This is a genomic window from Pseudomonas vlassakiae, from assembly GCF_014269035.2.
Taxonomy (GTDB): Bacteria; Pseudomonadota; Gammaproteobacteria; order Pseudomonadales; family Pseudomonadaceae; genus Aquipseudomonas; species Aquipseudomonas vlassakiae.
Genome location: NZ_JABWRP020000022.1, coordinates 1 through 57,455 on the forward strand (window position 1 = coordinate 1; position 57,455 = coordinate 57,455).

The following is a 57,455-nucleotide window of genomic DNA, read 5'->3' on the forward strand; positions in this document are numbered from 1 at the left end:
TGGCCTCCAGAATCAGGTTGAACGGCGTCTGCGTCGCCCGCCGGAACCGTGTGAACCCCGCCTCCTCGAACACCGCCCGCAGGCGTGCCTCCCCCGCCTGAGCGCCCAACCCCAGCCCCACTTCCTGGGACAACGAATTGGGCGTGCAGATGAACGTCGACGCCGCATAGAACAACCGCCCGACCGGCGTCAGGTTGCCCTCCAGCGAATCCTCGGCATAAGGCTCCACCAGCATCACCGTGCCATCCGCCTTCAGCGCCCGGTAGGCATGCTTTGCTGCGCCCACGGGGTCGCCCATGTCATGCAGGCAATCGAAGAAGCACACCAGATCGTGATCATGCCCCGGATAGTCCTTGGCCGATGCCTGCTGGAAGCTCACACGCGCCGCCAGCCCGGCTTCGCGCGCACGTTCACTTGCCGTGGCAATGGACGGTGCGTGGTAGTCGTAGCCGGTAAAGGTAGAAGCCGGAAACGCCTGCGCCAGGACCAGGGTCGAAGCGCCATGGCCACAACCGACGTCTGCCACCTTGGCTCCGGCCTGCAGCTTGGCCACCACGCCTTCGAGCGCCGGCAACCAGTCCGCCACGAGAAACGTGCGGTAACCGGGCCTGAAGAACCGCTCGGTGCCACTGAACATGCAAGGGTGGTGGTCACCCCAGGCCAGCCCGCCGTCACCGCGCATGGCCGCCACCAACTTGTCCTTGTCATGGAACAAGGCCGCGATGACCGCCGCACCACCGGCCATGTAGGCCGGCGAGTCTTCCAGGGCCAGAGCCATGGCCTGCTCTTCAGGCAGAACGAACGTGCCTTTGTCATGCACCATGTAGCCGGAGGCTGCCTGGGCGCTAAGCCACTCTCGCAGCAACCGGGGGTGGCAGCCGGTCTTGGCCGCCAGTGCCTCGGGGCTGGTCGGCTGGCTGTCGGCCATGGCCCGGTACAGGCCAAGTTCATCGCCAAGGATGACATTGGCCAGGGTCGCCGCAGCGCCCATGTCACCGACAAGCTTGCCCATGAATTCGTGAAGCCTTGTCTCGTCCATGACCTGCCCTCCTCTGCAAGAAGGCCACCGTCGACGAGGAAGTCCGGTTCGAGGGGAGCGGTGGTCAGGGTGTATGAATGGATGCACATCCGTTATGAGTCTAGCCCCTCGAAGCCGCTCATGGGCAACACTAACTTACCGGGCCTACAACTGACGCTTGTTAGTGCAACTTATCCTAAGAAACCCACGGCATATTCTGGCACTTCGCAACTCACTGTCTATGCTCTTGCACTGTGCCGATCCTTTTCCGGTTTTTGTTCGAGTCATAACTAACAAGTCGTCCATCGCTCAACTTTCCGGCCTGCGCCGGGCACTTTTCCGTGCGCGAGGAAGATGAGTTTGCCTTCCATTTACAAAGCAAACGTGTGCATCACCCAAGGGCCCTGAGCGCCGCACTCAGGTAACAAAATTTAAACAAAAATGTGACATTTTTTTTCAGCTTTTTCGCCAAGGATCTCTGCGGCCGCATCCCGGCACCTGCGCAAGCAGGGGTACTGCCCGTACAGGTTCACACCATGGAGCTTTGAATGAAGGTTACGGTTTTCGGTACCGGCTATGTCGGCCTAACCCAGGCGGTGTGTCTGGCCCAAGTGGGGCACTCGGTGCTATGCATGGATATCAACGCCGCGAGGGTAGCGGCGCTCAGCGAGGGACATTGCCCGATCTTCGAGCCCGGCCTTGCGGCCCTCCTGGAGAAGAACCTGGCCTGCGGCCGACTGCGCTTCACCACCGATGCCGCTGAAGCGGCGCAGTACGCCAGGTTGCAGTTCATCGCCGTCGGCACCCCGCCCCAGGCCGATGGCAGCGCCGACATGCGCCACGTGTTCAGCGTCATCGACAGCATTCTCGAGCATGCCGACGGCCCCAAGGTAATCGTCAACAAGTCCACCTCGCCAGTCGGCACGGTAGACCGTATCAAGGCGCGGATCAGCCAGGCAGTGGCCGACGCTGAACGCTACCAGGTGATCAGCAACCCCGAGTTCCTCAAGGAGGGCTCGGCGGTGGAGGATTGCATGCGCCCGGACCGCATCATCATCGGCGGTGCCGAACCGGCCGAGGTCGAGTTGCTGCGCGAGCTGTACCAGCCATTCAGCCGCAACCGCGAGAAAATCATGCTCATGGACGCGCGCAGCGCCGAGCTGACCAAGTACGCCGCCAACTGCATGTTGGCGACCAAGATTTCCTTCATCAATGAAATGGCCAACCTGGCCGAGCACCTCGGTGCCGACATCGAAATGGTCCGCCGCGGCATCGGCTCGGACCCGCGCATCGGCTACGATTTCATCTACCCCGGCTGCGGCTTCGGCGGCTCGTGCTTCCCCAAGGACCTGCAGGCGCTGCGCAGGACAGCCGAGGCCGAAGGCTTCGACCCGCTGTTGCTCGGCGCAGTGGAAGCCGTCAACCAGCGGCAGAAGAGCCGGCTGTTCAGCAAGATCCAGCGCCACTACCCCGATGGCCTGCACGGCAAGGTCTTCGCCGTCTGGGGACTATCGTTCAAACCCAACACCGATGACATCCGCGAAGCCTCCAGCCTGGTGCTGCTCGAAGCCCTGTGGGGCGCCGGCGCCCGCGTGCAGGCCCACGACCCGCAAGCCATGGAAGAGATCCAGCGGCTCTACGGCGCCCGCCCCGACCTGAAACTGGTGCCGTGCAAGGACGACGCCCTGCAGGGTGCCGATGCCCTGGTGATCGTCACCGAATGGCAGGATTACCGGGTACTGAACCTGGACCAGGTCCCGCAGCAACTGGCTGACCGCGTGGTATTCGACGGCCGCAACCTGTTCGAACCCGAGCACATGGCCGCCGCCGGTCTTACGTATTACGGTATTGGCCGTGGCCAGGTGAAACAAGCATGCCCGTACTGATCACCGGCGCCGCTGGATTCATTGGTTTCCACCTGGCGCGCCGTCTGTGCGAAGCCGGCATCGATGTGGTGGGCATCGATAACCTCAACGCCTACTACAGCGTCGAACTCAAGCTGGCGCGCCTGCAACAGCTGCTCGCCTATTCCAATTTCCGCTTCCAGACGGTCGACATCGCCAACGCCGCCGACATGCAGCAACTGTTCGCCGGGCAGCCGTTCAGCGAAGTGATCCACCTGGCGGCGCAGGCGGGCGTGCGCTACTCACTGGACAACCCGGCGGTGTATGGGCAATCCAACCTGACCGGTTTTCTCAACCTGCTCGAAGCCTGCCGCCAGCACCCGCCGCGCCACCTGATCTACGCCTCCAGCAGCTCGGTGTATGGGGCCAACACCAAACAGCCGTTCAGCGTCGAAGACCCGGTCGAGCAGCCGATCTCGCTGTATGCCGCGAGCAAGCGCGCCAATGAGTTGATGGCCCACAGTTATGCGCACCTGTACCAGCTGCCGATCACCGGCCTGCGCTTTTTCACCGTCTATGGCCCGTGGGGCCGCCCCGACATGGCGCTGTTCAAGTTCACCCGGGCGATGCTCGAAGGCCAGCCGATCGAACTCTACAACCATGGCCAGATGGCGCGCGACTTCACCTACATCGACGACATCGTCGAGAGCATCCTGCGCCTGCGCCAGAAGCCGCCTCGGCCTGATGCCGGACAACCGCCCTGCCAGCTGTTCAACATCGGCCGTGGCCAGCCGGTGCGCCTGCTGGCGTTCGTCGAGTGCCTGGAGAACGCACTGGGCATCAAGGCCCGGCGCGAATACCTGCCGTTGCAGGCCGGTGACGTGCTGGAAACCTGGGCGGATGTGGACTCACTGACGCGCTGGATCGATTTTTCGCCGGGCACCCCACTGGAGCACGGCGTTGCCGCTTTCGTTGGTTGGTACCGGGACTTCTACCGGGTTTGACCACGCAATCCATACAAGAACACAGGTAGCCTCGATGACTGATCCCCTTGACCTCTCGGTACTGATCCCCGCCAAGAATGAGGTCGACAACCTGCCGGCGCTGCTGGCGGAAATCCGCACGGCGCTGGCCGCTGAAAACTATGAAGTGCTGGTGGTCGACGACGGCAGCACGGACCAGACGCTCAACAGGCTGAAGCAGCTCAAGCAGCAAGGCTTCCCCCAGTTGCGCATCCTGCGCCACGACCGCTCGCTGGGCCAGAGCACCTCGATCTGGCACGCCGCCCAGGCTGCCCGTGGCCGCTGGCTGGCCACCCTTGACGGCGACGGGCAGAACGACCCGGCCGACATCCCCGGCATGCTCGCCCTGGTGCGCGGCAACCAAGACCTCGGCGGCGGCATCCAGCTGGTCGCCGGGCACCGCGTCAACCGCCGCGATACCGCCAGCAAGCGCTGGGCCTCGCGCTTTGCCAACGGCCTGCGCAGCCGCCTGCTCAAGGACGCCACGCCGGACACCGGCTGCGGCCTGAAACTGATCGACCGCGAAGCCTTCCTGCGCCTGCCCTATTTCGACCACATGCACCGCTACATCCCGGCGCTGATCCTGCGCCACAACGGCCGCATGCTGGTGCACCCGGTGAACCATCGCCCGCGCCATGCCGGCGTGTCCAAGTACGGCAACCTGGACCGCGCCCTGGTCGGCATTCTCGACCTGGTCGGGGTCTGGTGGCTGATCCGCCGCACACGCCTCGACACCCACCCTCAGGAGCTCGAAGGATGACCCGCGAAACCCTCTGGCTGATCGTCGGCTTCGCCGGCCAGGTCGTGTTCACCGGCCGCTTCGTGCTGCAGTGGCTGTACAGCGAATTCAAGAAACGCAGCGTGATCCCGGTGGGCTTCTGGTACCTGAGCATGCTCGGCAGCGCCCTGCTGCTGGTCTATGCCATCTACCGCGAGGACCCGGTATTCATCATCGGCCAGTCGTTCGGCCTGGTGGTCTACCTGCGCAACCTGCAGTTGATTGCCCGCCACAAAGAGCAGAAGGAATAGCCCTTGCCAAGGTTCAAGACACTGGGGGCCGAACGCCTGGCCCTGGTTGTACTCGCCGTGCTGCTGGTCGGTGCCGGTATTGGCTGGCGCCAGCCGATGAACGTCGATGAAGAGCGCTTCCTCGGCGTTGCCCTGGAAATGCTGCAGAGCGGCAACTGGTTCATCCCTCACCGTGCTGCGGAAATCTATGGCGACAAACCCCCGTTGTTCATGTGGACGGTCGCCCTGTTCAGTTACCTGACCGGCTTGCCCAAGGTTGCCCTGTACCTGCCGGGGCTGATGTCTGCGGCGACCATCACCCTGGTGCTGCATGACCTGGGGCGACGCCTCTGGACCCGGCGCATCGGCGTGATCGCCGCGCTGCTGTTCCTGGCGACCTACCAGAGCTACAGCATCCTGCGCACCGGGCAGATCGACAGCTACCTGTGCCTGTGGGTGGCGCTGGGCCTGTACGGCATGGTCCGCCATCTGTTGCTCGGGCCTGCCTGGGGTTGGTTCTACATGGCCTGCGCGGCCATGGGGCTGGGCATCATCAGCAAGGGCGTGGGGTTCGTACCCGCACTGATGCTGCTGCCTTATGCCTGGGCCGTGCGCAAAGGCTGGCGCGGCGTGGTGGCGTATCCCGGCCAGGGTTGGCGCTGGAGCCTGGGTTTCGTCTGGCTGCTGGCAGGCTGCGCGGTGTGGCTACTACCGCTGCTGCTATCGATCGCCCACGGCGGCGGTGCCGCGGAGCTGGCCTACCTGAAGGAAATTCTCCTGCGCCAGACCGCTAACCGTTACGCCAATGCCTGGGACCATCGCGAGCCGTTCTGGTACTTCTTCGTCAAGGTCATCCCGCAATACTGGCTGCCCCTGATCCTGGCCTTGCCGTGGCTGGTCCCGGCCTGGCGCAGGCAGCTGCAAAAACGTGATGGGCGCTTCCTGCTGCTGCTCGGCTGGGTGGCCCTGGTATTGCTGTTCTTCAGCCTGAGCAGCGGCAAGCGCAAGCTCTACATCTTCCCCGCCCTGCCAGGCCTGGTATTGGCCATCGCCCCGCTGGTGCCGTGGATGCTCAAGCGCTGGCTGCAGCGCCGCCCCGGCTGGCGCAAGGCGTTCACCGCCATTGCCGTGGCCTGGTTCTGCCTGTGGTTTGCCCGCGGCTTCGTCGAGCCGCTCAAGGAAGGCCGCAACCCCCACGAAACCTTGATGAGCGACGCCGCACGCGCCACCGGTGGCGCCGAACTGGTGCTGGTCAACTGGCGTGAAGGGCACTGGCTGTTCGCCCGGCAACCCCTCGTTCATTTTGGTTTCGCCAACCAGTCCAAGCCGGAAACCGCGGTGTATTGGTTAAGCCAGAACCCCGCGGCCTTCGCCCTGGTTCCGGAAACCGAACTGGGCCGCTGCTTCAACGCCGACAAGGCTCGCCGATTGGGCGACACCTCGCGCGCCGAGTGGTACGTGGTCGGTGCCGATGCCGACAACGGCCAATGCCAGCCAGCCGTACCTGCCGAGGTCTACCACTTCGCCTGGGCCAACACGCCCGCACACCTGCAAACAGCAGCACAGGGGACCGGACAATGACGACTCAAACCCTGCCAGCACCGCGCCGGCATGTGTGGCGACGTTTGAACCGCTGGGGCCAGATCGGCGCGGTCGGCGTCCTGCTGGCCATGGCACTGGTGGGCATCGAGGCCGCCCGCTCGTTCTGGCCTCAGCAACTCTACGCGCACCTGAGCAACCGCTTGACGGGCGACACCGCACCCGGCAAGAACGTCTGGTTGCCGGCCTTCAAGGTCACGATCGATGCCAAAGTGGTGGACCCGAGCCTGACCAACCTGTCAGGCATCACCTACGACTACGACCGCGACCGGTTGCTGGCGATCACCAATGGCGTGCCCATGGAGCTGCTGGAGTTGAGCAAGCGCGGCGACATCGTGGCGCGCTACCCGCTGGTGGACTTCGAAGACACTGAAGGCCTGGCCTACCTGGGCAATGGCCACCTGGCCATCAGCGACGAACAGATGCAACGGCTGGACGTGATCACCTTGCCCGACCACCCGCAGCCGATCCACGCCAGCGCGGCCCAGTGGATCACCCTCGACATCAACCCGACCTTGCGCAACAAGGGCTTCGAGGGGGTGACCTACGACCGCCAGCATGACCGCCTGTTCGCCATCAAGGAGCGCGACCCACGCCAGTTGTTCACCGTGACCGGCATGCTCACGGCACTCAGCGGCGGTCCCCTGCAGATTACCGTCAGCGACCGCCGCGACTGGGTCAAGCGCAGCGTGTTCGCCACCGACCTGGCCGACGGCTACTACGACTCGCGCACCGGCCACCTGCTGGTGCTCAGCGACCAGTCCAAGAACATCACCGAGCTCGACGGTGATGGCCGCTTCGTCAGTATCCGTTCGCTGCGTGCCTGGCTTGGCGGGCTGCACCGTGACGCGCCGCAGCCTGAAGGCATGACCATGGACAGCGCCGACAACCTCTACGTCGTCAGCGAGCCCAACCTGTTCTACGTGTTCAGCAAGCCCTGAAGCCGGCGCTGGCCCTTGCAAATGTACAAGTCTCGAAATACTGTATGAATATTCAGTATTTCGAGACATCCCCATGCAACTCATTGCCAAACTCGGCATTCTCGCCGATGCCGCCAAGTACGATGCCTCATGCGCCAGCAGCGGCGCGCCGAAACGCAGCTCGCGGGGCAGCGAGGGCATGGGCGCGACCGATGGCATGGGTATCTGCCACAGCTATACCCCCGATGGCCGCTGCGTATCGCTGCTCAAGGTGCTGCTGACCAACTTCTGCCTGTATGACTGCCAGTACTGCGTCAACCGCCGCTCCAGCAACGTCCCGCGGGCGCGCTTCAGCCCCGAGGAAGTGGTGCGCCTGACCCTCGATTTTTACCGGCGCAACTGCATCAGCGGCCTGTTCCTCAGCTCGGGCATCATCCGCTCGGCCGACTACACCATGGAACAGCTGATCCGTGTGGCACGCCTGCTGCGCGAGGAACACCACTTCCGTGGCTACATTCACCTGAAGACCATCCCCGACGCTGACCCGCTGCTGATCGAAGAAGCCGGGCGCCTGGCCGACCGCCTCAGCGTCAACATTGAACTGCCCACCGACGCCAGCCTCAAGCGCCTGGCCCCGGAAAAGAAGGCACATACCATTCGCCAGGCCATGGGCGTGATCCATCAGGGGCAGCAGGCCGTGGCCGGTGAACCGAAGGCACCACGCTTCACCCCGGCCGGGCAGAGCACCCAGGTCATCGTCGGCGCCGACGCCACCGACGACAGCACCCTGCTGCGCAACGCCGAATCGCTGTATCAGGGCTACGGCCTCAAGCGCGTGTACTACTCGGCCTTCAGTCCGATCCCCGACAGCCCTGGCAGTGTGCCGCTGGCCGCCCCGCCACTGCTGCGCGAACACCGCCTGTACCAGGCCGACTTCCTGCTGCGCGGCTACGGTTACAAAGCCGGTGAGCTGCTCGGCCAGGCTGGCAACCTGGCGCTGGACATCGACCCCAAGCTGGCCTGGGCGCTGGCCAACCGCGAGGTGTTCCCGCTGGATGTGAACCGTGCCGAGCCTGCGCTGCTGGCGCGCATCCCCGGCATCGGCCTGCGCAGCGTGCAACGGCTGGTGGCGCTGCGTCGCGAGCGGCGCGTGCGCTACGACGACCTGATCCAGCTGCGCTGTGTGCTGGACAAGGCGCGGCCGTTCATCGTCACCAGCGATTACCGCCCCGCCGATGGCGAGCTACGCAGTGGCTTGCTCAGGGCACGCCTGCGCGAACCCCAGGCGCCGCAGCAGATGGGGTTGTGGGGGTGATTGCGCTCGATTGCGATGACCTGTTCGCCACGTGGCGCAACCAGGCGCGTACCCTGCTCGGGCATGGCATCGACCCTGCCGACGTGACGTGGGCACAAGGCCCGATCCAGGACCTGCTGGCGCAGCCCACTCCCCTGCCCGAAGGCCCCGGCCCATTCCGTGCCAAGGTGCCGGCCGCGTTGCTCACGCAACTCGAGCAGGCGGCCCGCTACCGCGGCGAACAACGCTGGAACCTGTTGTACGAAGTGCTCTGGCGCGTGGCCCATGGCGACCGTACCGCAATGCTGGCGGGTGACCGCCTGGGCAGTGAGTTGCAGCGGCGCATCAGGCAGGTCAGCCGCGAGGCGCACCACCTCCACGCATTCGTGCGTTTCGTGCCGCTGCCCGAGACGCTGGCCGAGCGGTTGCAGCTGGACCTGGTGGCCTACCACGAACCCGCTCACGACATCCTGGAAAGCGCCAGCGCGCACTTCGCCGACCGCCTCGGGCGCCAGCGCTGGCTAATCGCAACCCCGCAGGATGGCATTCGCTTCGATGGTCAGGCATTCGATTATCGACGCCTTTGCCCAGACGATTGGCGGCAATGGGCGCACAATGCCGACGACCCCGGCGCTGAACTGTGGCGTACCTATTACCGGCACACTTTCAATCCGGCCCGGCTCAACCCTGACGCGCTGCGCCTGCACATGCCGGGAAGGTTCTGGCGGCACCTGCCGGAAGGCATGCTGATTCCGCAGTTGGAAGGCCTGGCACGACAAGGCAAGCAGCGCGACGGGCAGGCAATCGAAGTAGCCAGCCAGCGTGGCAAGAAGATCACCCGCACCGGGTGATTTGTGAAAATTTTGTAATGGATCTGGCTCGCCACCTTCCCAAGGTGCGACACATCCTGACAAACTAACTGCTAATCATTCTCATAATTAGTTACGTTAGCGAAAGTCAGGAGCCTGCTTATCATGTTGTCGCCCCTTGCGCACACGCGCCCCCTCACCGCCCATCATGCGCTCGCCATGGCCGTCTGCATGGCCATGGCCGCGCCCACACTGGCCGAAGACGCTCCAACCACGCTGGAGCTGGGCGCGACTGAAATCAGCTCGGACAGGCTGGGCAGCACCACCGAAGGCTCGGGCTCCTACACCACCGGCTCCATGTCCACCGCCACCAAGCTGCCGCTGAGCATGCGCGAAACGCCCCAGGCGGTGACCGTGATCACCCGCCAGCGCATGGACGACCAGGCCATGACCAGCATCAACGATGTGGTCAAGGCCACGCCTGGCCTGTTCCTCGACTACTCCAGCGGGCCAGGCCGGCAGACCTACACGGCTCGCGGCTTCGACATCGACAACCTGATGTACGACGGTATCCCCAGCGGCTACACCGGCTACGTGGTCGGTGCCCAACCGAACCTGGCGATGTTCGACCGGGTCGAGGTGGTGCGCGGCGCCACAGGCCTGGTCACCGGTGCCGGCAACCCGTCGGCGGCGATCAACCTGGTGCGCAAGCGGCCGCTGGCCGAGCAGAAGGTCACCCTGACCGGCGCCGCCGGCAGCTGGGACGACTACCGCGGCGAGGTCGATGCCTCCAGCCCGCTCAACGACAGCGGCACCCTGCGCGGGCGCGTGGTGGCGTCCTACCGTGACGCCAACAGCTATATCGATGATGTCGAGGAAGACCATGGCCTGTTCTATGCGGTGAGCGAGGCCGACCTGTCCGATGACACCAGCCTGATGCTCGGCTTCTCGCACCAGACGGACAAGACCAATAATTTCTGGGGGGCCATGCCCACTGCGGTGGATGGTCACCACCTGGGCTTCTCACGTTCCTACAACCCCGGCAGCGACTGGGAGAACAAGGACCAGCAGATCGATACGGTGTTCGCCGAGCTGCGCCAGCGCCTGGCCAATGACTGGAAGCTGCAGGTCAATGCCAACTACGCGCAGCAGCAAGGCACCTTCACCGGGTCCTACCAGTCGCGCTGGGCCGGGCTGCAGGCGCCGCTTGAACGCACGGTGTACCAGTCCAGGCACCAGGAAAACCAGGCCGGCCTGGATGCCTTCGTCAGCGGGCCGTTCGACTTGCTTGGCCGTAGCCACGAACTGGTGGTCGGCGCCAGCAAGCGCATCTACGACATGGACACGCGCAACTACAGCCCCTACGACATGCACTGGCCGCTCAACGGCAGCAAGCCGAACTTCGTGCACACCGGCAACCAGCGTGAAGTCACCACCCAGGACGGCGTGTACCTCACCACCCGGCTGAACCTCGCCGACCCGCTCAAGCTGATCCTCGGCGGGCGCCTGGACTGGTACGACTATGACAACCGCGATGGCGACGGCGACTACAAGGTCACCCGCAACGTCACCAAGTATGCAGGCCTGATCTACGACCTCGACGACCATCACTCGGTGTACGTGAGCTACAGCGACATTTTCACCCCGCAAAGTTCCAAGGATACTTCCGGTACCCCGGTGAAACCGATCGTGGGCAAGAACTACGAGGTCGGCATCAAGGGCGAATACTTCGACGGCGCGCTCAATGCCAGCATCGCGCTGTTCCGCATCGACCAGGAAAACCGCGCCACCCAGGTATTCGTCGCGAACTGCCCGCAAACATCCTGCTACGAAGCCTCGGGCGAGGTCCGCAGCCAGGGTATCGACATGGAGCTGCAAGGTGCACTGACCGAGAACTGGCAGGTCGGGGGCGGCTACACCTACGCCCGCGCGCACACCATCAAGGACGCCGCCAACCCGGCCAAGGTCAATCAGCGTTTCGACACCGACACCCCGGAACACATGTTCAAGCTGAACACCGTCTACCACTTCCAGGGCCCGCTGGAGAAGCTGCGCGTCGGCGGCAACATCGCCTGGCAGAGCCGCATCTACAACGACTTCACCGTGGCCGACGGCAGCGAGTACCGGCTGGTCCAGGGCGCCTATGCCATCACCGACCTGATGGCGGGTTACCGGGTCAACCAGCACCTCGACCTGCAGCTCAATGCCAACAATGTGTTCGACCGCAAGTACTACTCGGCCGTTGCCAGTTCGGTAGATTACGGCGGCGACACCTGGGGCGCGCCGCGCAACCTGATGATCACGGCCAAGTACAGGTTCTAGCACTCACCGGCGGGGCGCTGGCGTGTGGGCAGTCACTGTTTCTGCTCGCGCTCGGCCAGCTTCTCCAGAAGCACCTTGGCCAGTGCCTTGTCAGAGAACGGGTTCTGACCAGTGATCAGTTCCCGGTCAACCTGGACATGCGGCTGCCAGGCCTTGGCATAGCTCATGGCACCGCCCGCCCCGGCCATGGCCTTGGCCGGGTAGAACTGCAAACGCTGCGGCGCGAGCGAGCGCTCGAAAACCTGCTCCTCGGGGTCAGAGAAAATCGTCATCCGATACCCCTGGTACACCCAGTCACGGGCCGCCGGCTGTTCGCCACGTGCCAGGGCAGCCTGGTAACTGGCCGGGTCCTGTTGCGCGGCCAACAAGGCGATAGGCCCGTGGCAGATGGCGGCGGTCGGTTTGCCGGCCGCGTGGAAATGGCGCAACAAGGTGCCTACGTCGGGGTCGTTGGCCAGGTCGATCAACGGCGCATGGCCACCGGGGATGAACAGACCGGCATAGCGCTCCAGCCCACCTGCCAGCAGTTCCTTCACCGACAAGGTGTCGTCGATGCCTGGCAGGCCCTTGACGACTTGCTCGATGCGCCGCATTTCCGTTGCATCGCCAGCAAAGTACTGCGGATCGACCGAGCGCACATCGACGCTTGGCGCATTGCCTTTGGGGGTCACCAGTACCAGTTTGTAACCGGCCTTGAGCAATTGATCGGCAGGTACGCCGAACTCGTTCAGGTAATAACCGGTAGGGTATTGCTTGCCGTCTTGCAGCGGCAGCTGGTGTTCACTGGATAGCAGCACCACGATCTCGCCCTTGGGTGCGGCATGGCCCGTAGTGGCGAGCAGAGCACCGGCCATTGCCAGCGCCAGGTTATTGAGCTTGTTCATCGGTTTCACCTGAGAAGAGAGGGGAACTGGGCCCATCGTAATCAGGCCGCTAGAATTCGATAATTCGAAAGCTCTTATTCCTGTGATCCATAAAATGAATATCGCCAGCAAGGACCTCAACCTGCTGTACCTGTTCCACGTGCTCTACCAGGAACGCAACGCCACCCTCGCCGCCTCGCGCATGGCCCTGAGCCAACCGGCGCTGAGCCATAAGCTGAACAAACTGCGGCACCAGTTTGGCGACCCGCTGTTCGTGCGTGCCCCCCGTGGCCTCGCCGCCACCCCGCGGGCGCATGAGTTGGCCCCCGAGGTACAGCGGCTGGTCGAAAGCCTGGCCGCATTCTACGAACGCTGTGACGGCCAGGACTTTCTCGCCCGTCCGGCGCGCCTGCACCTGTACAGCACCGACTTCATGGAACAGACCCTGCTGCCAAGGCTGCTGCCGATCCTGCGTCGCCAGGCGCCGAACCTGGTGCTGATCACCCACAACACCGCTGGCCAGTTGCCGCGCGAGGCGCTGGAAAAAGGCACCTGCGACCTGGCCATCGCGGGCTTCTACACCGACCTGCCAGACACCTTCCATCAGCAACGCCTGCTCAGCGAGGACTTCGTGGTGCTGGCTTCGCGTAGCAACCCGCGCCTGCATGCGGGGCTCGATCTTGAGGCGTTTCTGGCCTGCGACCACCTGCTGACGACCCTCACCGGCGACCTTGACGGCCTGGTGGACCGTGCCCTGCGAGCGGCCGGGCGCAGCCGGCGAATCGTGGCTGGCTTGTCCAGTTTCATCGCCCCGACGCGACTGATACCGGGCACCGACCTGCTGCTCACCTGCCTGCGCTCGGTCGCCGAAGAGGCCGCCGAGAGGGAACCGGAGCTGTGCCTGCACCCTGTGCCCCTGAACGTGCCGAAGATCGAACTCATGCAGATCTGGCATGAGCGGACCCATGCCGACCCGCTGCGACAATGGTTTCGTCAACAACTGTGGGCCGTGGCGCAGCAATGACCGGCCTCAAGCCGAACGATCCGCCCGCGGTGCCGTCATAACCTTGGCCGGTGCCGCCACGCAAAGAGGACGCGAAATGACCCAGCCCGACCCGTCATACCTGCAATGGCTCGAAGACCGTTCGATGCTCAAGGCCTCACAGGAGCGAGCCCGCCTGTACTCCGGCCAGTCACGCCTGTGGCAGAACCCCTACGCCGAAGCCCAGCCACGCCGCGCCACCGCAATCGCCTCGGTATGGCTGACGGTCTACCCCGACGCGATCATCGCCCCGGAAGGCTGCTCGGTGCTCGCCGCCCTCGGCCATGAAGCGCTGTGGAAACGCCTGTCGGAGATTGGTGTGCAGGGCATCCACACCGGCCCCATCAAGCAGTCTGGCGGGGTTCGCGGGCGTGATTTCACACCCAGTATCGACGGCAACTTCGACCGCATCAGCTTTGACATCGACCCGCTCTACGGCAATGAACAGGAGCTGGTGCAGATGAGCCGCCTGGCCGCCGCGCACAATGCCGTGACCATCGACGACCTGATCCCCTCGCACACCGGCAAGGGCGCGGACTTTCGCCTGGCCGAACTGGCCCACGGTGCCTACCCCGGGCTCTACCACATGGTCGAGATCCGCGAGGAGGACTGGCCGCTGCTGCCCGAGGTGCCTGAGGGCCGCGATGCCGTGAACCTGTCGCCGGCCCAGTGCGACGAGCTCAAGTCGCGCCATTACATCGTCGGTCAGCTGCAGCGGGTGATCTTTTTCGAGCCTGGGGTCAAGGAAACCGACTGGAGCGCCACCGCGCCCATCACCGGGGTCGACGGCAAGACCCGGCGCTGGGTGTACCTGCACTACTTCAAGGAAGGCCAGCCATCCCTGAACTGGCTCGACCCCAGTTTTGCCGCCCAGCAGATGATCATCGGCGACGCCTTGCACGCGCTGGACTGCCTGGGTGCCCGCGGCCTGCGCCTGGATGCCAACGGTTTTCTCGGCGTGGAAACCCGCGCCAGCGGCAGTGCCTGGTCCGAGAGCCACCCGTTGTCGATCGTCGGCAACCAGCTGATCGGCGGCATGATCCGCAAGGCCGGCGGCTTCAGCTTCCAGGAGCTCAACCTGACCCTGGACGACATCGCGCAGATGTCCAAGGGCGGAGCCGACCTGTCCTACGACTTCATCACCCGCCCCGCCTACCAGCATGCCTTGCTGACCGGCGACACCGAATTCCTGCGCCTGATGCTCAAGGAAATGCACGCCTTCGGCATCGATCCGGCGTCGCTGATCCACGCCTTGCAGAACCACGACGAACTCACCGTCGAGCTGGTGCACTTCTGGACCCTGCACGCCCACGACATGTACCTGTACAAGGGCCAGACGCTGCCTGGCAGCATCCTGCGCGAGCACATCCGCGAGGAAATCTACGAACGCCTGTCCGGTGAGCATGCACCGTACAACCAGCGATTCGTCACCAACGGCATCGCCTGCACCACCGCCAGCCTGATCACTGCAGCATTGGGCATGCGCGACCTCGAACGGATCAGCCCGGCGGACATCGCACTGATCCAGAAGGTGCACCTGCTGCTGGTGATGTACAACGCCATGCAACCGGGCGTGCTCGCGCTGTCCGGCTGGGACATGGTCGGTGCCCTGCCGCTGCCGGCCGAGGCGGTGGCCGAGCGCATGGCCGACGGCGATACCCGCTGGATCCACCGCGGCGGCTACGACCTGGCCGGGCTCGCCCCGCAGGCAGAGACATCGGTGCGCGGCATGCCGCGCGCGCGCTCGCTGTATGGCAGCCTCGACAGCCAGCTGGACAACCCCGCGTCGTTCGCCAGCCAGGTGAAGAAACTGCTGGCCGTGCGCCAGGCCTACGGCATCGCCACCAGCCGCCAGGTGCTGGTGCCCGAGGTCAGCAGCCCGGGGCTGCTGGTGATGGTGCATGAGCTGCCGGCCGGGCGTGGCATCCAGATCAGTGCGTTGAACTTCGGCCAGGCGGTGATTGCCGAGGAGCTGCAATTGACCGGTTTCACCCCCGGGACGGTGGTGGACATGATCAACGAAACGGTCGAAGGCGACCTGAGCGAAGACGGCCGCCTGATGATCAACCTGGACCCTTACGAGGCCTTGTGCCTGCGGATCGTGAACAGCAGCGGGCACCTCTGAGGCCGGCACAGGCAACTTGCATTTGCCGCTCCATGGGCATAGCTTCCTGATGTTTTCCCACTCTGTGCCCAGGAGCAACTCCATGTACACCGGCATCGTCCAGGCCGTCCGCCCTCTGCTTGATGTGACCACCTACCCGGGCCACAACCAGTTCACCATCGACCTCACCCCGGAACTGCTCGACGAGCTGAAGATCGGCGCCAGCGTCAGTGTCGAAGGAACCTGCCTGTCGGTCACTGAAATCGACGGCACCCAGGTCAGGTTCGACGCCATGACCGCCACGCTCGAACGCACCAACCTGCGCTGCTTCAAGGCTGGCCAGGGTGTCAACATCGAGCGCTCGGCGAAAATGAACGCCGAAGTGGGTGGCCACCTGATGGCCGGCCACATTGCCACCACCGCCGAGGTCGTCGAGCTGTCGATCAAGGAAACCGGCGCTTTCATCACCTTCCGCATGCCACCGCAGTGGGGCAAGTACGTGTTCCCGCGTGGCTTCATCGGTGTCAACGGTTGCAGCCTGACCGTCGCCGATGTCGAGGACAACGTGGTGACCATCAACCTGATCCCCGAGACCCTGCGCCAGACCACCTTCGCCCGCTACCAGGCCGGCGAGCTGCTGAACATCGAGGTGGACCACCAGACCATGGTGCTGGTGGATGTGGTGGAGCGCACCATCAAGAGCACCCTCGCCCGCGAATTGCCGCACTGAAGCCCGCACATGCTGCCCAACGCCCACCCCGCGCGCACGGCCAGGCGCCTGCGCCTGCACGTGCTACGCGGCCGCGTCGGCCTTGGCCTGGTGGCCGGCTTGTCGGTGCTGGCGGGCATGACGGATGCCATCGGCCTGCTGGCATTGGGCGACTTCGTCTCGTTCATGAGCGGCAACACCACGCGCCTGGCCGTGGCCATCAGTGACGCGGACCTGGCCATGGTGCTGCGCCTGAGCGGCGCCGTGCTGGGCTTCGTGGCCGGCAACGCGCTGGGTGTCATGCTGGCCCGTAGCTTCCGACGCCGAGCCTGGCCCGTGTTGCTGGTGGTCGCCACACTGCTTGCCTGCGCCGCGGGATGGCCGTTTGCGGCGACGTTCCCGGCGCTGCTGGCGGCCACCTTGGCCATGGGCATGATCAATGCGGTAGTGGAAGAGGTGAATGGCCTGCCCATCGGCCTGACCTACGTCACCGGCGCCCTGTCGCGCTTCGGCCGCGGCCTGGGCCGCTGGCTGCTGGGCGAGCGGCGTAATGGCTGGCGGGTGCAACTGGTGCCCTGGGCCGGCATGCTGCTCGGCGCTGCCCTGGGTGCCTGGTTACAGCAGCGCCTGGGCCTGCAGGCAATGGCCGGCAGCGCCGCGCTGGCCTGCCTGCTGGCGCTGGTGTCGCGCTTCATTCCGCGCGCCTGGCAGCGCGGCTACATGCCGCGCTGAGCCTCAGTCGATACGCGGGTGCTGCTGCGCCAGCACCTGGCGCTTGGCCTCAAGCTCGGCGATCTGCGCGTCGATATCTTCGATCTTCTGCTCGATGTTGTCGTGATGCTCCTGCAACAGTTCGCGCGCTTCTTCGATGTCCGACGCAGCCGGCGCTGCGCCACGCAGCGGCTTGTTGGCGGTTTCCTTCATGGTCACGCCGGTGACCAGGCCGACCACGGCGATCACCATCAGGTAGTAAGCCGGCATGTACAGGTTGCCGCTGCTTTCCACCAACCAGGCGGCGAGCGTCGGGGTCAAGCCGGCGATCAGCACCGAGATGTTGAAGGCACTGGCCAGGGCGCTGTAGCGGATGTGCGTGGGGAACATCGCCGGCAAGGTCGAGGCCATCACACCAATGAAGAAGTTCAGCAGCACGGCGATGATCAGCAGGCCGGCGAAGATCAGCCCCAGCGCGCCGCTGTTGATCAGCATGAACGCCGGGATGGCCAGGGCGAACAGCCCGACGCTGCCGACCACGATGAACGGGCGGCGGCCATACTTGTCGCTCAGCAGGCCGATGATCGGCTGCACGAACAGCATGCCGACCATGATCGCGATGATGATCAGCACGCCGTGGTCTTCGCTGTAGTGCAAGTTGTGCGACAGGTAGCTGGGCATGTAGGTGAGCAGCATGTAATAGGTGACGTTGGTGGAGATCACCACGCCGATGCAGGTGATCAGGCTGCGCCAGTGCTGGGTGGCAACCTCCTTGAACGACACCTTCGGCCCCGAGGCCAGGCCTTCGCGGTCACCCTGCTCGAGTTTGTCCACGTGTTGCTGGAACGCGGGGGTTTCTTCCAGGGCGTGGCGCAGGTAGAGGCCGATGATGCCCAGCGGCAAGGCCAGGAAGAACGGCAGACGCCAGCCCCATTCGAGGAACTTCTCTTCGCCGAGCACGGTGGAGATCAGCACGACCACCCCCGCCCCCAGGACAAAGCCGGCAATCGAGCCAAAGTCCAGCCAGCTGCCGAGGAAGCCACGCTTGCGGTCCGGGGCGTACTCGGCGACGAAAATCGATGCCCCGGTGTACTCCCCGCCCACCGAGAAGCCTTGGGCCATCTTCGCCAGCAACAACAAGATCGGCGCCCAGATGCCGATCGAGGCGTAGGACGGAATCAAGCCGATGGCAAAGGTGCTCAGCGACATGATCACGATGGTTGCGGCGAGGATCTTCTGGCGCCCGAAGCGGTCGCCCAGGGCGCCGAAGAACAGCCCGCCCAGCGGGCGAATCAGAAATGGCACCGAGAACGTGGCCAGTGCCGCGATCATCTGCACGCTGGGGTCGGCATTGGGGAAAAACACTTTGCCCAGTGCATAGGCGACGAAGCCGTAGACACCAAAATCGAACCATTCCATGGCGTTGCCCAGAGCGGCGGCGGTGATCGCCTTGCGCATCTTGGCGTCGTCGACGATGGTGATGTCCTTCAAACCGATCGGCTTGACACTTTTCTTGCGAGATTTCATGCCCGTTTCCCTGTTGCTGATAGCTCTATGGGATCTGATACAACGGGACACTAAATAATTCAGCGCTTAGTGCTTTTTTGTCTGTGTTGAGTGATGTGTGGTGATGCGGAAACCGAGCGCCGCCCGCGCGGCGCTCGATCTCGCCGGCGACAAACCTCTAGAGGCGATCAGATCCCATCACGGGCCAGGTCCATGGCGAAATAGGTCAGGATCAGGTCGGCACCCGCGCGCTTGATCGCGCCGAGGCTTTCACGCACCACCCGGCCTTCATCGATGGCACCGGCCAGGCCGCCGAACTTGATCATCGCGTATTCGCCGCTTACCTGGTAGGCCGCCAGCGGCAGGCGCGACGCAGCGCGGATGTCGGCGATCACGTCGAGGTAGGCACCGGCCGGCTTGACCATCAGCACATCGGCCCCTTCCTGCTCGTCGAGCAACGACTCACGCACCGCCTCACGGCGGTTCATCGGGTTCATCTGGTAGCTCTTGCGGTCGCCCTTGAGCGCGGTGCCACCCGCTTCACGGAACGGCCCATACAGCGACGAAGCGAATTTGGTGGAATAGGCCATGATCGCGGTGTCGTGAAAACCGGCACCGTCCAGGGCGCTGCGAATGGCCTGCACCTGGCCGTCCATCGCCGCCGACGGAGCGATGAAGTCGGCACCGGCAGCGGCGGCAATGACCGCCTGCTTGCCCAGGTTGGCCAGGGTGGCGTCGTTGTCCACGCCATGGTCGTGCAACACGCCGCAGTGGCCATGGCTGGTGTATTCGCAGAAGCAGGTGTCGGACATCACCACCATCTCCGGCACGGTGTCCTTGCAGATGCGCGACATGCGCGCAACCAGGCCGTTCTCGTTCCAGGTGTCGCTGCCGGTGGCGTCCAGGTTGTGCGACACGCCGAAGGTCATCACCGACTTGATGCCGGCGCGGGCATAGCGCTCGATTTCCTGGGCCAGGCGTTTTTCCGGGATGCGGTTGACACCCGGCATGCTGGTGATTGGCACGAAGTCATCGATGCCTTCTTCGACGAAGATCGGCAGGATCAGGTCTTCCAGGCGGAATTCGGTTTCCTGGAAGATCGTGCGCAGGGATTCGTTCTGGCGCAGGCGGCGGGGACGAACGGACGGGAAACGGTTGGACATGACAGCTCCAGGGCATTTTTTAACGGCGTATACCTTATGCCTGTCGGGCGCCAGTGAAAAGGCCAGATGACGAGATACTGCCTTGCGTCAAAGGCAATGGCCGGTTTTTGCCCGTGTGCGAGTGCAATTACTGCATCCACGGCGGCGTCGGCTCTTCAGCCTTGGACGGCCCATGCTCGGCCTCATCCCGCGCGGCACGGCGGCGGGCTTCATCGCGCAGGGTGGCGTCGATCTCGCGCATCACCCCGGCCACGTCGGCGGCATGGTCGTCTTCTTCGAATTGCCCGCTCAGTGGGCTGTCCGGGCGCAGTTCGCCAGCTTCGTACAACGCCCACATCTCATCGGCGTAGCGGGTGGCCTTGAGCTCCGGGGCAAAACGCCCGAAGTAATGCGCCATGTTCGCCACGTCCCGCTGCAGCATGCTGAACGCATGGTTGTTGCCCGCCGCGTCCACCGCCTGTGGCAGGTCGATGATCACCGGGCCGTCAGGGCCGAGCAGCACGTTGAATTCAGACAGGTCGCCATGCACCAGCCCGGCGCAGAGCATCAGCACGATCTGGCGGATGACGAAGGCATGATGTTCACGGGCCTCTTCGGCCTCGAGGTGCACGTCGTTCAAGCGGGGCGCGGCATCGCCGTCGGCGTCGGTGACCAGTTCCATCAGCAGCACGCCATCCTGGAAGTCGTACGGCTTGGGTACCCGTACGCCGGCATTGGCCAGGCGGAACAGCGCCGCCACTTCGGCGTTCTGCCAGGCGTCTTCGGCTTCTTTGCGGCCGTACTTGCTGCCCTTGGCCATGGCCCGGGCCTGGCGGCTGTTGCGGACCTTGCGACCCTCCTGGTATTCGGCGGCCTGGCGGAAGCTGCGCTTGTTGGCCTCTTTGTAGACCTTGGCGCAGCGGACCTGGGCACCGCAGCGCACCACGTAAACGGCCGCTTCCTTGCCGCTCATCAAGGGCCGCAGTACTTCGTCGACCAGGCCGTCTTCGATCAGTGGTTCGATTCGTTTTGGTGTCTTCATCAGGCTGCGTTCGGGGGTCCTGGCTGGGGTGGCCGATATCCTCTCACAGGCGCAACATACCTCAAGGCTCACGCCTCACGGCTGTACACACCCTCCACCAACCGCAACACCCCAAGCGGATTGCCATCCTGCAACGCAGCCGGCAGCAAGCCATCCGGATAGTTCTGATAACACACCGGCCGCAAGAAACGATCAATGGCCAACGTCCCCACCGAGGTCCCCCGCGCATCGGACGTGGCCGGATACGGCCCGCCGTGCACCATCGCATCGCTCACCTCGACCCCGGTCGGGTAACCGTTGACCAGCAGGCGGCCAGCCTTGCGTTCAAGCAACGGCACCAGTGCTGCGTACCGCTGCAGGTCCTGAGGTTCGGCAATCAGCGTGGCCGTCAGCTGGCCATGCAAGGCGCCCAATGCACGGCGCAGTTCGGCTTCGTCGGCCACTTCGACCACCACCGTGGTCGGGCCAAAGACCTCTTCCTGCAACAGCTCATCACCGCTCAGCAGCAAGCTGACATCGGCCTGGAACAGCTGCGCATGGGCCTGGCCACCGCACTGCTCAAGCCCAGCCAGGTGGCGTACGCCCGGGTGCTGGTGCAGGCGCGCCACGCCACTGGCATAGCTACGCAAGGTGCCGGCGTTGAGCATGGTCTGCCCTGGCTGATCGGCCATGCGTGCAGCCAGGGCGGCCACGAACGCCGAGAACGCTGGCCCCGCCATGCCGATAACCAGGCCCGGGTTGGTGCAGAACTGCCCGCAACCCAGCACCACCGAAGCCGCCAGCTCCGCCGCTACCTGCTCACCCCTGGCCTGCAACGCCGCCGGCAGTACCAATACCGGGTTGATGCTGCTCATCTCGGCAAACACCGGGATCGGCTGCGGGCGCGCTGCCGCCAGGTCGCACAAGGCCCGGCCACCCTTGAGCGAGCCAGTGAAGCCGACCGCCTGGATCGCCGGGTGGCGCACCAGCGCTTCGCCCACACCGGCGCCATAAATCATGTTGAACACACCGGCCGGCATGCCGGTGGCCTCGGCCGCGCGCTGGATGGCTTCACCGACGTATTCGGCAGTGGCCATGTGGCCGCTGTGGGCCTTGACCACCACCGGGCAACCGGCAGCCAGCGCGGCAGCGGTATCGCCGCCTGCCGTGGAGAACGCCAGCGGGAAGTTGCTGGCGCCGAATACCGCCACCGGGCCGACGCCGGTGCGGTACTGGCGCAGGTCAGGGCGCGGCAGCGGCTGGCGCTGGGGCTGGGCGCGGTCGATGCGGGCGCCCAGGTAGTCGCCACGGCGTAGCACCTGGGCGAACAGGCGCAGCTGGTTGCTGGTGCGGCTGCGTTCGCCCTGGATGCGGGCGGCAGGCAAGGCGGTTTCGCGGCAGACCGTGTCGATGAAGGCCTCGCCAAGCGCATCCAGCTGCCCGGCAATGGCATCCAGAAACTGCGCACGGCGCTCTGGCGCCAAGCCGTTGTATTCGGCAAAAGCCTGCTCGGCGGCGCAGGCGGCGGCATCCATCTCGTCAGGCGTGGCCTGGGTGAAGACGACCGGCAGGGCCTCGCCCGTGCGTGCATCGAAACTCTGCAGGCGCACGCTGCCTGCGGCGCTGCGGGCGCCGCCGATGAAGTTGCTTCCCGACATGCTTGACTCCTGTGACAACGATTGAAGGCTCAAAGGCTTTTCACCAGGCCTGGGCGCACCGCGTGTTCAGAGGCAACGATGCCATTGCGCAGCGGCTCGCCGAAGGCGTCCAGGCTGATTTCGAACGTGTCCCCCGGCCGGGCCTGGATGCCGTCGGCGAACGACAGCGTGGCGGTGCCGAAATAATGCACATGGACATCGCCCGGGCGCAGGAACTGGCGGTACTTGAAGTGGTGGAACTCCAGGTTTTCGAAGCTGTGACACATGTTCTGCTCACCGGACAGGAACGGCTTGCTCCACAGCTCCCGGCCGTCGCGCAAGATGCGGCTGCGGCCTTCCAGGTGCGCCGGCAGCGCGCCCAGGCGCAGTTCCGGGCCGAAGCTGCAGGCGCGCAGCTTGGAATGCGCCAGGTACAGGTAGTTGCGCCGCTCCATCACGTGGTCGGAGAACTCGTTGCCCAGCGCGTACCCCAGGCGGAACGGCGTGCCGCCCTCGCCAATCACATACAGCCCGACCAGCTCCGGCTCCTCGCCGGCATCTTCGGCAAAGGCCGGCAACGGCAAGTCGGCACCGGGGCGCACGACAATGGCGCCATCGCCCTTGTAGAACCACTCCGGTTGCGCGCCCTCCTCGCCTGCGGGCGGCCGCCCGCCTTCAAGGCCCCACTGGAACATGCGCATGCTGTCGGTGACGGCACCCTCGGCCTGCTGCTGGTGCATCTTGTCGCGGGTGGCGGCGCTGCCCAGGTGAGTCAGGCCGGTGCCGGTGACCAGGCAGTGCGCCGGGTCTTCGTGGTCCAAAGGTGGCAGCACTCGGCCTTCGGCCAGGAGCGCCCGGTAGTCATGGCCCTCGCCCAGGCCCGCGGTCTGCACCTGGCTGACCAGGTCGCGGCCTGCAGCAATGGCCTGCAGGGCAAGTTCGCGGGTGCTGCTCACGCCGCGGATTTCCAGGGCGCGCTCGCCCTCCACCACGCCGACCCGGCGCTGGCCGGCGGCGGTTTCGAATTGGATCAGTCGCATGCTTGTGCTCGCTTGTCGGTTGCAATGTTCACGGATGCCTGGCGCTGGCGGCGCTCGAGGCGGTTGTAGACGACACCGGTCAGCACCAGCCCGAACAGCATCATCACGGCCAGGAAGTACAGGCCCGAGGACAGCTGGCCGGTGTGTTCCTTGAGCGCGCCGATGCCGAACGGGCCGAGGTAGCCGCCGAGGTTGCCGATCGAGTTGATCAGGGCGATGCCGGCCGCCGCGCTGGCGCCGGAAAAGAAACGCCCAGGCAAGGTCCAGAAAATCGCCGTGCAGGAGAACAGCGCGAAAGCCACCAGGCACAACGCGGCCAGCTGCATCGCCGGCAGCGTCAGCCAGGCGCTGAGAAACAGCCCCGTCGCGCCCAACGCATACAGCAAGCCCAGGTGGCCATAGCGGTCGTTGAGGCGGTCGGAGCTGCGCGGGATGATCAACAGGCCGATGATGCCGAACAGGTACGGCACTGCCGAAACGAAGCCAGTCACCAAGTCACTGCCACCGAACTGGTGAATCAGCGTCGGCAGCCACAGGCCCAAGCCATAGATGCTCAAGGTCACCGGCAGGTAGAACAGCGCCAGCAGCAACACCCGGCCATCCTTCAGGGCGTGCAGCGGGTTGCCGTGGCGAGTCTGGCCGAACGCACGCTGGTCTTCGGCCAGCTGCTCCTTGAGCCAGCTGCGCTGCGCATCATCCAGCCAGCGCACCTTGTCCGGGCCGTCCGGCAGCAGGCGCAGGGTCGGCCAGGCCAACAACACGGCGGGGGCGCCGATGCAGATGAACAGCCACTGCCAGCCATGCAGGCCGAGGTTGCCATCCAGGCCCAGCAAGGCGCCCGACAGCGGCCCGGTGATCAGCATCGCCAGCGGTTGCGACAGGATGAAGAAGCCGAGGATCTTGCCGCGATGGCGCACCGGGTACCACTGGGTGATGTAGTACAGCACGCCAGGGAAGAACCCCGCCTCCGCCGCGCCGAGCAGGAAGCGCATCACATAGAAGCCGCTGGGCCCGGTGACGAACGCCATGCCGACGGTGATCGCCCCCCAGGTCAGCAGGATGCGGGCAAACCAGCGCCGTGCGCCAAAGCGATCGAGCAGCAGGTTGCTGGGGACTTCGAACAGAAAATAGCCGATGAAAAACAGCCCGGCACCCAGGCCGTAGGCCGCATCACCGAGGCCGATGTCGGCCCCCATGTGCAGCTTGGCAAAGCCCACCGCCGAACGATCGACGTAGGCCACCAGGTACAGCAGGACCAGAAAAGGGATGAGTTTCAGGGTGATCAGGCGGACGAGCCGCTGCTCCTGGATCATGGCGAGGTCTCCGATTGTTCTTGTAATGGGGACAGCACATGGCCGGGGTTTCATGGGCAGACCTCCGGCGCGGTGAAACTAGCATATAGTATTACTATTTAAATCAACAAGCCTTCACAGTGATGATTTTTAGCGATAGAGTCGAAGCACAACGATAAATAGTAATACTAATAAGGTGTCCGTCATGTCTGATAGCAAACGCCCGCTGCGCTCCGCCCAATGGTTCGGCACCGCCGACAAGAACGGCTTCATGTACCGCAGCTGGATGAAGAACCAGGGCATTCCCGACCATGAGTTTCAGGGCAAGCCGATCATCGGCATCTGCAACACCTGGTCCGAGCTGACCCCGTGCAACGCGCACTTTCGCAAGATTGCCGAGCATGTGAAGAAAGGCGTGCTGGAGGCTGGCGGCTTCCCGGTGGAGTTCCCGGTGTTCTCCAGCGGCGAGTCCAACCTGCGCCCCACCGCGATGCTCACCCGCAACCTGGCGAGCATGGACGTCGAAGAAGCCATTCGTGGCAACCCGGTGGACGCCGTGGTGCTGCTGACTGGCTGCGACAAGACCACCCCGGCCCTGCTGATGGGCGCCGCCAGCTGCGACGTGCCGGCGATCGTGGTCACCGGCGGGCCGATGCTCAACGGCAAGCACAAGGGCCGCGACATCGGCGCCGGCACCATCGTCTGGCAGATGCACGAGGCCTACAAAGCCGGGCAGATCGACCTCAACGAATTCCTTTCGGCCGAAGCTGGCATGTCGCGTTCGGCAGGCACCTGCAACACCATGGGCACCGCTTCGACCATGGCCTGCATGGCCGAGGCCCTGGGTACCTCGCTGCCGCACAATGCGGCGATCCCTGCGGTGGACTCGCGCCGTTACGTGCTCGCTCACCTGTCGGGCATGCGCATCGTCGAGATGGTCAACGAGGACCTGCGCCTGTCGAAGATTCTTACCCGCGAAGCCTTCGAGAATGCCATCCGCGTCAACGCCGCCATTGGTGGCTCGACCAACGCGGTGATCCACTTGAAAGCCATCGCCGGGCGCATCGGCGTCGACCTGCAACTGGAAGACTGGACCCGCGTCGGCCGCGGCACGCCGACCCTGGTCGATCTGCAGCCGTCCGGGCGCTTCCTGATGGAAGAGTTCTACTATGCCGGTGGCCTGCCTGCCGTGATCCGTCGCCTGGGCGAGCACAACCTGCTGCCCCACCCCAGCGCGCTGACCGCCAATGGCAAGAGCCTGTGGCACAACTGCCAGAGCGCAGCGCTGTATGACGAAGCGGTCATCCGGCCGATCGACAAGCCGCTGGTGGCCGACGGCGGCATCTGCATCCTGCGCGGCAACCTCGCCCCCAAAGGCGCGGTGCTCAAGCCCTCGGCGGCAACCCCGGAACTGATGCGCCACCGTGGCCGTGCGGTGGTGTTCGAGAACTTCGAAGACTACAAGGCGCGCATCAACGACCCGGCGCTGGAGGTCGATGCCAGCTCGGTGCTGGTGATGAAACATTGCGGCCCGAAGGGTTACCCGGGCATGGCCGAAGTCGGCAACATGGGCTTGCCAGCCAAGCTGCTGGCCCAGGGCGTGACCGACATGGTGCGCATCTCCGACGCGCGCATGAGCGGCACGGCGTATGGCACCGTGGTCCTGCATGTGGCCCCTGAAGCTGCGGCGGGTGGGCCGTTGGCGGCGGTACGCGAAGGTGACTGGATCGAACTGGACTGCCATGAGGGCCGCCTGCACCTGGATATTTCCGAGGCGGAACTGGCCGGCCGCCTGGCAGATCTGCAGGTGCCGCAGCCGTTGATCAGCGGGGGCTATGCGAAGTTGTACATCGACCATGTGATGCAGGCCGATGAAGGTTGTGACTTCGACTTTCTGGTGGGCTGCCGAGGCTCCGCTGTGCCCAGGCACTCCCACTGAACCTGCACTGGCACTGCTCTTGTAGGCGCGGCCTTTGTGGGAGCAAGGCCCGCGCTCGATCGGTGATGCTATGATGCCCACCCCGCTCCGATGGACCGCCAGCACCCCACATGAACTACCGCCAGCCCACCACGCGCAAGAGCATGCACGCCACCCTGGTCCAGGACCTCGGCCTGCAGATCGTATCCGGCCAGCTCCAGCCGGGGCAGAAACTGCCCGCCGAGGCCAGCCTCTGCGAGGCCTATGCGATCAGCCGGCCGGTGTTCCGTGAAGCGATGCGCGCCCTCACCGCCAAGGGCCTGATCGAAGCCCGCCCCCGTGTCGGCACCCTGGTGCGCCCGCGCCACGCCTGGCACATGCTCGACCCCGACGTGCTGCACTGGCTGATGCAGGCTACGCCGCAGCAAGAGTTTTTCAACACCCTGTCCAGCGTGCGTTGGGTCATCGAACCTGCCGCCGCGGCACTGGCCGCGACCAATGCCAGTGCCGAGGATATCGCCTCGATCAGCGAGGCCTATCAGCGTATGGAAGCCGCACGCACCCACGAAGAGCGCCTGCAACCGGACCTGGACTTCCACGCACGTATCGCCGACGCCACCCACAACGACCTGCTCGCCTACCTGTGCAACATGCTCTCGCTGGCCTTGCGCGAGTCGGTGCGCTACTCCAACCAGCGCCCCAACTTCGACGAACTGGCCCTGCCGCGGCACAAGGCGATCCTCACGGCTATCCAGAACGGTGACGCCCTCGGCGCCCGGCATGCTTCGCTGGTGCAACTGGAAGATGCCCGGGTTGCGTTGAGCAAGGTGCTCGGCCAGGACCCGATCGGCTAAGCCTCACCGCCGCTGCAAGTAGCCCTGCAGGTAGTCGATGAACGCCAATACCTTGCCGCTGGCACGCCGGTGGCTGGGGTAAACGGCCAGGATGTCTTCACCGAACGCATCCGGCTCGATCACGCAGTGCTCCATCACCCGCACCAGCCGCCCCTCCTGCAGGTAGCGGCGCACGCTCCACTCCGGGGTGTGCAGGATGCCGTGGCCTGCCAGCGCATTGCGCAACAGCAAGTCGTAATTGTCGCTCTCCAGCCGCGCCTTGTGCGGGTATGGCAGGCGCATGCGCATGCCGTCGCACTGCATCCACCAGAACTTTGCATCCAGCGCCGGGTGAACGTACTTGAGCCATTGGTGCTGGCCGATGCTGTGCGCCGTTATCGGCAGCGGGTGGCGTTCGAGATAGCCGGGGCTCGCGCAAAGAAAGATGCGGTTCTTGCCGATGACCCGGGCAATCAGGCCCGGCAGGTCGCTGTGCCCTTCGCGCAGCGCCAGGTCGTAACCGGCTTCGATCAGGTCGATGAAGGCATCGGACAATTCCACCCGCAGCTGAATCTGCGGATACTCGCCCATGAAGCCGGCACAGGCATCAGCCAGGAACGCCCGGCCAAATGCCAGCGGCGCGGTCAGGCGCAGCGTGCCGGACAACCCCTGCAGCTGGCTGATCTCTTCACCGGCCTCGTGCAGGCTCTTCAACACCTGCCGGGCGGTGTCCAGGTACAGCCGGCCGGCTTCGGTCAGCACGATGCGCCGGGTGCTGCGCTCGAACAGCTGGCTACCCAGTTCACGCTCCAGGTGCGTGACCGCCTTGGTCAGCGCCGAAGGCGTCTTGCCCAGCGCCTCGGCGGCGCGGCTGAAGCTGCCGTGCTCGGCCGTGGCGACGAACATCGAAATCGCACCCAAGGTATCCATGCGGTTTTTCCTGAATGGCAAAAGGCTTTTTAGCGTTCTGGCGATTCTATGCCAGGCCTGCGCTGGTTAGGCTCGCGTTACACCAATAAATACAAGAGGCTACACATGTCGAGATGTCTCCCTGGCTTGCTGGCGCTGGCCGTGGCTTTTTCCTCGGGGCAAGTTCTGGCCGCTGCCGACCTGGTGCTGGTCAACGGCAAGATCTTCACCGCCGACCGCGCCAATCCGCAGGCGCAAGCCATTGCAATCGAAGGCGGCAAGATCGTTGCCGTGGGGTCCGACGTCCAGGCGCGGGCATTCGCTGACGGAAAAACCCGGGTGATCGACCTGCAGGGCAAACGGGTCACGCCGGGCCTGATCGATACCCACTCCCACGCCATTTTCGGCGGCTTGCAACTGAGTGGCGCCGACATGGGCGGCGAGGCGCTGCCGCTGGATGAGTTCGAAACCCGCCTGCGCGCCTGGCGCGACGACGGACGTGCCCGCACTGGCGATGTGCTGAAGGTACTGGGGGTCAGCTCGAACTACTGGGCGCAGGCCAAGGCGCTCAACGAGCATTTCAGCCACGGTGAATGGGCTGACACGCCCATCGTATTCATTGGCGAGGACTACCACACCGCCTGGGCCAACCAGGCCATGCTCAAGCGCGCCGGTATCGACAAGGCGTTGCTGGGTAGCCTGAGCAAGCAGGAAAAAGACACCATCGGCAGCTTCGACGATGGCCAGCCCAACGGCTTCCTGGTCGATGCCGGCTGGGACCGGGTCGCCAGCGTATTGCCCAAGGCCGATGCCGCTACCCTGCTCAAGGGTGCACAGGCAGCCGTGCAGTTCAACAACAGCCTGGGCATCACCGCGTGGATGGACCCAGCCGCCAACAGCATGCCCGGCGAGGCGATCTTCGCCATCAAGCCTACCGACCATACCGTGGGCGTGCTGCCCGCCTACAAGGCCCTTGCCGAACAGGGCGGCCTGAACGCGCATGTCGCCGCGCTGCTGGTGGTCAATCCGAAAAGTACCCCCGCCGACCTGCAGACCATCGACAACGTGCGCAAGCAGTTCGCCGGCGTGCCGAACCTGAGCCTGCCAGGCATCAAGGTATTCGCCGATGGCGTACTCGAATACCCCGCGCAGTCGGCCGCCTTGCTCACGCCGTACCACAACACGCACAAGCCTGGCGAACTGCTGATCGACCCGCAACATTTCGGCGAGCTGGTCAGCGCCGCCGACCAGCGCGGCTGGCTGGTGCATGTGCACGCCATCGGCGACCGGGCGGTGCGTGAAGCGCTCAATGGCGTCGAGCAGGCGCGCAAGGCCGGCCACAGCGGCATCCACCATTCGATCACCCACCTGCAATTGGTCAACCCCCAGGATTTCGCCCGCTTCAAGGCCCTTGACGTGATTGCCTCGATGCAGTTGCTGTGGGCCGCTGGCGACGATTACACCGTCGATATGGTCAAGCCCTACGTCGACGCGGCGGCGTTCCGTTACCAGTACCCGGCCCATTCGCTGCAGAAAAATGGCGCGACCATCGCCGGCGCCAGCGACTGGCCGGTGTCCTCGCCAAACCCCTGGCAGGCCATCGCCCAGGCGTCAACGCGCAAAGGCGAGCAAGGCGTGCTCAATGCCGATGAGCGCCTCGACCGCCAGACCATGCTGTATGCCTACACCGCCCATGCTGCCAAGGCTCTGGGCCTGGAGCAGCAGATCGGCTCGCTGAGCCAGGGCAAGCAGGCCGACTTCGTCATCCTCGACCGTGACGTGCTTGCGGTGAACGATCAGCAACTGGGTGAAACCCAGGTGTTGGCTACCTACTTCGGTGGCCGCGAGGTCTACGCCAAGTAAATCGAGCCCCTCGGCGTGCCCTTGGGCATGCCGCGTTCTTATCTGCCACAACAACCACAAGACAAGACAGGGCTACTCATGAAACACGCTACCCTGGCAGCCGTGTGTGCACTCGGCTGCGCCGCGCTCGCCCCCGCCGCCCTTGCCGTGCCGATCAACGATGACTTCGCGGTCGACATCGACCTTGCCGCGGTCAGTGACTACCGCAGCCGCGGCATATCGCAAACTCAGGGCGACCCGGCCGCGCAGGCCGACGTGATGCTCAGCCATGCCAGCGGCCTGTACCTGGGCGCCTGGACCTCGAATGTCGATTTCGGCTTCGACAGCAAAACCCGCCAGGAGGTCGACTACTACGCTGGCTGGGCATGGCAAGCGACTGAAGGCATCAACCTGGACCTGGGCTATCTCAAGTACACCTACCCCAAGGAGAGCCAGTACAACCTGTCCGAGCTCTACGCCATCCTCGATGTGCACGGCTTCAAGCTCGCGGCGTATTACTCCAGCGATTCCAACACCCGGTATGGCAAGGATCAGGACAGCCTCTATACCTTCGTTGGCTACCACACGGTGCTGCCGCTGGAGGTCGGCCTGGAGCTGCGCTACGGCCGCGTCGACTTCAAGGACCCGAGCTATTGGTCACAAAGTGGCCAGTCGCGAGACGCGTACCGTGAATGGGAAGCCAGGCTCAGCCGCGATTACCTCGGGCTGACCTGGCGCCTCAGCTACATGGACACCAACCTGTCGCAGGCCGAATGCGCCAGTAGCTATGGCTTCGACGACGTCTGCAGCGCCACCGTGGTGGCAGGTGTCAGCAGGCACTTCTGAGGCCTCAGACCACGGCCCGGCGCTGCTGGATGAGGTGCCGGGCGCGGTCGAACACCCAGTTGTACAGCACGGTGTAGGGCAAGATGATCACGAAGAAGCCCAGCTCGACCATGAACGCCTGCAGCAGCGAGATCTCCAGCATCCAGGCCGCCACCGGCAGGCACCAGACCACCAGGCCCGCCTCGAAGCCCAGCCCATGGACGAAGCGCGCCGGGGCTTTCCACTGAATGCGCGGCGTCGCCACGAAGCGGTCGACCAGCGCGTTGTAGACCATGTTCCAGGCCATCGCGATCAGCGACAGCGTGACCGCCAGGGTGCCGGCCGTGGCCAGCGACTTGCCCATGAGCCACGAGAGCAAGGGCGCACAGAGCAGAACGGCGAAGATTTCATAGCCGACGGCATGGACCATGCGTTCGGTGAAAGAGACTCTATTCATGGCAGATTCCATCATGTGGTTATGTCGTGGCCCCATTTTCTTTGATGGAACAGATGCTTTCGATATAGCTCCTATCGGTTTTATCAATACCACCGCACGCCAAGGCACTCGCAAGTGCAATCGACCCACGCCCCAAAGTTGTACAGCCTCGGTGCTCAGAAGTTAACAAAGACCCGTGGATGGCTATTTCGTCGCCTGATTTGGCTTATACACCGCCCTATGCGCCAAAAATAATTGTACAAATAGCTTTCCTTGTACAAGTATTGGGGCAATACTTCGCCTCAGGGAGCGTGCAAGCACCTCCAAGACATCGGCACGGAGCCATACCACCGCCCCACACGAGGTGCCAGCTTGTCTATACAACTCATACCCGTCACGGCTCAGCGGCCCCACGGTTGCCGCAACTGCAAGGACAATCAAGGCTTTGATGTCGATTTCACCATGGCCTTTCAACCGATTGTAAATACCGCCAACAACACTGTATTCGCTTATGAATCTCTGGTTCGCGGCACAGACGGAGCGGGTGCCAAATCCATTTTGGACAAGGTCAATGAGTCCAATCGATACCGCTTCGATCAAGCATGCCGTGTCAAAGCCGTTGAATTAGCAGCAAAAGCCAGTGTTCAAGACTTTTTAAGCATCAATTTTTTACCCAACGCGGTCTATCAAGCAGAAGCCTGCATACGCACCACACTGGAGGCCGCCGAGACATTCGGATTCCCGATTGATCGAATCATATTCGAAGTCACTGAAGGTGAGAGCATCAGTGACAGATCGCATATCAAGAACATCATGAGCGCTTACAAGAAGCAGGGTTTCAAAACGGCTATCGATGATTTCGGCGCCGGCTACTCAGGCCTCAACCTACTTGCCGATTTTCAGCCCGACATCATAAAAATCGACATGGACCTCATCCGAGGGATTCAGCACAGCAAAGCCAAAAGAGTGATAACTCATGGGATCGTAACGATATCCAAGGCGCTCGGCATCGAGGTCATCGCCGAAGGCGTAGAAACCTTGGAAGAATTGACGACACTGCAAGACATTGGCGTCAACTTGTTTCAAGGATACTTTTTTGCAAAGCCCGCGATCGAGGCGCTCCCCCGTATTACTTGGCCTTAGCCGCGATATCGAGGACACAGAAGCACCGAGCCCACAATCAAAGCAGCACCAGGATAGCTTATGTTTAACACACGATTAAAGCTCGAACTTGAACATGCCTCATCGGCATTAAGGTACACGCAGGCAAGAACGCGCGCCATCGACCTGTCCAACCTGATGATGACGCTTGCACCGAACGGTATCATCATCAGCGCCAACCAGAACTTTCTACGCGCGCTGGATTACCATCAAGACGAACTGATTGGAAAGCATCACACCCTACTTGTCCCCAGGGATGACTCTCCGGCAGGTATAAACGGCGACCTCTGGCAAAAGTTGCGCAGGGGTGAGTATGTTCGCGATCGGTTTGCGCTCTGTAACAAGGCGGGAACGAAAGTATGGATGGAAGCGAGCTACAATCCGATTCTCCGCTCAAGTGGCGACGTCGAAGAGATCCTGATGCTCGCGACCGTTGTAACAGACCGGGTAAAAATCGAACAAGAGCAAAGCGGTGTAATAGACGCCATTCATCGCGCCATGGCCATCGTCTCGTTCGACCTGAACGGACACCTCATTGAAGCCAATCAAAACTTTTTGCGCACATTCAAATATGAATTAAAAGACATCCAGGGCAAGCATCACCGACTGTTTTGCACGCCGCAGGAAGCGGACTCGGCTGAATACCAACAATTCTGGACGCGGCTGAACGCAGGTGAGTTTTTCTCTGGCCGCTTCCAGCGGGTTGACCGGCACGGCAATACCGTCTGGCTGAGCGCGACTTACAACCCAGTGTTCGATACCGAGAACCGGCTCTACAAAATTGTCAAATTTGCTCGCGACATCACACCTCAAGTCAACCATCAACAGGCTGAATCAGCGGCTGCCGCGCTGGCTTACGAAATCGCCCACAATACCGACCGCAACGCTCACCAAGGCGCAAATATCGTTCGCCAGACCATCGCCACGGTGCGAGAAATTGCCGATGAGCTTTCCAGAGCCGCAGAGCAGATTCAGGCAGTCAACACGCAATCCGAAGCCATCACCCGCATCATTCAAACGATTCGCGAGGTTGCCGAGCAAACAAACCTCCTGGCCCTGAATGCTGCGATTGAAGCGGCCCGAGCGGGAGAGCACGGCAGGGGTTTTTCCGTGGTAGCAGACGAGGTTCGCAAGTTGGCAGTGCGAACCGCTCAAGCGACAACGGAGATCAAGGAGGTGGTAAAGCGAAACCATGATCTCTCCCAGGTCGCTGTCCAGGGCATGCAGAAAAGTCTTGGTAAAGCCGACCTCGGCGTCGAAATGGTTGGCCAGGCGGGACAGGTGATCGAGGACATTCAGAGCGGCGCGCGCCAAGTCGTGGAGGCCGTCAAGCTGTTCAGCAACGCTGTCGGGCACCCATGACAGTCCACCTCACAGCAACCCCGGGAAGGCCGCATCCAGCAGCCCCGCTTCCTTCAGGATCGCTGCACTGCTGACGATATCCGGGGCCAGCCATCGGTCCTGGGCATATGCCGGCACCCGCTCGCGCAGCAAGCGCCAGGCGACCTCCGTCCCTGCCCCAAAACGCTGCTCCTTGAGGAACTCGAAGGCCTGGGCCGCCAACAGGTACTCGATGGCAAGGATCTGCGTGCAGTTCTCCAAGGCGCGGTGCAGCTTCAACCCGGCATTGGTGCCCATGCTCAAGTGATCCTCCTGCAGCCCGGAGGTGACGTAGTTGTCGATGACGGCCGGTTGCGCCAACTGGCGGTTTTCCGCACACAGGGAAGCGGCCACGTACTGGACGATCATCATGCCCGAATTCACCCCAGGCTGGCTGACCAGGAACGCCGGCAAGCCACTGACCAAGGGGTTGATCAGGCGGTCGAGACGGCGCTCGGCAATCGCCCCGATCTCGGCCACCGCGATAGCCAGCAGGTCAGCCGCCATGGCCACCGACTGGCCGTGCGGGTTCGCCTGGGAAACCACTCGATACGACTCGGGCGTACCCAGCAACATCGGGTTGTCGGTCGTGGAATTGAGTTCGGTTTCGATCTGCCGCGCAGCGTGGGCCAACTGATCGCGGGCGGCGCCATGAACCTGCGGGATCGAACGAATGCTCAACGCGTCCTGGGTGCGGATGCCATGGCTGCTGGCAATGACTTCGCTGCCTTCAAGCAGGCGGCGCAAGTTGCTGCCCACACGCTGCATGCCGGGGTGCGGTTTGAGCGCAATGATTTCCGGGTCGAAGGCATCGAGTTGGCCACGCAGGGCTTCGAAGCTCATTGCACCGATCACGTCCGCCCATTGGCTCAACCGCGTGGCGTCGTCCAGAGACAGGCAGCTCAGGCCGGTCATGCACGGGGTGCCGTTGACCAGGCACAGGCCATCCTTGGCGCCCAGCCTGACCGGCGCCAGGCCGACCTCGGCCAGGGCTTGCTGCGCGGGTACGATCTGGCCGCGATAACTGACCTGACCGACGCCCAGCAAGCTGATGCTGATATGGGCCATGTGGGTCAGATACCCCACCGACCCCTGCTTCGGAACCTGTGGGGTGATGTGCTGGTTGAGCAGTGTCAGCAGCGCCTCGACCACCTTGCGCTGCAGGCCGGAACGGCCCTGGCTGAAATTGACGACCGCCGCGCACATGATCGCCCGGGTCTGTTCATCCGACAGCGCTGCCCCCACGCCACAGGCATGGCTGAGCAAGGTATTGCGCGACAACTGGCTGAGCTGTTCGTCTTGCAATGACACATTGCACAAGGCGCCAAGCCCGGTGTTGACGCCATAGGCGCGTTCACCGCTGGCAACGATGCGCTGGACGATCGCCTGGGCGTTGTCGATCCGCGCCCAGGCCGAAGGCGCCAGCTCGAGCCTGGCGCCATGCCGCGCCACGGCCACCACGTCCTGCCAGTGAACAGGCGCATCGGCGATGATGATTTTTTCGGCAAACGACATACACGCGATTCCTTAAAGCGAAGCTACGCGGCGCTGCACGAAACGATCGACGTATTCGTCCGCAGGCTGATAGAGGATTTCCTTCGGCGTGCCGACCTGGATCAGGCGACCGTCTTTGAGAATGGCAATCCGGTTGCCGATACGCACCGCTTCATCGAGGTCGTGGGTGATGAAGACGATGGTCTTGTGCAAGGTCTTCTGCAGCTCCAGCAGCTGGTCCTGCATTTCGGCGCGAATCAGCGGGTCGAGCGCACTGAAGGCTTCGTCCATGAGGATGATGTCAGTGTCGGCGGCCAAGGCACGGGCCAGGCCAACGCGCTGGCGCATCCCGCCCGACAACTGGTGCGGGTACGATTTTTCATACCCTTTCAAGCCCACGGTGTTGATCCAGTGCTGGGCTCGCTCAATGCACGTGGCCTTGTTTTCGCCACGGACTTTCAGGCCATAGCCGACGTTGTCCAGCACGCTGCGGTGCGGCAGCAGGCCGAAGCTCTGGAACACCATGCTGATCTTGTGTCGGCGGAATTCACGCAGGGCCGGCAGGTCGTATTGCAGGATGTCCTCGCCATCGACCAGGATCTGGCCGCTGGTGGGGTCGATCAGGCGGTTGAAATGGCGCACCAGGGTTGATTTGCCCGAGCCCGACAGTCCCATGATCACGAAGATCTCACCGCTGCCGATGGACAACGAAAGGTCGTTGACGCCGACCACGCAGCCGGTTTCGGCCAGCACCTGGTCCTTGGCCTTTTTCTGGCGGATCAGTGCCATGGCCTCTTCGGCGCGCGCCCCGAAAATCTTGAAGACGTTCTTCACTTCGATCTTGTTCATCATCTGCTTGGCGCTCATTTGCCCACCCCATGCCGTGGCCGGCCATAAGCCTGGGTAATACGGTCGATCACGACCGCCAGAATCACAATGGCCAGGCCCGCTTCGAGGCCGCGGCCGACGTTGAGGGTCTGGATGCCGACCAGCACGTCTTCACCCAGGCCACGGGCGCCGATCATCGACGCGATGACCACCATCGACAGGGCCATCATGGTGGTCTGGTTGATACCGGCCATGATGCTCGGCAACGCCAGGGGCAGTTGCACGCCGAACAGTTGCTGCAGGCGATTGGCGCCGAAGGCATTGATTGCCTCCATCACTTCGCCATCCACCTGGCGAATCCCCAGATCGGTCAGGCGGATCAGTGGCGGAGCGGCATAGATGACGGTGGCAAAGATCGCCGGCACCTTGCCCAGGCCGAACAGCATCAACACCGGAATCAGGTACACGAAGCTGGGCATGGTCTGCATGATGTCGAGCAGCGGCATCAACACCGCCCGCAGGCGGTCGTTGCGCGCCGACAGGATCCCCAGCGGAATGCCGACCAGCACGGAGATCAGCGTGGCCACCAGCATCAGCGCCAAGGTCTGCATCAGCTTGTCCCAGAGGCCTACCGCACCGACCAGGAACAGCAAGCCGACGATCACGGCGGTGGCCGCGACCTTGCGGGTGGCATGCCAGGCAATACCCGCGACGATGGCCAGCACCAGCCACCAAGGGGTCGCGCGCAGCAGGCCTTCGAGGTTGACGATGGCCCACAACAGAGTGTCGGAGACGTGCCGGAACACATCGCCGTAGTTGCTTACCAGCGCATCGACCCAGCCATTGACCCAGTCGGCAATGGAGAACGTGAAGTTTTTGGGAAACATGGAATTGTCTCGAGCAAGTGCATGGAGCGGACCGACGTGGGTATATCCGGCAACCGCCGGACGCCCCCGCTTTCAGAGTGCCGCATCGACCTTCTTGGCTGCGTCTTCGCTGACCCAGCTGTGCCAGACTTCCGGGTGCTCCTTGAGGAACAACCTGGCCAGCTCCGGCGACTCGATACGGTCTTTGCTCATGCGCGCCAGGTTCTGGTTCAGCAGGTCGATCGGCAGATTGACCTTTTCCAGTACTGCCACCAGTTCCGGCGCCTGCTCGTGGAAGGCCTTGGACACCCCCACCTTGATGGTCACGGATTTGTCCACGCCGGGCTTCTCGTCCAGCTTGACCAGGTCGGCCTGGCCCATCAACGGCGTCGGTGACCAGTAATAGAACAGGATCGGCTCACCCCGCTTGTAGCTCGACAGCACGGCGGCATCCAGCGCCGGGCCGGTGCCCGGACGGAAGTTGGTATAGGTGTTTTCCAGGCCGTAGTGCTTGAGCATTTCGCTGTTGTCCAGCTCACAGGTCCAGCCGGCCGGGCAGTTGTAGAAGCGCCCCTTGTCCGGTTCTTCCGGGTCCTGGAAGACCTGAGCGTATTGCCCCAGGTCGGCGATGCGCTTGAGGTTCGGTGCCTTGGCTTCGAGTTTGCGCTGGGCATCGCCTTCGATCACATAACGCGGCACGTACCAGCCCTCGACCGCGCCTACCACCGGGGCGCCGACGCCGACGACCTTGCCGGCAGCCGCAGCCTTGTTCCAGACCTCGCTGCGCCCTACCCATTCTTCGGCGAACACCTGGATATCGTTGCTGCTCAGGGCGTTTTCCATGGAGATGGAGTTGCCCGGCAGGCTATCGGTATCGCAGCCGTAACCGTTTTTCAGCACGAACTGCATCACGTCGGTGAGCAGCATCCCGCTTTCCCAGTTCAAACCGGCGAATTTGACCGGTTTGCCAGACTCGCACCAACTGGCGGCCTGGCTGCCGCCAGCGGACGCCAGCAACCCGAGAGAAAGTGTCGTGGTCAGCAGAGCCTTTGTAATTGTCATTGTGACGCTCCCAAACAAGAACATTGATTGCAGTATTCGAGGGCATCCGGCCCAAAGAGGGACGCCAGCCTGGCTGACGTGCCGTCCTTGGTGAGCACTGCGCAGGAGAAATATTTCACAATGTAAAAAAAGGATAAAATAATAAGTGCTGATGCATCACAAAGGAAAAACCTATGAAGTTCACGCTGCGGCAACTGCGCTATGCGCTCACAGCGGCCAAGCACGGAAACCTGACGGCTGCGGCCATGGAACTGCATGTGTCACAACCCTCCATCTCGGCCGCCATCACCGAGCTGGAGGAGGTGCTTGGGCAATCGATCTTCATCCGCCAACGGGGCCTGGGCATATCGCTGACGCCCTTCGGTCGCACAGTCATGGTCCAGGCCCGTCGCGTACTGGCAGAGGCGCAGACCTTTGCCGAAATCAATGCCAATGCAGGTGAGTGCGTCGGCGAACTGGTGGTCGGCTGTTTCGAAGACCTGGCGCCCTATTGCCTGCCGCAAACCGTGCGGCGGATGCAGGAGTCCTGCCCGCGGGTTACCGTCGACATGCGCGATGGCAGCTTCGATTTCGTGGGCAAGCGGCTCAGTGAAGGGGCGATAGAGCTGGCGATCACCTACGACCTGGGTTTGCCGCCGAACACCCACTGCACTCAGCTGTGCGAGCTGACCGCTCAGGTACTGCTGGCAGCCGATCACCCCTTGGCAAGGGAACCGCGCGTCAGCCTCAAGGCACTGGCGCAATACACCCTGGTGGTCACCGATCAGGCGCAGAGTTGGCAGCATGTGCTGGACCTGTTCAGCTTCTACGACCTGTCACCGGCCGTTGTGCACCGTGTGCGCACCTTCGAGCTGCAGCGTAGCCTCGTCGCCAACGGCTTTGGCGTGGCGCTGATCTATACCCGGCCATTTGGTGACCGTAGCTATGATGGGCAAGCGCTGGTCTGCCGGCCGACCGATGAGAAGCTGCCCACCCACAGCATCGTCCTGGCGCATGACCAGCGCTATCCGCTGACGCCTTCGGCCGAGGCGTTCAAGGCGCTGGCGGTGGCCTGGTTCGCCGAGCGGCCATCGTTTGCATCCGAGTGATTGTCAGGGGTCCGGACCGCTCAGAAATCGCACAACAGTTCGGTAATCGCACAAATTCCTCTCCGCCCCCTCTACTGTTTCACGCGATTGCGGCACGCTATGGGCAAGTCAGCACACAACGCCAACGCGCTGAATGGCCCCACCGCGTCAACGCGGCAGGTCGACAATTCATACTCCAGGAAGAACCAGGAGCTCGCTGTGATCAATAAAACGTTTGAGTCCATCGCCAGCGCGGTGGAAGGGATTACCGACGGTTCGACCATCATGGTCGGTGGCTTCGGCACCGCCGGGATGCCGTCCGAACTCATCGATGGCCTGATCGCCACCGGTGCCCGCGACCTGACCATCATCAGCAACAACGCCGGCAACGGCGAGATCGGCCTGGCCGCTCTGCTGATGGCCGGCAGCGTGCGCAAGGTAATCTGCTCCTTCCCGCGCCAGTCCGACTCCTACGTGTTCGACGAACTGTACCGTGCCGGCAAGATCGAACTGGAAGTCGTGCCACAAGGCAACCTGGCGGAGCGTATCCGCGCAGCGGGTTCGGGCATCGGTGCATTCTTCTCGCCGACCGGCTACGGCACCCTGCTCGCCGAAGGCAAGGAAACCCGTGAAATCGACGGCCGCCAGTACGTGCTGGAAATGCCACTGCACGCCGACTTTGCGCTGATCAAGGCGCACAAGGGTGACCGTTGGGGCAACCTGGTCTACCGCAAGGCCGCGCGCAACTTCGGCCCGATCATGGCCATGGCCGCCAAGACCGCCATCGCCCAGGTCGACCAGGTTGTCGAGCTCGGTGAACTGGACCCGGAGCACATCATCACCCCGGGTATTTTCGTCCAGCGCGTGGTCGCCGTTTCCGGTGCTGCCGCTTCTTCGATCGCCAACGCTGTCTGAGGCCTGCCATGACCATCACCAAAAAGCTCTCCCGCACCGAGATGGCCCAGCGCGTGGCCGCAGACATCCAGGAAGGCGCCTACGTCAACCTGGGCATCGGCGCACCGACCCTGGTGGCCAACTACCTGGGCGACAAGGAAGTGTTCCTGCACAGCGAGAATGGCCTGCTGGGCATGGGCCCGAGCCCGGCGCCAGGCGAGGAAGACGACGACCTGATCAACGCCGGCAAGCAACACGTGACCCTGCTCACCGGTGGTGCCTTCTTCCACCACGCCGACTCGTTCTCGATGATGCGTGGCGGCCACCTGGACATCGCCGTGCTGGGCGCCTTCCAGGTCTCGGTCAAGGGCGACCTGGCCAACTGGCACACCGGCGCCGAAGGTTCGATCCCCGCCGTGGGCGGCGCGATGGACCTGGCCACGGGCGCCCGCCAGGTGTTCGTGATGATGGACCACCTGACCAAGACCGGCGAAAGCAAGCTGGTGCCCGAGTGCACCTACCCGCTGACCGGCATCGGTTGCGTCAGCCGTATCTACACCGACCTGGCCGTGCTGGAAGTGACTGCCGATGGCCTGAAAGTGGTAGAGATCTGCGCGGACATCGACTTTGACGAGCTGCAGAAGCTCAGTGGCGTGCCGCTGATTCAGTGATCTGCTGAACCTGACCGAGCGGCTACAGCGATCATTGCGCTAGTAGCCGCCCCGCGTCCTGCTGGCGATGATCACTTCCCGGCTGCCGGCAAGCCATCTGCAGCCTTGCAGCCAAGGCTGCGCATCAGGTCACGGGTAGCGTCGAAGAAAATGTCGTTGAAGGCTTCGGCACACTCCGGGGTGAGCCGGCTGGATGGGCCGGAAAGCACCAGTGCGCCGACCAGCTCGTCGCCAGCGCCGTACACGGGAAAGGCGACCGATGCGGCATGCGGGTCTGTGGCTCCCATCGAGTAAAACGGCTTTTGCATGGCGATACCGCTGGCGAACGGCGCGCGCAACGCCTGGGCCCCAGCGGCGTCGTCCATCGGCCGCATGTCGCCGGGCTGGACGTGCATGCGCAGTCGATGGGGCGAATTGACGCGGTACTGACACATCCGATACGCGCCGTGTCGCACGTAGAACGAGGCCGTCTCGCCGGTACGCTCTGCCAACTGGTGCAGCCTGGGCATCACGTGGCGCTCCAGATCAATGCCCTCCTCATACACCGCATTGAGCCGCATGACCTCGCTGGCCAGCTGGTAGCGCCCATCTGCCATGCGATTGACGAAACCATGGTTCTCCAGCGAGACCATCAAACGCATGATGGTACTTTTGATCAGTCCGGTACGCTCGACAAGCTCCACAAGGGTCAAGGACGTGTCGCCCACCTGGAACGCCGAGAGCACTGTCAGCACGCGGTCAGCCGAAGCCACGCCATTCACCGCAGGACGCGGCCGAACATTAACCATCCGTAGATCCTCACCTTTGAATTGCCCAAGTCTTTGTCAGGGCCCAGATGAATCATTATCTGCGAATGCCCTGGCAACCGCCATCATGCCAGCAAGAGCCGATGCGGCACCATCATCGTCGACGGTGAAGAACCTTGAGCATTTCCCGGACCGTAACGCTGAACAGGCCGGCTGCTGCCAGCTCAGAACAATGCCACGGTATAGTTGACGATCACGCGGTTCTGATCGCCATTGCGGGCCGCTTCGCTGCGGGACATGCCATTGCGCCAGGCCACGCCCAGGCCCTTGAAGGTCCCGCTCTGGATCACATAATCCAGGGAGAAGTCCCGCTCCCACTCCGACTGCTCGGCGCCGCCCGCGGTCTGGATGTGGTCACCCTTGAGATACATCACCGAGGCCTTGAGGCCGGGCACACCCAACGCCGCGAAATCGTAGCCATACTGCGCAAAACCGGTGCGCTCGCCAGCACGCGTGAAACTCAATAGCATCTTGTCTGTCCACAGATACAAGCTGCTGCCACCGGCCCCCTTGTTGATCGACCCTTGGTTGATCTGCACGAAGTTGCTGTCATCGGAAACGCTCTGATAGCCCAGCATGAGCGAGTGACCACCCAGGCGGTAAGTGAACGCCGCACTCCACAGGTCGCTATCGATTTCGCCGTCTCCATCGGCGGTGTAGCCGCCTACGGTATAGCCCTGCGCTCGCCCCGAAGCGCTGCCGTTGGCGCCGTCCGAGCGGGTGCGGAAGTAGCGCAGGTCGGTCGTCAGCGAGCTGTCGTCAGTCAGTGCCAGGGTATGATTGAGGCCAGCAAAATGCTGCTGGTAATAGTCCTGCAATTCACCCGCGTAGTACTGCAGCATGAGCGCATCGCTGGCACGGTAATCGACACCGGCAAAATAGAAACGGTCACTTTCCTGGGTGCCGCCACTTACGGCCATGCCGGTCAGGTCGGTGGACGCCCGGCCCCGGGCGCGGTCAAGCGCACCGCCGATCAGCATCAGATTGTCGAACTCCTTCGACTGCAGCTGCACCCCCTGGAAGGTCTGCGGCAGCAACCGACCATCCGAGGCCATCAACACCGGCATCTTCGGCATCAACTGGCCGACCCGCAGCTCGTTCTTGCTCGCTTTGAACTTCAAAGTCGCGCCCGCGCTGCCCCACTGATCCACCGCACGCTCGCCATCGGACGGAATCATCGTGCCCCCCGCGTGTCGGCCACGGCCGCTGTCCAAGGTGACACCCAGCATGGCGGTCGCATCCCCCCCGACGCCGATCACCCCGCTGGTGTACCCCGAACGCAGATCGAGCAGGAAGCCCTGCGCCCATTCCTCGGTCTTCGACGGCTTGGCGGCACCGTCGCGGTTATCACTGTTGAAGTAGAAGTTACGCATCGCCAGGTTGGCATGGCTGTCGGCAAGAAAGTCCGCCAGAGCAGGCGACGCCATTAGGCCACCACTGGCGGCAAGGGCAAGACCACAGAAGGAAGGTAAGGATTTCAAGACGAAAGCTCCCTGAGCACCCGAACCCAGGTGCCGGTTTTCTTGTTATTGGAATGGACGCCGAGTCAGCCCTGCATGCCCCAACGGCGCACGGTGACCCGCTTGCGCCAGGCGGTGACAGCCGCAAGGCCAACGGTAAGCGAGAGGTTTTTCAGAGACCGAGAAGGACGGTACGGCATACGCCATGACCAAGGCTGCATAGCAAACTCCAGTTGTTTTTATTTTGGAACGCCATTTCCTTTACATAAGGTCACATAATTTTGAACCTCGTCAAGAGCCGCAAAAAAGACGACGAAAATCATCGCCTTTCGTCGCATCATGATTTATTTTGAAATGGCATTGCATTAAACCAAGAACACAACAACAACCTGGACGCTCACGCGCCCCTTGCCGCCAGGAGCCCTCATGAGTTTTTTCGCTGCCCCACCCACCGTCGAAACCACCGTCTTCACGCGCCTGCCCGAACGCTTCCGCGACCCGCGCCCCACTGCCTGGGCCAACGCCAACCGCCAGGGACGCGCAATCGACTCATTCCTCGAGGGCCCGTCTTTCGACCGTCAGGGGCGCTTGTACGTGACCGACATTCCCAACGGGCGCATCTTCCGCATCTCGCCCCAAGGCGAATGGGAACTGGTCTGCCAGTACGATGGCTGGCCCAACGGCCTGAAGATTCACCAGGACGGGCGCATCTTCATCACCGACTACAAGCGTGGGATCATGCTGCTCGACCCGCAGACCGGCGCCATCGAGCCGCTGCTGGACTCGGCCGGCTCCGAAGGTTTCAAGGGCGTCAACGACCTGGTGTTCGCGCCGAACGGTGACCTGTACTTCACCGACCAGGGCCAGACTGGCCTGCAGGACGCCACGGGCCGGGTATACAAGCTCGACGCCAAGGGCAACCTGACGTGCCTGCTGGGTACCATTCCCAGCCCCAACGGCATCGTCTACGACCCCCACCTCAACCACCTGCTGGTAGCCGTGACCCGCGCGCAGCAGATCTGGCGCATCCCGCTGGGCAACGGCTCGATCGTCGGCAAGGTGGGCGTTTTCGCGCAGTTGCATGGCGGCCTGGGCGGGCCCGACGGCCTGGCCCTCGATGCGCAGAGCAACCTGTACATCGCCCATACCGGCTTCGGCTCGGTGTGGAAGCTGTCGAAAGTCGCCGAACCGCTGCAACGCATCGTCTCCTGCGCCGGGATCAGCAACACCAACCTGGCCTTCGGTGGCGATGACGGGCAGACCCTGTTCATTACCGAATCCGAGACCGGCAGCATTCTGCAGGTCCGTACCGCCACACCTGGGTTGCAGATGTATTCCCACAGCTGAACCCGCGCCTGTCAGCGCACACAACAACTACAAAAGAGTGACGACATGAACCACGATTCCCCTGCAGCCCAGGCGCCGCTCAGCGACGCCGAGGGCGACCGCCTGATGCGCCGCGTGCTGTGGCGCCTGGTGCCGTTCATCTTCATCTGCTACGTGATCAGCTACCTCGATCGCACCAACGTCGGCTTCGCCGCCATCAGCATGAACCAGGACCTGGGGCTGACCGCGACGATGTTCGGCTGGGCGGCCGGCCTGTTCTTCTTCGGCTACTTCATGTTCGAGATCCCCAGCAACCTGCTGATGCAGCGCTTTGGCGCACGGGTGTGGATTGCCCGGATCATGATCACCTGGGGGCTGATTTCCATGGCCACCGCCTTCGCCACCGGCCCCATCAGCTTCAGCATCGCACGGTTCCTGCTGGGGCTTGCCGAAGCAGGCTTCACGCCAGGGGTGTACCTGTACTTCACCTACTGGTTCCCCGGGAAGTGGCGAGCGAAAGCTACCGCAGCGTTCCTGCTGGGCATCCCGGTCGCCAACATCGTCGGCTCGCCACTGTCGGGCTGGCTGATGGAACAGCACGGTGTGTGGGGCCTGAAGAACTGGCAACTGCTACTGGTCACCGAATCGATGCCTGCCGTGTTGCTCGGTATTGCCTGCCTGTTCGTGCTGGTCGATGCCCCGAACAAGGCAAAGTGGCTGAACCCACGGGAAAAGGCCTGGCTGACCCAGCGCCTGTCCCAGGAGCAACAGGCCATTGGCGCCTCCCACGGCAACACACTGCGCGCAGCACTGACCAATCCCAAGGTGTTCACCCTGGCGGCCATCAACTTCTGCTGCATCGTCGGCTCCATCGGCATCGGGCTTTGGCTGCCGCAGATCATCAAGAGCCTGGGTATTTCCAGCGGCGTGGTCGGCCCGGTAGTGGCGCTGCCTTACCTGCTGGGCGCCGTGGCCATGACCTTATGGGCGCGCCTGGCCAACCGCAGCACGCACCGTCTGCCCTACGTGGCCAGCGCACTGGCGTTTGCTGCACTGGCCCTGGTGAGTGCTGCGCTGATCGACCAGCCGCTGCTGAAGATCGCCAGCCTGTGCCTGGCCGTGGCCGGCATCCTGTCTTTCCAGGCAACGTTCTGGGCGATTCCCTCGACCTTCCTCACCGGCCGCGCCGCAGCGGGCGGCCTGGCGCTGATCGTCTCGATCGGCAACCTTGGCGGCTTCACCGGGCCCTTCCTCATCGGCCTGATCAAGGATGCCACGCACAGCTTCACCCTGCCGTTCTTCGCCGTAGCCTCGATCCTGCTGATCGGTACCTGCCTGACGCTCTGGCTGGGTGACCCGGCCAAGCAGCAAACGCCGCAGGGCCAGGGTCAGGCTGCCTGACCGATCAACTGCGGCGACGCATGCCGTACTGCCCCAGCAACCCCAGCACCAGCACCCCACCGGCGATCCCCAAGGTCGCCGGTGCCCCCCAGCGGGCCGCGACCAACCCGGCGATCATCCCGCCCAGAGCCTCGAAGCCAAAACGCATGGCGATGTAGAAGGCAATCACCCGGCCACGCAAGTGGCCCGGCGCACCGCTCTGCAGCTGCATGTTGGTGCTGACATTGCTCAGGGTGATGCCAAAACCCAGCAATGCCAGCGCCAGCAACGCCAATGGCAGCATGCCCCCCAGCCATAGGCCGACCAGGGCGACCGCGCACAGCAGCGCCCCGGCGTCGGTGAACTGGCGCAGGCGGGGCAATGCGCCGCCGAACGCCAGCACCAGGGTCGCCGCGAAGGCTCCCGCCCCCGCCGCCCCCCACAACCACCCCAGCACCTGCGCGTCACCGGCAAACACCGCCTTGGCGAGGATCGGCAATAGCGCTGCATAGCAGGACGCCAACAGGTTGACCATGATCACGTTGACCAGCAGTTGGCGCACATTGCGGGTCTGCCACATGTAGGCCAGCCCCTCGCGAAACACCTGGGCAGTCGAACCACTGGCCTTTGGGCTGGCGCTACCGCGCACCTTCAGCAAGCCGAACAGCAATGCCAGGAAGGCCAAGGCCGTCAACGCGAAGCAGGTCGCCTCGCCGGCGAGCGCGATCAGTGCCCCGGCCAATGGCGGGCCGACGAAACGTGCGCCGTTGATCAGCATGGCATTGAGTACCAGCGCATTGGGCAGGTCGGCCGGGTCATCGACGAAACTGCCGATCAACGCCTGGCGTAACGGTGTTTCCAGGGCGTTCAGCAAACCCAGCAGCAAGGCCATGCCGGCGATGATCGGGCCATCGACCCAGCCCAGCCAGGTAGAGAGCGCCAGCGCAGAGGACTGCAGGGTCAGGATCACTTGCACGATGATCAGCAATCGACGTTTGTCGTGCCGGTCGATCCATGCACCGGCCAGCGGGCCAATCAGTAGTTGCGGCGCCAGCGAAAGGAAGGTGATCAGGCCCAGCAGCACGGCCGAACCCGTGAGGTGATAGGCGAGCCAGGCCAACGCCACCTGCTGCACCCACTTGCCAAGGGTGGAAACCCCCTGGCCGGCGAAATATATCTGGAAATTGCGGTGGGCGAGCGCACGAATGGCGGAAGGCCATTGACTACGATGCAACGACGGTGAATCGGTCAAGTCTGCGAATCCTCATGAGACCCGCGCCAGTCCATCGCCTGCTGCGCCCCCCATCGCAAGGTGCGCAGCAGGTTGTTGGGTCAGCCTGGCAGCAGGCAGCCTTTCTTCTTCAAGGACTCAATGACCCAGGAGCGGTCGTTGGTACCTTGGGCAATGTGCTCCATCTGAGCGGTTTCGGCAGCATGCTTGGCCGTGGCACGGGCATAGACGTCGGCAACCTGGTCGTACGGTACGCAGAGCAGGCCGTCTTCATCGCCGATCACCAGGTCGCCCGGCTCGATCACCATACCATCAATGGCAATCGGCACGTTGATCTCGCCCGGGCCGTCCTTGTACGGGCCACGGTGCGACACACCGGCGGCGAACAGCGGGAAGTCGCCCGCACCGATATTGGCCGCATCACGGATCGCGCCGTTGATGACGATGCCCGCCACACCGCGCTTGACGGCGTAGGCCACCATCATTTCGCCGATCAGGGCGTTGGTCAGGTCACCGCCGGCATCAACCACGATCACGTCGCCTGGCTGAGCGATGTCGAGGGCGTAGTGCAGCATGAGGTTGTCACCTGGGCGAGCCTTGACGGTGAGGGCCGGGCCGCAAAGCCCCCCTTCGCGGTGCATTGGGCGCAGCCGGGCACCGCCCGCCGTCATGCGGTTCATCGAGTCGCTGACGTTGGCGACCGGAACCTCACGGTAGCGTGCAACCCACTCTTCGCCAATTTTGCGCGTGCGTTCAAGCACTTGGAAGCCAATGCTCATGTGACATACCTCTATTGATGTTATTCGATGTCATCGGCGGCCGCCGAATCTGTTTTTTAGAATGTCATTGCATTATTCCTTTTTCAATCGCTTTTTTTAGCTCCCATTCAGATCACGACGAGCAGTAAATTTATTTTGTTGCAACGTCGTTTCATTATGGTAGGGTTGATTCCATCGCCGCCCATGAACTGCAGCGACTGCCCTGACAATAAAAAGGTGTTCACGATGTCCCGTACCATTCTGATTACCGGCCCCGAACTCGCCGCCGAGGCCATGCAACTTGCCGCCGACCAGGGCATCAGGGTGGTCCCCACCACGCCCTACCTGCCGGCAGAAGAGCTGGTGGCCATCATTCGCGCGGAACAGCCCGATGCCATCGTGGTTCGCCAGGGCAGCCTGACCCGCGCCATGATCGAGGCTTGCACCAAGCTGAAGCTGATCACCAAGCACGGTGTCGGCTTCAACACCATCGATATCCAGGCTGCCGCCGAGCACGGGATACCTGTGTCGATCGCAGTGGGTGCCAACGCACAGTCAGTGGCCGAGCATGCCTTTGCCCTGATGTTCAGCGTCGCCCGCCAGACCGCCCTGCTCGATGCACGCATGCGTGAAGGCCACTGGGACAAGGCGTCGGCCAACGGCATCGAGCTGTCCGGCAAGACCTTGGGCCTGGTGGGTCTGGGTTCGATCGGCAGCATTCTGATGGACCTGGTGGCGCCGCTGCGCATGAAGGTCAAGGTGTTCGACCCTTACCTCAAGCAACTGCCGGCACGCGCCCATGTCGAGCGCGAGGAAGATTTCGATCGCCTGCTCGCCGAAAGCGATATCATCAGCCTGCACTGCCCGCTGACCGAGACCAATCACGGCCTGATCGGCGCTGACCAATTGGCACGCATGCGTCCGGGTGCCATCCTGATCAACACTGCCCGTGGCGAGCTGATCGACACTGACGCCCTGGTACAGGCACTCAGCGAGCGTCGCATTGCCGGTGCGGGCCTGGACACCTTCAGCCCCGAGCCGCCACCCGCCGACAGCCCGCTGTGGGGCTTGCCGACCCTGGTCGCCACACCACACGTCGGCGCCAACACCACCGAAGCCCGCGACCGTGTAGCCCTGGTCTGTGTGAGGCAGGTGCTGGATATCCTGGCGGGCAATGCCCTTGATCCGCGTTGCGTGGTCAACCGCCACCTGATCGACAGCTGATTGCAGCCCTCTCGCGCCGCTTTGCGAGAAGCGGCGCCGATACCACGCGTCACTCCAGAAAAACAACAATTGGAGAGCACCATGAATTCAGCTACCTCCGTGCCGGACGACCTCGAACGCAGCACCATGCGCCGTGTTGCCTGGCGCCTGCTGCCTTTTCTGATCATCTGCTACCTGATTGCGATCATCGATCGCGGCAACATTGGCATGGCTTCGCTACAGATGAACCAGGACCTGCAGCTCTCAGCCAAGGTCTTCGGTTTCGCCAGCAGCCTGTTCTTCTTCTCTTATTTCCTGGTCGAAGTACCCAGCAACCTGGCCATGCAGCGGTACGGCGCGCGGATCTGGATTGCTCGCATCATGATCACCTGGGGCCTGATTTCCGCCGGCACGGCGTTCGTCCAGGGCGCCAATTCGCTGTACGTGATGCGCTTCCTGCTGGGCGCCGCCGAGGCCGGCTTCTTCCCGGGCGTGCTGCTCTACCTCACCTACTGGCTACCGTCGGCCTACCGTGCGCGCATGGTGGCGCTGTTCATGGTGGCGATCCCGGCCGCCAACTTCATCGGTTCGCCCCTGTCGGGCCTGCTGCTGAGCCTGGATGGCTGGATGGGCATGCGCGGCTGGCACTGGCTGTTCATCCTCGAAGGCATCCCGGCAGTGCTACTGGGCATCGCCTGCCTGTTCGTGCTGACTGACCGCCCTGAACAGGCCAAGTGGCTGAGCGACGAGCAACGCGGCTGGCTCACCCAACGGCTGGCCAGCGAGGCCGCCAAGAAGACCGCCATCGGCCATATCTCGCTGTGGAAACTGCTGCGCCACAAGGATATCTGGGTACTCGCGTTGATCTACTCGGGCGCTTCCGCCGCGGGCAGCACCATGAGCGTGTGGGCGCCGCAGCTGCTGAAAACCTTCGGTCTCAGTGCCATGGAGATCGGCCTGGTCAATGCCATTCCGTATGGCATCGCCTCGGTCGCGATGATCATCTGGGGGCGTAGTTCCGACCGCACTGGTGAGCGCCGCTGGCACACTGCGATGACCATGCTGCTGATCGCCGCAGGCCTGCTGATGACCCTGTTCACATCCTCGCTGCCGGCCACGGTCGTGATGCTGACAATGGTGCTGGTGGGCGCTTATTCGATGAAGGGGCCGTTCTGGGCACTGGTCTCCGGCTGGCTGTCGTCGTCCACGGCAGCCGCCGGGCTGGCGGCCGTCGGCGCCATGGCCAACCTGATCGGTGGCGGGCTGATGGTCAACGTCTACGGTGCCATCCACGACGCCACCAACAGCTATGCCCTGGCCTTGATGCCCCTCGCGACACTGTGCACGCTGGCCGCCATGGGGGTATTGGTGATCGGCCGCAAGCGCCAGCACGAGCAGGCTGAAGCAACTGCCACTGCAAGCGCCAAGCAAGCCTGAGCCTCGGCGCTTTGATGCCTGCCTTCCGCAGGGAACGTGGGCATCGTCTTTTCGATCCTCAGGCAGGCATCCATCGCCCCACGGATTACAGCAAGCTCAGCGGGTACTCCACGATCAGCCGCACTTCATCCAGGTCGTTATCGAATGAAGTGGAACGGTGGGTGGCCTGGCGCAGGCGGAACGAGAGGTCCTTGGCCATGCCGGCCTGGATGACATAGCGGGCTTCCATATCGCGTTCCCAGTGCTTCTGGTCATCTCCCGTCCATCCCGCGAACGGGCCGTTCGGGTCCACCCGGGTACCGTCGATCTGATCGCCCTTCACATACCTGGCCATGAGCGTCAGCCCCGGTACACCGAAGGCCACCAGGTTCAGGTCGTATCTCAACTGCCAGGAGCGCTCGTTGGGGGCGTTGAAGTCCGAGTACTGGACCGAGTTGGCCAGCCAGATCGAATCACCACCGATGTAGTCGAAAAAGTCGTCGCCGCTGATCTTCTGGTACGCCACGCTGAGCTTGTGCGGACCCTGGCTGTAAGCAGCCTTGAGCGAATATGCCGTATTGTCCAGTTGCCCCGCCAACGCAGCGCCCTGATCGCGGGTCTTGTAAGCGACCAGGTCGAAGCTCACGGTCTGGGTTTCAGCCAGGGGCAGTGTGTAGTAGACGTTGGCGAAATACTGGCGCCAGAGCTCTTCGGCTTGGCTGGCGTAGGCCGCCAGGCTGAGCCTGTCGGTGACGTGGTAGGTGGCACCGATGAAATCGACGCTGCGCGCTTCCACACCTGCGTATTCGGTGGTCAGAGCGCCATCGGCGTTGCTCGAGTCACGTCGGTTGATCGAAGTGAAGTGCCCTCCTTCCATGGACAGCTTCTCGTACTCCTGGCTGGCCAGGTGAACGCCGGTCGCGGTCTCCGGCAGCAGACGCGAATCGCTGGTGGCAAACACCGGGGCGGTGGTGCGTTGCTCGCCATATTTCAAGGTAGTGGACGACACCCGCAGCTTCACCGCACCGCCCAACTCGCCGGTACTGTCTTCTATACGCCCCTCGCTATCCACCGGCAGGATCCCGTTGCCGACGCTTCCGCGGCCACCATCAAGCCTGATGCCGCCATATGCATGCACATCGAAACCCAAGCCCAGCGTGCCCGGGGTAAAACCCGACACATAGTGCGCCTGGATCCCCTGGTCCCATTCATTCCGGGTGTTGCGCCTGACATTGCGATAGTCGCGGTGCATCCAGAAGTTGCGGTTGAGCAGGTTCAGCGTGCTGTCTTCGATCAAGCCTTTCGAGGCCTGCTGTTCGCCAGCACCTGCCCACTGGGCGTGAGTAGAGGCGAGGGCCACTGCGATCAGGGTCGCTTTCACGGTATTCATTGCTTGCTCCATTGTTCTTGTTATGGGGGTACGTGGCGGCTTGCACCGCCAGTCAGGGCAGGCGCATCGGCCCTATGCCAATTGCTCCAGTGAAAATTCGGGTGGGCACGTCCCTTTGCTGATGACCGCCTCCAGGCACAGGGTGGTCGCCGACTCTGCCCAGCAAACGAAATAGCCCTTGGCTTTGGATTGCTTGAGCTTGAACAGCCACTTCAACTCTGCATCGTCGTGCAGGCTCTCCATGCTCGCTGGCAACTGGATGATCGAATAGAAGCCAGCCTTGGTTTGCGTCCGCTCCAGAACCTGGAACGCCGGCTGGGCGATGGCGAAGGCTTTCGGGCTTTGCGGTTGCAGCAATTTTTCCAGGGCGAACGCTTCCAACCTGCTGATTTTCATACAGGGCTCTTGTGTGGATTGACGGAGGGCCGATGCTGCGCCAGGCCAAGCGCGGCCAGGTTCAACTTACAGCGGTTGCAACCCGACGACCTTGGCCAGTACCTGCGCCACTTCGGCCCGGGTTACCGGGGCTTGTGGGTTGAAGCGGCCTTGCTCGGCCTGCAGCCAGCCCTCACCCACGGTGAGGGTGGCCGCATCGGCATAGGCTTTGGCCAGGCCACCGATGTCCGACAACGCCACGGTTCTGTTCAGGCGGATGCCCTGATAACGCTCTACCAGCGCCCGGCAGGCCAGCGCCCATTCCTTGCGGCTGACGAGCTGGTTGACAGAGAAGGGTTCGCTGCTGCTCATCCAGCCGTTGGACAGCACCACGTCGAGTTGATCACGCAGCGGGTGTTCGGCGCCGACATCGGTCAACGCGGGCAACCGGTCCCGCCTGGGCTCCGCGGCCAGCGTCATCTGCAGGGCATTGGCCAGTTCCAGACGGGTGATGGGCCGCCCTGGTTCGAAGGCGTTGCCGGCGTTCAAGGTCATCAGCCCCCTGAAACTGATGGCGCGAATCGCATCGCCGCTGCTCCCCGAGCCGGCGTCGGTCGGCGCGCTGGTTGCAGGCTCGCCGAGGGTGGCATTGACCGGGCGGATATCCAGGCGCACGCCACCCACGCTGTACTGGGTCAGCGCATCGTGCACCTGGCTATAGGCGCTGAAGTCGGCCGTCTTGCTAAACTCGAAACGGTAGCCGTAGTGGTAGCCGTTGAGCGGGTTGTAGCGGGTCATCAGGCCCAGCTGCCGCGAGGCGGTATTATCCGCCAGACCATAGATCACCGCCCGGTCGATCGCCGAAACGCCCGAAAGGTCTGTAATCAGCTGATTGCCCGACAGGTATTCGCTACCGGCCTGAATGACTGCCTTGCCTGGGGCGGGCTGCACCTTGCCGCTGGCAAGGTCATAGCGATCGCCATGGCTGAGCATGGCCAAGCGCACATTGCTAAGCCGTGTGCCATACAGGCCGAAGGATTTCTCTGCCTGGCGGGTGTCCATCACGGTCAGATAGCCCTCGCCCAGCACCTGTACCTGCCCTTGAGGGTTGACCCACATCGCGGTGTTGGTGTCCAGGCCGAACCCGCGGTTGAGCGTGCCCCCGGTGAGGTAGGCTGCCATGCGCGCGACACGCCCGGTGCTGGTTTCCTCGATCTGATCGAGGTGCTGATCGATCACACCACCTTTGAACAGGCCGGCACCCTTGAGCAACGCCGTGCCGCGCTGGTCAGCTTTGCTGGCCACGCCGAAGTCCAGGGTATCCATCACGACGCCGAAGGCGGTTGGCATCTGTCCACCCAGAACGCTGGCACCGGCGCTGGTGCCGCCGACCACGCCACCGCGGTCATAGACGCTGCGCACAGCCTGCATCAGCAGCGACGGGGAGCCATCGGCGTTGAACAGGGCGCGGGCGATCCGGGCCTGGTCGCCACCGACAAACCACACGCCGCTGGCACCGCGCAGCGGTTCGACCACTGCGGCATCGTTCATGGTTCGCTGGTAGTTGAGCTTGTCGACCCCCACGATGCTGATGCGCTTCGCGGCAACCCCGAGGGCAACCAGTTCCGCCATGAAGCGATTGCTCGAGCTCAGGCTGCCGCTGGCCGTTGGGACGATGACGATGCGGGCGTCCTGACGACCACCGGCGAGTTCGATGAACTTGTCATAGACCGGAAGGTTACTGGCACGCAGCATACCGCCCACGGCCAGCAAGTTGCCTTCAGCCAGGGCGGCCGGACTGGCACAGGAAAGCAACAGGGCGGCGATCATTGCCCCCGCGTTCAACGGTGTGTTCATGGATTGTCGCTCTTGTTATGGAAATTCGTGCGAGCCGGCTGGCAGCGCGCGATGGAAATATATTTTCCAGATTATGTTTTGTGAAAATTTATATATCAGCGCAGGCATGTCTTCAAGCGTTGCGCGCTGGCGTGCCCCCGACGCGTGCCAGGACAAAAACGTGAGAACGACCGGCAAGGCACGCGCTAGAGGCTTCTCGACCTGAAGAGGCAATAGAGAGGTAGATAATTTATTTTCACGAATGTAGATTTCTGAAAAAAATAATGTCATAAATCTGCGCACCAACGGCCCAGGTAACGCCATCGCCCAGGCGACCTGCGCGCACACCCAATCCGCCCCAGCTAGGAGTCAACAAGATGAACAAGATCGTACTTCTCGGCGCGCTGGCACTCAGCGCCGTCAGTGGCATCACCGCCGCCAGCGACGATACCCTGCGCATCGGTATCGAAGCGGCCTATCCGCCCTTCGCCTTCAAGACCCCGGAAGGCAAGATCAGCGGCTTCGACTATGACATCGGCAATGCCCTGTGCGCAGAAATGAAGGTCAGATGCGAGTGGGTCGAGCAAGAGTTCGACGGGCTGATCCCTTCGCTGAAGGTGCGCAAGATCGATGCGGTACTGTCATCGATGTCGATTACCGAGGACCGTTTGAAGTCGGTGGACTTCAGCAAGAAGTACTATCAGACGCCTGGCAAGCTGGCGATGAAGGCCGGCAGCGTGGTGAACGATCCGTTGGTGGACCTCAAGGGCAAGAAGGTGGGCGTACAGCGCGCATCGACCTACGACCGATTCGCCTCTGACCAGTTCGAACCCGCCGGCATCGAGGTGGTGCGCTACGCCTCGCAGAACGAAGCCTTCCTCGACCTGGCCGCGGGCCGACTGGACGCGACACTGGCAGACATCGTGAACACCAGCGAAGGCTTCATCAAGACCCCCATCAGCAAAGGCTTCGCTTTGGTCGGCCCAGACTTCAACGACCCACGTTACTTCGGCAAGGGGGCAGGCATTGCCGTGCGCAAGGGTGACAGCGACCACGCCGCCCGCCTCAACGCAGCCATTGACGCGGTTCGCGCCAACGGCACCTATCAGCAGGTACAGGCGAAGTACTTTGCGTTCGACATCTACGGCAAGTAAGAGGCCCGACCATGCTCCACGGCTACGGCCCGACCATTCTCCAGGGGGCTTGGCTGACGCTGAGTCTGGCCCTGATTTCCATGACAGTGGCGATCGCCCTCGGCTTGCTGGGCGCGACATGTCGCCTGTCGCCCTTGAAGTGGCTGGCGGTGCTTGGCGAAGGCTACGCCACGGTCATCCGCGGCATACCTGACCTGGTACTGATCCTGCTGATCTTCTACGGCGGCCAGGACCTGATCAATCGTGTCGCGCCGCTGCTCGGTCATCCTCGCTACATCGATATCAACCCGTTCATCGCAGGGGTCTGCACGATGGGCTTCATCTTCGGTGCCTATCTTTCGGAAACGTTCCGCGGTGCTTTCATGGCCATCCCCAGAGGGCAGGCCGAAGCCGGCGCGGCCTATGGGATGACAGGCATGCAGGTCTTCAAGCGAGTGCTGCTGCCGCAGATGGTCCGCTTTGCCCTGCCCGGCTTCACCAACAATTGGCTGGTGCTGACCAAGGCCACGGCACTGATATCGCTGATTGGCCTGCAGGACATGATGTTCAAGGCCAAGAGCGCGGCCGACGCTACCCACGAACCATTCACCTTCTTCCTGACCGTTGCCGCGTTGTACCTGACGCTCACCAGCGTATCGCTGCTCATCCTGCGCCTGGTGGAAAAGCGCTACAGCGTCGGCACCCGCCTGGCCGAACTTTGAGGACGCTCCATGCTGGACTTCAAGCTGATCGCCGACAGCCTGCCGCTCTTTGCAGGCGGTGTGCTAGTGACCTTCAAACTGCTGCTGATTGCCCTCGCCGCGGGCCTGGCGCTGGCCATCCCGCTGGCGCTGTTGCGCGTATCGCGCCAGCCATGGCTCAGCGCCCCGGCATGGCTATATACCTACGTCATTCGTGGCACCCCCATGCTGGTGCAGCTGTTTCTCATCTACTACGGCCTGGCGCAGTTCGAGGCAGTGCGCACCAGCGTGCTGTGGCCATACCTTTCCAGCGCCACCTTCTGCGCCTGCCTGGCGTTCGCCATCAACACCAGTGCCTACAGTGCCGAGATTCTCGCCGGCAGCCTGAGGGCCACACCGCCTGGCGAGATCGAAGCGGCCCATGCCATGGGCATGCCACGCATTACCCTGTACCGCCGGATCCTGCTGCCGTCTTCGCTGCGCCGTGCACTGCCGCAGTACAGCAATGAAGTCGTCATGATGCTGCACACAACCTCGCTCGCCTCGATCGTCACCTTGGTCGACATCACCGGTGTGGCCAGGACCGTCAGCTCGCGTTACTACATGCCGTTCGAGGCCTTCGTCACTGCCGGGCTGTTCTACCTGTGCCTGACCTTGATCCTGGTGCGCCTGTTCAAACTGGCAGAAGGCCGCTGGCTGGCCCACCTGGCCCCGCGCAAGAACTGAGAGATCTACATGGAACATATTCAACACACCCTGCCCTGGAGCAGCGCTGGCATGGAACGTCGGGTCTCGGTGTTCCGCTTTGGCAGTGGCTCGCGCAAGGCTTACATTCAGGCAGCCCTGCATGCCGATGAACTTCCCGGCATGCGCGTCGCAGCGGAGCTCAAGCAGCGCCTGCTCGAACTGGAACGCCAAGGCCGCCTGGCTGGCGTGATCGAGCTGGTGCCGGTAGCCAACCCGATCGGCCTGGGGCAGGTTTTTCAGGCCACTCACCAGGGGCGCTTCGACCTGGCCAGCGGGCACAACTTCAACCGCGACTTTCCTGCTTTGGCGGCACTGATCGCGCCACAGCTCGAAGGCCGTCTGGGTGACGATGCGCGGCACAACATCGGGTTGGTTCGCCGCCTGATGCGTGAGGCCATCAGCGCGATGCCGCCCGCGGCCTCGGCACTCGAAGGCCTGCGCCGGATACTGCTGCTACAAGCCTGCGACGCAGACGTGGTGCTCGACCTGCATTGCGACTTTGAGTCGGTCGTGCTGCTGTACGCCCTGCCCCAGCTCTGGCCAGCCCTGAAACCGCTGGCTGCGCGCCTGGACGCGGGCGCGGTGTTGCTGGCCGAGGACAGCG

General features: G+C 63.3%; 50 protein-coding genes and 2 pseudogenes (1 of these 52 running past the window's edge). 31 read left to right on the forward strand and 21 right to left on the reverse strand.

From position 1 onward, the window contains the following. Positions 1–1,039, reverse strand: a 1,039-nt coding sequence (locus HU738_RS22390; RefSeq protein ID WP_217871498.1) for a class I SAM-dependent methyltransferase, incomplete at its 3' end; no start/stop codon positions are given. 527 nt (positions 1,040–1,566) lie between these two features. On the opposite strand from HU738_RS22390, the gene HU738_RS22395 reads away from it, so the two are divergent. The 9 genes from HU738_RS22395 (at position 1,567) to HU738_RS22435 (ending at position 11,836) form a co-directional block, all read left to right on the forward strand. Then, positions 1,567–2,904 carry a UDP-glucose dehydrogenase family protein gene (locus tag HU738_RS22395; RefSeq protein WP_186604181.1) on the forward strand — a complete coding sequence of 446 codons (1,338 nt, stop codon included), beginning with the start codon at positions 1,567–1,569 and terminating at the stop codon, positions 2,902–2,904. Continuing rightward, positions 2,892–3,866, forward strand: coding sequence for an NAD-dependent epimerase (locus HU738_RS22400; RefSeq protein WP_186604183.1), 975 nt, complete (start codon positions 2,892–2,894; stop codon positions 3,864–3,866). The genes HU738_RS22395 and HU738_RS22400 overlap by 13 nt, the downstream gene beginning before the upstream one ends. 34 nt (positions 3,867–3,900) lie before the next feature. Continuing rightward, a complete protein-coding gene (locus HU738_RS22405; protein WP_186604185.1) occupies positions 3,901–4,644 on the forward strand; it encodes a glycosyltransferase family 2 protein in 744 nt (247 codons plus the stop codon). Then, positions 4,641–4,913 (forward strand): lipid-A-disaccharide synthase N-terminal domain-containing protein, encoded by a 273-nt coding sequence (locus tag HU738_RS22410; protein WP_054887358.1) that lies wholly within the window; start codon positions 4,641–4,643, stop codon positions 4,911–4,913. Before HU738_RS22405 ends, HU738_RS22410 begins: the two co-directional genes overlap by 4 nt. 3 nt (positions 4,914–4,916) lie before the next feature. Continuing rightward, the gene (locus HU738_RS22415; RefSeq protein WP_186604187.1) at positions 4,917–6,473 is read left to right on the forward strand and encodes an ArnT family glycosyltransferase; all 1,557 of its coding nucleotides are present in this window, start codon (positions 4,917–4,919) and stop codon (positions 6,471–6,473) included. Between the two features lie 89 nt (positions 6,474–6,562). Continuing rightward, positions 6,563–7,432, forward strand: a complete 870-nt coding sequence (locus HU738_RS22420) for an SdiA-regulated domain-containing protein (protein WP_225923523.1) — start codon at positions 6,563–6,565, stop codon at positions 7,430–7,432. A 73-nt stretch (positions 7,433–7,505) separates the two neighbouring features. Continuing rightward, positions 7,506–8,726, forward strand: a complete 1,221-nt coding sequence (locus HU738_RS22425; RefSeq protein WP_186604191.1) for a putative DNA modification/repair radical SAM protein — start codon at positions 7,506–7,508, stop codon at positions 8,724–8,726. Further along, entirely contained in the window at positions 8,717–9,556 is an 840-nt protein-coding gene (locus HU738_RS22430; RefSeq protein ID WP_186604193.1) for a TIGR03915 family putative DNA repair protein, read from the forward strand. Before HU738_RS22425 ends, HU738_RS22430 begins: the two co-directional genes overlap by 10 nt. A gap of 123 nt (positions 9,557–9,679) precedes the next feature. After that, positions 9,680–11,836, forward strand: coding sequence for a TonB-dependent siderophore receptor (locus HU738_RS22435; RefSeq protein ID WP_186604195.1), 2,157 nt, complete (start codon positions 9,680–9,682; stop codon positions 11,834–11,836). Positions 11,837–11,868: 32 nt separating this feature from the next. On the opposite strand, the gene HU738_RS22440 is transcribed toward HU738_RS22435, so the two are convergent. Beyond that, positions 11,869–12,720, reverse strand: a complete 852-nt coding sequence (locus HU738_RS22440; RefSeq protein WP_186604197.1) for a type 1 glutamine amidotransferase domain-containing protein — start codon at positions 12,718–12,720, stop codon at positions 11,869–11,871. Positions 12,721–12,814: 94 nt separating this feature from the next. Here HU738_RS22440 and HU738_RS22445 point away from each other — a divergent pair, with 94 nt between their 5' ends. From HU738_RS22445 to HU738_RS22460, 4 genes are all read left to right on the forward strand, one after another. Next, entirely contained in the window at positions 12,815–13,723 is a 909-nt protein-coding gene (locus HU738_RS22445; protein WP_186604200.1) for a LysR family transcriptional regulator, read from the forward strand. Between the two features lie 76 nt (positions 13,724–13,799). Beyond that, a complete protein-coding gene (gene treS, locus HU738_RS22450; protein ID WP_186604202.1) occupies positions 13,800–15,866 on the forward strand; it encodes a maltose alpha-D-glucosyltransferase in 2,067 nt (688 codons plus the stop codon). Between the two features lie 82 nt (positions 15,867–15,948). After that, complete coding sequence (locus tag HU738_RS22455) at positions 15,949–16,575, forward strand: riboflavin synthase subunit alpha (protein WP_186604204.1); 627 nt, start codon at positions 15,949–15,951, stop codon at positions 16,573–16,575. A 9-nt stretch (positions 16,576–16,584) separates the two neighbouring features. Continuing rightward, positions 16,585–17,286 (forward strand): YoaK family protein, encoded by a 702-nt coding sequence (locus HU738_RS22460; RefSeq protein WP_186604206.1) that lies wholly within the window; start codon positions 16,585–16,587, stop codon positions 17,284–17,286. 3 nt (positions 17,287–17,289) lie between these two features. Here HU738_RS22460 and proP read toward each other — a convergent pair whose 3' ends face one another. From proP to HU738_RS22490, 6 genes are all read right to left on the reverse strand, one after another. Then, the gene (gene proP / locus HU738_RS22465; protein ID WP_186604208.1) at positions 17,290–18,792 is read right to left on the reverse strand and encodes a glycine betaine/L-proline transporter ProP; all 1,503 of its coding nucleotides are present in this window, start codon (positions 18,790–18,792) and stop codon (positions 17,290–17,292) included. Positions 18,793–18,959: 167 nt separating this feature from the next. Next, entirely contained in the window at positions 18,960–19,934 is a 975-nt protein-coding gene (gene hemB, locus HU738_RS22470) for a porphobilinogen synthase (RefSeq protein WP_054887370.1), read from the reverse strand. A gap of 127 nt (positions 19,935–20,061) precedes the next feature. Further along, positions 20,062–20,955, reverse strand: a complete 894-nt coding sequence (locus HU738_RS22475) for a PA4780 family RIO1-like protein kinase (protein ID WP_186604210.1) — start codon at positions 20,953–20,955, stop codon at positions 20,062–20,064. A gap of 68 nt (positions 20,956–21,023) precedes the next feature. Continuing rightward, on the reverse strand, positions 21,024–22,592 hold the full coding sequence (locus HU738_RS22480; protein WP_186604212.1) for an aldehyde dehydrogenase (NADP(+)): 1,569 nt from the start codon (positions 22,590–22,592) through the stop codon (positions 21,024–21,026). Between the two features lie 29 nt (positions 22,593–22,621). After that, complete coding sequence (gene araD1, locus HU738_RS22485) at positions 22,622–23,611, reverse strand: AraD1 family protein (RefSeq protein ID WP_186604214.1); 990 nt, start codon at positions 23,609–23,611, stop codon at positions 22,622–22,624. Then, on the reverse strand, positions 23,602–24,924 hold the full coding sequence (locus HU738_RS22490; protein WP_186604216.1) for an MFS transporter: 1,323 nt from the start codon (positions 24,922–24,924) through the stop codon (positions 23,602–23,604). Before HU738_RS22490 ends, araD1 begins: the two co-directional genes overlap by 10 nt. Positions 24,925–25,108: 184 nt before the next feature. Between HU738_RS22490 and HU738_RS22495 the strand changes: the two genes are divergently transcribed. After that, positions 25,109–26,842, forward strand: a complete 1,734-nt coding sequence (locus HU738_RS22495) for an IlvD/Edd family dehydratase (RefSeq protein ID WP_186604218.1) — start codon at positions 25,109–25,111, stop codon at positions 26,840–26,842. A 110-nt stretch (positions 26,843–26,952) separates the two neighbouring features. Further along, a complete protein-coding gene (locus tag HU738_RS22500) occupies positions 26,953–27,675 on the forward strand; it encodes a FadR/GntR family transcriptional regulator (RefSeq protein WP_186604220.1) in 723 nt (240 codons plus the stop codon). Positions 27,676–27,678: 3 nt separating this feature from the next. On the opposite strand, the gene HU738_RS22505 is transcribed toward HU738_RS22500, so the two are convergent. Further along, the gene (locus tag HU738_RS22505) at positions 27,679–28,584 is read right to left on the reverse strand and encodes a LysR family transcriptional regulator (protein WP_186604222.1); all 906 of its coding nucleotides are present in this window, start codon (positions 28,582–28,584) and stop codon (positions 27,679–27,681) included. A gap of 105 nt (positions 28,585–28,689) precedes the next feature. On the opposite strand from HU738_RS22505, the gene HU738_RS22510 reads away from it, so the two are divergent. Then, complete coding sequence (locus tag HU738_RS22510; protein WP_186604224.1) at positions 28,690–30,426, forward strand: amidohydrolase; 1,737 nt, start codon at positions 28,690–28,692, stop codon at positions 30,424–30,426. Positions 30,427–30,504: 78 nt separating this feature from the next. Then, complete coding sequence (locus HU738_RS22515; protein WP_186604226.1) at positions 30,505–31,251, forward strand: TorF family putative porin; 747 nt, start codon at positions 30,505–30,507, stop codon at positions 31,249–31,251. A 4-nt stretch (positions 31,252–31,255) separates the two neighbouring features. On the opposite strand, the gene HU738_RS22520 is transcribed toward HU738_RS22515, so the two are convergent. Beyond that, positions 31,256–31,687, reverse strand: a complete 432-nt coding sequence (locus HU738_RS22520; protein ID WP_186604228.1) for a multidrug/biocide efflux PACE transporter — start codon at positions 31,685–31,687, stop codon at positions 31,256–31,258. A 351-nt stretch (positions 31,688–32,038) separates the two neighbouring features. Here HU738_RS22520 and HU738_RS22525 point away from each other — a divergent pair, with 351 nt between their 5' ends. The 3 genes and pseudogenes from HU738_RS22525 to HU738_RS26430 all read left to right on the forward strand — a co-directional run. Beyond that, entirely contained in the window at positions 32,039–32,809 is a 771-nt protein-coding gene (locus HU738_RS22525) for an EAL domain-containing protein (protein ID WP_225923522.1), read from the forward strand. Positions 32,810–32,869: 60 nt separating this feature from the next. After that, a pseudogene (locus tag HU738_RS26425) lies at positions 32,870–33,646 on the forward strand (PAS domain-containing protein); the annotation flags it as partial. A gap of 99 nt (positions 33,647–33,745) precedes the next feature. Next, a pseudogene (locus HU738_RS26430) lies at positions 33,746–34,189 on the forward strand (methyl-accepting chemotaxis protein); the annotation flags it as partial. Between the two features lie 9 nt (positions 34,190–34,198). Here the strand turns inward: HU738_RS26430 and hutH are convergent. The 4 genes from hutH to HU738_RS22550 all read right to left on the reverse strand — a co-directional run bounded on the left by hutH (position 34,199) and on the right by HU738_RS22550 (position 38,457). Beyond that, positions 34,199–35,722, reverse strand: a complete 1,524-nt coding sequence (hutH, locus tag HU738_RS22535) for a histidine ammonia-lyase (RefSeq protein ID WP_186604232.1) — start codon at positions 35,720–35,722, stop codon at positions 34,199–34,201. A gap of 12 nt (positions 35,723–35,734) precedes the next feature. After that, positions 35,735–36,568, reverse strand: coding sequence for a quaternary amine ABC transporter ATP-binding protein (locus HU738_RS22540; protein WP_186604234.1), 834 nt, complete (start codon positions 36,566–36,568; stop codon positions 35,735–35,737). Then, on the reverse strand, positions 36,565–37,416 hold the full coding sequence (locus HU738_RS22545; RefSeq protein ID WP_054887382.1) for an ABC transporter permease: 852 nt from the start codon (positions 37,414–37,416) through the stop codon (positions 36,565–36,567). Before HU738_RS22545 ends, HU738_RS22540 begins: the two co-directional genes overlap by 4 nt. Positions 37,417–37,488: 72 nt before the next feature. Beyond that, the gene (locus HU738_RS22550) at positions 37,489–38,457 is read right to left on the reverse strand and encodes an ABC transporter substrate-binding protein (RefSeq protein ID WP_186604236.1); all 969 of its coding nucleotides are present in this window, start codon (positions 38,455–38,457) and stop codon (positions 37,489–37,491) included. 173 nt (positions 38,458–38,630) lie between these two features. On the opposite strand from HU738_RS22550, the gene HU738_RS22555 reads away from it, so the two are divergent. The 3 genes from HU738_RS22555 to HU738_RS22565 all read left to right on the forward strand — a co-directional run bounded on the left by HU738_RS22555 (position 38,631) and on the right by HU738_RS22565 (position 41,089). Then, positions 38,631–39,545 carry a LysR family transcriptional regulator gene (locus HU738_RS22555; RefSeq protein WP_186604238.1) on the forward strand — a complete coding sequence of 305 codons (915 nt, stop codon included), beginning with the start codon at positions 38,631–38,633 and terminating at the stop codon, positions 39,543–39,545. A 198-nt stretch (positions 39,546–39,743) separates the two neighbouring features. Further along, positions 39,744–40,439 carry a 3-oxoacid CoA-transferase subunit A gene (locus tag HU738_RS22560; protein WP_176509840.1) on the forward strand — a complete coding sequence of 232 codons (696 nt, stop codon included), beginning with the start codon at positions 39,744–39,746 and terminating at the stop codon, positions 40,437–40,439. Positions 40,440–40,447: 8 nt separating this feature from the next. After that, the gene (locus HU738_RS22565) at positions 40,448–41,089 is read left to right on the forward strand and encodes a 3-oxoacid CoA-transferase subunit B (protein ID WP_054887386.1); all 642 of its coding nucleotides are present in this window, start codon (positions 40,448–40,450) and stop codon (positions 41,087–41,089) included. A gap of 71 nt (positions 41,090–41,160) precedes the next feature. Here the strand turns inward: HU738_RS22565 and HU738_RS22570 are convergent, their stop codons facing one another. Beyond that, positions 41,161–41,877: an IclR family transcriptional regulator gene (locus HU738_RS22570; protein ID WP_186604240.1), complete on the reverse strand. Its 717-nt coding sequence runs from the start codon at positions 41,875–41,877 to the stop codon at positions 41,161–41,163. A gap of 182 nt (positions 41,878–42,059) precedes the next feature. Continuing rightward, the gene (locus tag HU738_RS22575; protein ID WP_186604242.1) at positions 42,060–43,322 is read right to left on the reverse strand and encodes an OprD family porin; all 1,263 of its coding nucleotides are present in this window, start codon (positions 43,320–43,322) and stop codon (positions 42,060–42,062) included. A gap of 459 nt (positions 43,323–43,781) precedes the next feature. Here HU738_RS22575 and HU738_RS22580 point away from each other — a divergent pair, with 459 nt between their 5' ends. Both HU738_RS22580 and HU738_RS22585 read left to right on the forward strand, forming a co-directional pair. Next, positions 43,782–44,702 carry an SMP-30/gluconolactonase/LRE family protein gene (locus tag HU738_RS22580; protein ID WP_186604244.1) on the forward strand — a complete coding sequence of 307 codons (921 nt, stop codon included), beginning with the start codon at positions 43,782–43,784 and terminating at the stop codon, positions 44,700–44,702. A gap of 45 nt (positions 44,703–44,747) precedes the next feature. Beyond that, positions 44,748–46,082 (forward strand): MFS transporter, encoded by a 1,335-nt coding sequence (locus HU738_RS22585; RefSeq protein ID WP_186604246.1) that lies wholly within the window; start codon positions 44,748–44,750, stop codon positions 46,080–46,082. A gap of 4 nt (positions 46,083–46,086) precedes the next feature. Here HU738_RS22585 and HU738_RS22590 read toward each other — a convergent pair whose 3' ends face one another. After that, positions 46,087–47,268: an MFS transporter gene (locus HU738_RS22590; protein ID WP_176509871.1), complete on the reverse strand. Its 1,182-nt coding sequence runs from the start codon at positions 47,266–47,268 to the stop codon at positions 46,087–46,089. 125 nt (positions 47,269–47,393) lie between these two features. After that, positions 47,394–48,071: an RraA family protein gene (locus HU738_RS22595; protein WP_054887392.1), complete on the reverse strand. Its 678-nt coding sequence runs from the start codon at positions 48,069–48,071 to the stop codon at positions 47,394–47,396. Between the two features lie 225 nt (positions 48,072–48,296). On the opposite strand from HU738_RS22595, the gene HU738_RS22600 reads away from it, so the two are divergent. Continuing rightward, positions 48,297–49,274 (forward strand): hydroxyacid dehydrogenase, encoded by a 978-nt coding sequence (locus HU738_RS22600; RefSeq protein WP_054887393.1) that lies wholly within the window; start codon positions 48,297–48,299, stop codon positions 49,272–49,274. An 81-nt stretch (positions 49,275–49,355) separates the two neighbouring features. After that, on the forward strand, positions 49,356–50,690 hold the full coding sequence (locus HU738_RS22605; RefSeq protein ID WP_186604248.1) for an MFS transporter: 1,335 nt from the start codon (positions 49,356–49,358) through the stop codon (positions 50,688–50,690). 85 nt (positions 50,691–50,775) lie between these two features. Here the strand turns inward: HU738_RS22605 and HU738_RS22610 are convergent, their stop codons facing one another. The 3 genes from HU738_RS22610 to HU738_RS22620 form a co-directional block, all read right to left on the reverse strand. Beyond that, the gene (locus tag HU738_RS22610) at positions 50,776–52,059 is read right to left on the reverse strand and encodes an OprD family porin (protein ID WP_186604250.1); all 1,284 of its coding nucleotides are present in this window, start codon (positions 52,057–52,059) and stop codon (positions 50,776–50,778) included. Positions 52,060–52,131: 72 nt separating this feature from the next. Continuing rightward, positions 52,132–52,455 (reverse strand): hypothetical protein, encoded by a 324-nt coding sequence (locus HU738_RS22615; RefSeq protein WP_054887396.1) that lies wholly within the window; start codon positions 52,453–52,455, stop codon positions 52,132–52,134. 66 nt (positions 52,456–52,521) lie between these two features. Beyond that, positions 52,522–54,291, reverse strand: a complete 1,770-nt coding sequence (locus HU738_RS22620) for a cyanophycinase (protein WP_186604252.1) — start codon at positions 54,289–54,291, stop codon at positions 52,522–52,524. A gap of 356 nt (positions 54,292–54,647) precedes the next feature. Here HU738_RS22620 and HU738_RS22625 point away from each other — a divergent pair, with 356 nt between their 5' ends. The 4 genes in view from HU738_RS22625 to HU738_RS22640 are tightly spaced (at most 11 nt apart) and all read left to right on the forward strand, a layout consistent with a single transcriptional unit that may run on beyond the window. Beyond that, positions 54,648–55,424 carry an ABC transporter substrate-binding protein gene (locus HU738_RS22625; RefSeq protein ID WP_099815720.1) on the forward strand — a complete coding sequence of 259 codons (777 nt, stop codon included), beginning with the start codon at positions 54,648–54,650 and terminating at the stop codon, positions 55,422–55,424. A gap of 11 nt (positions 55,425–55,435) precedes the next feature. Further along, positions 55,436–56,125, forward strand: coding sequence for an ABC transporter permease (locus tag HU738_RS22630; protein ID WP_186604254.1), 690 nt, complete (start codon positions 55,436–55,438; stop codon positions 56,123–56,125). Between the two features lie 9 nt (positions 56,126–56,134). Then, the gene (locus HU738_RS22635; RefSeq protein WP_054887400.1) at positions 56,135–56,830 is read left to right on the forward strand and encodes an ABC transporter permease; all 696 of its coding nucleotides are present in this window, start codon (positions 56,135–56,137) and stop codon (positions 56,828–56,830) included. A 9-nt stretch (positions 56,831–56,839) separates the two neighbouring features. Beyond that, a protein-coding gene (locus HU738_RS22640; RefSeq protein ID WP_176509831.1) for a succinylglutamate desuccinylase/aspartoacylase family protein crosses the window boundary here: on the forward strand, positions 56,840–57,455 show its 5' portion. Its footprint extends 497 nt past the window's final position; only the first 616 of its 1,113 coding nucleotides appear in the window; the start codon lies at positions 56,840–56,842; its stop codon lies beyond the right edge, outside the window.

What these genes read in the sequence shown, in the direction of transcription:
- proP (WP_186604208.1), bottom strand. Translation starts at nt 18,792, where the DNA reads ATGAAATCTCGCAAGAAAAGTGTCAAGCCGATCGGTTTGAAGGACATC.
- HU738_RS22625 (WP_099815720.1), top strand. Translation starts at nt 54,648, where the DNA reads ATGAACAAGATCGTACTTCTCGGCGCGCTGGCACTCAGCGCCGTCAGT.
- HU738_RS22425 (WP_186604191.1), top strand. Translation starts at nt 7,506, where the DNA reads ATGCAACTCATTGCCAAACTCGGCATTCTCGCCGATGCCGCCAAGTAC.
- treS (WP_186604202.1), top strand. Translation starts at nt 13,800, where the DNA reads ATGACCCAGCCCGACCCGTCATACCTGCAATGGCTCGAAGACCGTTCG.
- HU738_RS22495 (WP_186604218.1), top strand. Translation starts at nt 25,109, where the DNA reads ATGTCTGATAGCAAACGCCCGCTGCGCTCCGCCCAATGGTTCGGCACC.
- HU738_RS22445 (WP_186604200.1), top strand. Translation starts at nt 12,815, where the DNA reads ATGAATATCGCCAGCAAGGACCTCAACCTGCTGTACCTGTTCCACGTG.
- HU738_RS22440 (WP_186604197.1), bottom strand. Translation starts at nt 12,720, where the DNA reads ATGAACAAGCTCAATAACCTGGCGCTGGCAATGGCCGGTGCTCTGCTC.
- HU738_RS22400 (WP_186604183.1), top strand. Translation starts at nt 2,892, where the DNA reads ATGCCCGTACTGATCACCGGCGCCGCTGGATTCATTGGTTTCCACCTG.
- HU738_RS22435 (WP_186604195.1), top strand. Translation starts at nt 9,680, where the DNA reads ATGTTGTCGCCCCTTGCGCACACGCGCCCCCTCACCGCCCATCATGCG.
- HU738_RS22545 (WP_054887382.1), bottom strand. Translation starts at nt 37,416, where the DNA reads ATGTTTCCCAAAAACTTCACGTTCTCCATTGCCGACTGGGTCAATGGC.
- HU738_RS22410 (WP_054887358.1), top strand. Translation starts at nt 4,641, where the DNA reads ATGACCCGCGAAACCCTCTGGCTGATCGTCGGCTTCGCCGGCCAGGTC.
- hemB (WP_054887370.1), bottom strand. Translation starts at nt 19,934, where the DNA reads ATGTCCAACCGTTTCCCGTCCGTTCGTCCCCGCCGCCTGCGCCAGAAC.
- HU738_RS22550 (WP_186604236.1), bottom strand. Translation starts at nt 38,457, where the DNA reads ATGACAATTACAAAGGCTCTGCTGACCACGACACTTTCTCTCGGGTTG.
- HU738_RS22565 (WP_054887386.1), top strand. Translation starts at nt 40,448, where the DNA reads ATGACCATCACCAAAAAGCTCTCCCGCACCGAGATGGCCCAGCGCGTG.
- HU738_RS22460 (WP_186604206.1), top strand. Translation starts at nt 16,585, where the DNA reads ATGCTGCCCAACGCCCACCCCGCGCGCACGGCCAGGCGCCTGCGCCTG.
- HU738_RS22505 (WP_186604222.1), bottom strand. Translation starts at nt 28,584, where the DNA reads ATGGATACCTTGGGTGCGATTTCGATGTTCGTCGCCACGGCCGAGCAC.
- HU738_RS22455 (WP_186604204.1), top strand. Translation starts at nt 15,949, where the DNA reads ATGTACACCGGCATCGTCCAGGCCGTCCGCCCTCTGCTTGATGTGACC.
- HU738_RS22490 (WP_186604216.1), bottom strand. Translation starts at nt 24,924, where the DNA reads ATGATCCAGGAGCAGCGGCTCGTCCGCCTGATCACCCTGAAACTCATC.
- HU738_RS22610 (WP_186604250.1), bottom strand. Translation starts at nt 52,059, where the DNA reads ATGAATACCGTGAAAGCGACCCTGATCGCAGTGGCCCTCGCCTCTACT.
- HU738_RS22405 (WP_186604185.1), top strand. Translation starts at nt 3,901, where the DNA reads ATGACTGATCCCCTTGACCTCTCGGTACTGATCCCCGCCAAGAATGAG.
- HU738_RS22480 (WP_186604212.1), bottom strand. Translation starts at nt 22,592, where the DNA reads ATGTCGGGAAGCAACTTCATCGGCGGCGCCCGCAGCGCCGCAGGCAGC.
- HU738_RS22575 (WP_186604242.1), bottom strand. Translation starts at nt 43,322, where the DNA reads ATGGCGTCGCCTGCTCTGGCGGACTTTCTTGCCGACAGCCATGCCAAC.
- HU738_RS22605 (WP_186604248.1), top strand. Translation starts at nt 49,356, where the DNA reads ATGAATTCAGCTACCTCCGTGCCGGACGACCTCGAACGCAGCACCATG.
- HU738_RS22570 (WP_186604240.1), bottom strand. Translation starts at nt 41,877, where the DNA reads ATGGTTAATGTTCGGCCGCGTCCTGCGGTGAATGGCGTGGCTTCGGCT.
- HU738_RS22420 (WP_225923523.1), top strand. Translation starts at nt 6,563, where the DNA reads ATGGCACTGGTGGGCATCGAGGCCGCCCGCTCGTTCTGGCCTCAGCAA.
- HU738_RS22580 (WP_186604244.1), top strand. Translation starts at nt 43,782, where the DNA reads ATGAGTTTTTTCGCTGCCCCACCCACCGTCGAAACCACCGTCTTCACG.
- HU738_RS22600 (WP_054887393.1), top strand. Translation starts at nt 48,297, where the DNA reads ATGTCCCGTACCATTCTGATTACCGGCCCCGAACTCGCCGCCGAGGCC.
- HU738_RS22595 (WP_054887392.1), bottom strand. Translation starts at nt 48,071, where the DNA reads ATGAGCATTGGCTTCCAAGTGCTTGAACGCACGCGCAAAATTGGCGAA.
- HU738_RS22555 (WP_186604238.1), top strand. Translation starts at nt 38,631, where the DNA reads ATGAAGTTCACGCTGCGGCAACTGCGCTATGCGCTCACAGCGGCCAAG.
- HU738_RS22630 (WP_186604254.1), top strand. Translation starts at nt 55,436, where the DNA reads ATGCTCCACGGCTACGGCCCGACCATTCTCCAGGGGGCTTGGCTGACG.
- araD1 (WP_186604214.1), bottom strand. Translation starts at nt 23,611, where the DNA reads ATGCGACTGATCCAATTCGAAACCGCCGCCGGCCAGCGCCGGGTCGGC.
- HU738_RS22395 (WP_186604181.1), top strand. Translation starts at nt 1,567, where the DNA reads ATGAAGGTTACGGTTTTCGGTACCGGCTATGTCGGCCTAACCCAGGCG.
- HU738_RS22585 (WP_186604246.1), top strand. Translation starts at nt 44,748, where the DNA reads ATGAACCACGATTCCCCTGCAGCCCAGGCGCCGCTCAGCGACGCCGAG.
- HU738_RS22620 (WP_186604252.1), bottom strand. Translation starts at nt 54,291, where the DNA reads ATGAACACACCGTTGAACGCGGGGGCAATGATCGCCGCCCTGTTGCTT.
- HU738_RS22615 (WP_054887396.1), bottom strand. Translation starts at nt 52,455, where the DNA reads ATGAAAATCAGCAGGTTGGAAGCGTTCGCCCTGGAAAAATTGCTGCAA.
- HU738_RS22510 (WP_186604224.1), top strand. Translation starts at nt 28,690, where the DNA reads ATGTCGAGATGTCTCCCTGGCTTGCTGGCGCTGGCCGTGGCTTTTTCC.
- HU738_RS22500 (WP_186604220.1), top strand. Translation starts at nt 26,953, where the DNA reads ATGAACTACCGCCAGCCCACCACGCGCAAGAGCATGCACGCCACCCTG.
- HU738_RS22475 (WP_186604210.1), bottom strand. Translation starts at nt 20,955, where the DNA reads ATGAAGACACCAAAACGAATCGAACCACTGATCGAAGACGGCCTGGTC.
- HU738_RS22515 (WP_186604226.1), top strand. Translation starts at nt 30,505, where the DNA reads ATGAAACACGCTACCCTGGCAGCCGTGTGTGCACTCGGCTGCGCCGCG.
- HU738_RS22635 (WP_054887400.1), top strand. Translation starts at nt 56,135, where the DNA reads ATGCTGGACTTCAAGCTGATCGCCGACAGCCTGCCGCTCTTTGCAGGC.
- HU738_RS22520 (WP_186604228.1), bottom strand. Translation starts at nt 31,687, where the DNA reads ATGAATAGAGTCTCTTTCACCGAACGCATGGTCCATGCCGTCGGCTAT.
- hutH (WP_186604232.1), bottom strand. Translation starts at nt 35,722, where the DNA reads ATGTCGTTTGCCGAAAAAATCATCATCGCCGATGCGCCTGTTCACTGG.
- HU738_RS22540 (WP_186604234.1), bottom strand. Translation starts at nt 36,568, where the DNA reads ATGAGCGCCAAGCAGATGATGAACAAGATCGAAGTGAAGAACGTCTTC.